A 55,287-nucleotide genomic window follows, 5' to 3' on the forward strand; every position below is an offset into this window, starting at 1 on the left:
TCGGCATGACCGCATGGCACATTGTCGATCTCGGGTTTGACCTGATCGAACGCTGGATGTCGGACATGGATACCTCCTCATGGAGCAATCGCTCGATGCGCTGGTCGATTTCGGCGCTCATCGTCTTCTTCCCGCTGTTCATGCTGATGCAACGGACGGAAATCCGCAGCCTCGCCCGAGACCCGAGCCGCAAACGCTCCGCCGTGCGCAAATGGTTCGGCTACATCGCCCTGTTTCTCTCATCCCTGGCGCTTCTGGGCGATGTTCTGAGCGCAATCTACGCGCTTTTGAACGGGGATATGACATTGGAATTCATTCTCAAGCTTCTGCTCGTGGGCGCCGTTGCCGGAACCGTATTCGGTTATTTCCAGGGTGCCATGAAGGACGCCGAAGATGGTGCCTGAGCGCTGGCCGCAACTGGCGCTTACACTGCTTGTCGCAGGCGTTCTGCTGGCTGGCATCCTGGCCGTCGGCGGGCCGGAAGCCGGCCGGAGTGAACGACGCGACGACCAGCGCTATTGGGATCTGATCGCCTATCAGAGCCAATTGATCTGCCTCGCCCGTGCCAAGGGCGGTTCCTCCCTCCCCACAACGCTCGAGGATACAACGACCTGTTCCATCAATCTGTCGGAGCACGCAATCTTGCCGGAGGAAGGCTATCGCTACCTGCCGCAGGCGGGCGGCGACTATCGGTTTTGCGCCAGGTTCGAGGATGTCGACCGCCTGCGTGACAGGCAAGGTCGCAAGGACATCAGCCGGGACGGCTGCATCAGCGGCAAGATCGACTGACCGAAAAAAGGCCCGCTGAGCGGGCCTTTTCAATCCGAATGAAACCCCGGTTTACACCGCGAGTTTCATCGCCTCTTCGAGATAAATCTCGCGCAGACGTTTGGCCACCGGACCCGGCGTGCCATCGCCCAGCGCTGCCCCGTCGATCTCGACGATCGGCTGAACGAAGGCGGTGGCGGAGGTGGAGAAAGCCTCGTCCGCAGCTTGTGCTTCTTCGATGGTGAAGAGACGTTCTTCGATCTGCATCTGCGCCTCGGCGGCAAAGCGCAGCACGGCAGCACGGGTGATCCCGGCCAGAAGCTTGTTCGAAAGCTGACGGGTGATGATCTTGCCGTCCTTGACAATATAGGCGTTGTTCGAGCTGCCCTCGGTCACATAGCCGTCCTCAACGAACCACGCGTCATCGCAGCCAACCTTGTGCGCCGCCATTTTCGCCATCGAGGCACCCAGGAGTTGCACGGTCTTGATGTCGCGACGGGCCCAGCGCATTTCCTCGATGGAAATCACCTTGTAGCCTTTGTCGGCGGAGGCGGAGTTGCGCAGGTTCTTCTTCTGGGTGAAGAGCACCAGCGTCGGTTTGACCTTCTCCGGATCGGGGTATTCGAACGCCCGGTCGTCATCGGCGCCACGGGAGATTTGCAAGTACACGCCACCTTCGTCGATGTCGTTGAGTTCAACGAGCTTGCGGTGAATTTCCAGAAGCTCGTCCATCGTGACCGGCGCGGTCATGTCCAGCTCTTTCAGCGAGCGTTCGAGGCGGTTCTTGTGCCCCTCGAAGTCGATCAGCTTGCCATCCAGAACCGAGGTCACCTCGTAGACGGCATCGCCCATCAGGAACCCACGGTCGAAAATCGACACTTTGGCTTCGGTTTCCGGCAGGTACTCGCCGTTCACATAGACGGTGCGGGTCATTTCATTCTCCTTAAATGACATCAGCCCCAGAGGGCGCGCGCCGGCGGGTGTACCCCGTCCGCGTCGTATTTCAAAGGCTCGGCACGGTCTTCCGCCAAAAGCAAAGGCCCGTCAAGGTCCACCACGCGCGCGCCCTGAGCCACGATCACGGCAGGCGCCATCGCCAGAGAGGTGCCGACCATGCAGCCGACCATGATGCCATAGCCTTCGGCACGGGCCGCCTTGCGCAGCTCCAAGGCCTCGGTGAGCCCGCCGGTCTTGTCGAGCTTGATGTTGATCACATCGTATTTGCCCTTGAGATCCGGCAGGCTCGCCCGGTCGTGACAGGATTCGTCGGCGCAGACCGGAAGGGGCCTCTCAATCTCCGCCAACATGTCGTCCTGCCCGGCAGGCAAGGGTTGCTCCACAAGCTTCACGCCAAGTCGCACCAGATGCGGCGCGAGATCGGCATAGACCTCGGCACTCCAGCCCTCGTTGGCATCGACGATGATGTCCGATTTCGGCGCGCCGCGACGCACGGCTTCCAAACGCGCCATGTCGTCGGGCGTGCCGAGTTTGATTTTCAACAAAGGCCGGTGCGCATGTTTGGCGGCAGAGGCCTGCATCTCTTCGGGAGACGCAAGCGACAGCGTATAGGCCGTGACCATCGGGATCGGGGCGGGCAGGTCCAGCATGTCCCAAACCCGCTTGCCCGCCTGCTTCGCCGCCAGATCCCAAAGCGCACAGTCGACCGCATTGCGCGCGGCCCCCGGTTCAAGCACCTCCTGCAGCGTCGCACGCCTGATGTCTTCGGGAAGGGCCTCGATCTGCGCCGTCACAGAGTCGAGACTTTCGCCATAGCGCGCATAGGGCACGCATTCGCCCCAGCCCTCATGCACCCCGTCGGTCGCGCGGACCGTGACCACCTTGGCCTCCGTGCGCGATCCGCGGGAAATGGTGAACACTTCCGCGAGACGAAAGTTCTCTTGCGTGACGGTCAGCTTGGTCATGAGGCCCTCCGAATTCCGCTGGTCTTGCCTGTCTTGTCTTCTGCGTCTTACAACGCGGCAAGCGCATCGGCCAGACGGCCGGCACCCTGACGGAACGGATCGACCGTCGGCAGACCCATGTCTTCTTCGACCTTGGCGAGATAGGCCAGCGCCTCGTCATCGGACAGGTGCTGGGTGTTGATCGAGATGCCAACCACCTTACAGTCCGGGTTCGCGACTTTCGCCAAATTCAGAGCGGTGTCACGCAACGCTTCGAGCGACGGAAGGGCAAATCCCGGCAAACCGCGCATATGCTCGCGGGTCGGCTCATGGCACAGGACCAGCGCATCCGGCTGACCGCCATGCACCAGCGCCATGGTCACGCCGGAATAAGACACGTGGAACAGGCTGCCCTGACCTTCGATGAGGTCCCAGTGATCCGCATCGTTGTCCGGGGTGAGATATTCGATGGAGCCCGCCATGAAATCCGCGATCACGGCATCGAGCGGCACACCGTCGCCGGTGATCAGGATGCCGGTCTGGCCGGTGGCGCGGAAGGTCGATTTCATGCCCTTGTCGCGCATGGATTTGTCCATCGCCAGAGCCGTGTACATCTTGCCCACGGAACAATCGGTGCCGACCGCGAGGCAGCGTTTGCCGGTCCGCTTGATCCCGTTGGCAATCGGATATTTCACCGAGGGAATGCGCACATCATGCAAGCTGCGACCAAAGGTTTTCGCCACGGCGGCAAGATCTTCCTCGTCCCGCAGCAGGTTGTGCAGGCCGGAAGCGATGTCGAACCCCTCTTCGAGCGCATCGATGAGAACCTTTTTCCACGCCTGACTGATCACACCACCACGGTTGGCGACACCGATCACCAGGGTCTTGGCACCCGCGGCTTTGGCAGCCTTGAGGTCCATATCCGGCAGTTTCATATCGGCCTTGCAGCCCTCCATACGGAACTGGCCGAGGGCGAATTCGGGGCGCCAATCCTTGATTCCTTGCGCCACTTTCGCGGCCAGTTGGTCAGGGGCGTCGCCGAGGAAAAGAAGATACGGGGTTTCGATCATGGTGCAGCACTCCGGTTGCGTTTGTCCCAGAGTGACCGAGATTCGATGCAAGGTGCTTCGGATTTTGTGTCAGCGGGACTGACGGAATGGGAGAATATCCCGACAATAACTCAATTATTGGGATAAAAATTTGATTGATTAGGAAATAAGCAGCTTTAAAACTCTACTTTCTCCAATCTTTCGGGACATGCCGCAGACGCAAAATCCTCATTGCCACGCAGTGCGTAAGATAATAACAATGCATTCGACATTTTGGAAATATCATTGCGAGAGGAGCGCCAATGTCCTTCCGACTCCAGCCCACCCCCGTGGAACGCCCGAACCGTTGCCAGTTGTTCGGCCCAGGATCGAACACGAAACTCTTCCCGAAAATGGCCGCCTCCGCAGCGGATGTGATCAATCTCGATCTCGAAGATTCGGTCGCACCCTCGGACAAGGATGTGGCCCGCGCCAATATCATCGAGGCGATCAACACGATTGATTGGGGCAAAAAAACCCTCGCCGTGCGCATCAACTCGCTCGACACACCCTATTGGTATCGCGATGTCGTGGACCTCTTGGAACAGGCAGGTGAGCGGCTCGATCAGATCATGATCCCGAAAGTCGGTTGCGCCGAGGACATCTATGCGGTCGACGCGCTGGTCACCGCGATCGAGCGCGCCAAGGGCCGCACAAAGAAGATCAATTTCGAAGTCATCATCGAATCCGCCGCTGGCATCGCCCATGTCGAAGAGATCGCCGCCAGCTCTCCGCGTCTCGTCGCCATGAGCCTTGGAGCGGCGGATTTCGCGGCCTCCATGGGCATGCAAACCACCGGCATCGGCGGCACGCAGGAGAATTACTACATGCTGCACGGCGACACGCGGCATTATTCCGATCCGTGGCATTGGGCACAGGCCGCCATCGTCGCCGCCTGTCGCACCCACGGCGTGCTGCCGGTCGATGGGCCGTTCGGCGATTTCTCCGATGACGAGGGCTACCGGGCGCAGGCACGGCGTTCCGCAACGCTCGGCATGGTCGGCAAATGGGCGATCCACCCGAAACAGATCGCGCTGGCCAACGAAGTGTTCACCCCCTCCGAGGAGGCCGTCACCGAGGCCCGCGAAATCCTCGCCGCGATGGAACAGGCCAAGGCCAATGGCGAAGGCGCGACCGTTTACAAAGGCCGTTTGGTCGACATCGCCTCGATCAAACAGGCCGAGGTCATCGTGGCCCAATCCGAGTTGATCGCGAACTCCTGAAATCCCTCCGACCGTGCGGGGAGGCACGGCCGTTGAGGCGATAACGCCCCGAGGCTCAGGCTTCGGGGCGTTTCTATTGGATCACTGGATCGGCGCGCAGATCAGCGTCACCAAATCCTCCGGCGCGGTGTCCATCGGGGTGTTTTCATAGATTTCGAACGGCGGCCCGTCGCGCGGCTCCTCACCACTTTCGGGCAACCATTTGCCATAAAGATAATCATAGGCCTGACGCAGCCCGGTATAAGGCCCGACATGGCGCAACACGGCGTAACGCCCGCCCGTTAGCGCAAAGGGGTCGAGCGGGGCCTCAAGCGTCGCGTCCCCCGTCAGGATGAACCCGGCCATGCTCCGCATCTCCTCGACCGGCACCTCGCCGGGGTTGGAAAAATACACGCCGACCATCGGCCCGAGCACCGGCCCCATGCCGCGCGACAGGGCGGTTTTAGCGGCCACCTCGAAGGCCTGCCCGATCTCCGTGTAATCACCCCGATGCGCCACACCTGCAAAAGACGCCGGCGCGCGGTCTTCCACCTTAATTTCATACATAACGTAGTCTCCTTTTTCCGTGAGCCGCAGAGGCGGCATCTCGACGCCGCGCGCCCGAAAAGCGGTGGGCGTCAGTCCAAAGGCATCCTGAAAGGCACGGGCGAAACTGCGCGGATTGGGGTAGCCGCAAAGCTGCGCGATGCGCTCGATCCCGTCTTCGCTGCGCACAAGAAGATGTGAGGCTTTGTAAAGCCGCACCCGCCGGATGAACCCCGCCACCGTCTCTCCGGTCATCGCCGAAAACACCCGGTGGAAATGAAACCGCGACAGGGCCGCGACATCCGCCAAAGTGTCGAGCGAAAGATCGCCATCGAGATGGGCATAGACATGATCAAGCACCCGCAAGAGCCGATCTTCATAAGCGTGCCGCGCCATTAATCCCCGTATCCTTTCAACATGTCCCTGGCGGGAGAGATACCGTTTCAGCAGATCACAAATCTTGCTGAGTTGCACCCGCGCGCGAAAATAGCCATATACGGGGTCGAAACCGTTCGGAGGTCCGCATGACTCACTATCTCGAATTCGAAAAACCTTTGGCCGAGATCGAGGGCAAAGCCGAGGAACTGCGCGCATTGGCCCGCGCCAACGAAGAGATGGATGTCGAGAAAGAAGCCGCCGCTTTGGACAAGAAAGCCGCGGATATGCTCAAGGACCTTTACAAAGGTCTGACGCCTTGGCGCAAATGCCAGGTCGCGCGCCACCCCGACCGGCCGCATTGCAAGGATTACATCGAGGCGCTGTTTACCGAATACACGCCGCTGGCCGGCGACCGGAACTTTGCCGATGACCATGCCGTCATGGGCGGTCTGGCGCGGTTCAACGATCAGCCCGTGGTGGTGATCGGTCAGGAAAAAGGCCATGACACCAAATCCCGCATCGAACGCAACTTCGGCATGGCGCGTCCCGAAGGCTATCGCAAGGCCATCCGTCTGATGGATCTCGCCGACCGCTTCGGCCTGCCGGTGATCGCGCTGGTCGACACCCCCGGCGCCTATCCGGGCAAGGGCGCGGAAGAGCGCGGCCAATCGGAAGCGATTGCACGCTCGACCGAGAAATGTCTCAATCTCAAGGTGCCGATGATCTCTGTCATCATCGGCGAAGGTGGCTCCGGCGGCGCTGTGGCCTTTGCCTCCGCCAACAAACTCGCGATGCTGGAACATTCGGTCTATTCGGTGATCTCCCCGGAGGGCTGCGCCTCGATCCTCTGGAAAGATGCAGAGAAGATGCGCGAGGCCGCCGAAGCGCTACGCCTGACCGCGCAGGACCTGCACAAACTCGGCGTGATCGACCAGATCATCCCCGAACCGCTCGGCGGCGCGCAACGCGACCGCGAGGCGACGATTGCCGCCGTCGGCAAGGCGATTGAGGCGATGCTCGCCCCGCTGCAAAAGAAAAAGCCGGAGACCATCCTCAAGGACCGCCGCAAGAAGTTCCTCGACATGGGATCGAAGGGCCTGGCGGCCTAACGGGCGACCTGAGTATTTCGGGCACAAAGGAAATACCGGGAAAGGGGCCGTGCGATTGCACGGCCTTCTTCGTTACCACATGCTCTTGGCGGCGCGCTCCGGCCATTCCTCGTCATAGGCTTTGCCGCCGACGCGACCCACGGTGAGTGCCTCGAGGATTTGACCGACGCTCGGCAGACCCTCGCTGTCGTCGCGCCCCTCCCAAAGCCCGGCGCGCATCAGGGCTCGGGCGCATTGGGTGTAGATCTCAGCGATCTCGAAGACGATCACGGAGCGGGGATGTTTGCCTCCCACCTCGAAGGACTGGCGTAGCCCTTCGTCCGCCGTCACGAACGCCCGCCCATTCATCCGCACGACATTGTTCGAGCCAGGAACAAACAGCATCAAGGACGCACGCGGATCGCGCACGATGTTGCGCAGACTGTCGATGCGGTTGTTGCCCATCCAGTCGGGCATCGCGAGCGTACCCGGGTCGAGTTCCCGCAGCACAGGCTCCTTGTCGCCGCGCGGCGAGGCGTCTGTGCCCTCCGGGCCGACAGTGGAGAGGATGCAGAACCGGCACCGTTCAAGCCAGGGCCGAAACTCCGGCGTCATGCGTCGCGCGACCTTTTCCGTCGCGGCGGGACCCGGTACGCCGTAAAGGGCTTCCAGTTCGGAAATCTCGGCCAGATGTTTCATGTCGCTCTCCTTAGCCGCACAAGATCACGACAAGATGACGTTCAGCCTTTCGCCGGCAGTGTGAAGCCAGCATCGAGCATGAGCCGGTCCGAGGCACTTTCGACCACCTCCTCCAGCTCGGCCATGACCTTTTTCATCTCTTGCCCCGCCGGAATGCGCGGCAGGAATTCGACCACTGCCGTGCCCCGCGCCCGGTAGATGCCGTGACGCGGCCAGAACACGCCGACATTGGTGGCGGCGGGCACGAGGTCCTGCCCGGTCTGCTCATAAAGCACACCGGTGCCGATCTTGTAGGGCAGATGGGCACCGGCGGCGACACGGGTGCCTTGCGGGAAGATGATCAACTGCCCCGGCAGGGCGGCACCGGATTTGACATCCGCGATCATCTTCTTGATTGCCTGCCCCCGCTTGCCGCGATCCACCGCCACGCAGCCGATGCGTTTGGCGTAATAGCCGACGATGGGGGCCCAGACGAGCTGCTTCTTCATGATGAATTTCGGCCGCGGAACGGCGGAGACGATCAGGATGATGTCGAAAAAACTCTGGTGTTTGGCCCCGATCAGCACCTCATCATTGGGCACCTCGCCCCGGATTTCGGATTTGAGCCCCACAAGCCAGTGCGCCGAGAAACGCACCCAATGACAATAGGTCCAGCAGGCCAGATAGGCATATTCGCGTTTGATCATCGCCAGGGGCGTGAAGAAAACCGCAAGGATCGCCATGGCCAGATACATCTGGATCACGAAGATCAGCGAGAGGAGCCACTGGATCGGATAGGGCATCACATCAACCTCCGAAGGGTTTGGCTGGCCGCGACACGGGTGGCCGCGAAGGCCACGAGCGCCGCCAGGACCGGGATTGCCAGAGGCCAGAGCCATTGCGCACCGACAAAGCCCAGACCGGTGAGGAAACTCCCCGCCTCATCCGCGCTCGGAAGAAGAGCGACCGCGATCATACCGAGGAAGGTTCCGATGAGCGCCCCGCTCAGCCCCCGCAGGGTAAAGCGTCGCACGAAAGCGCCGGCGATGAAACGATCGGTGGCACCGACAAGCCGCAGCGTGCGGATCACCTGACCGTTGGCGGCAAGGGCCGCATTGGCCGCAAGCGTGATCATCCCGCCGGTGACCCCCGCAATCAGGATCAGAGACAGCACGCCCAGAAACCGCAGACGTTCGGCGGCGCGCAGCAGGGGTTTGCGCCAACGGCTGTGATCGTCGAGCACCGCGCCGGGCGCTTCGCCTGCAAGACGCAGGCGCAAACCTTCGGCATCAAAGCCGTCGGAGGTTTCCTGCACATCAATCAGGGCGGGCAAGGGCAACGTGTCGAGTGGCAAATCGGGACCGAACCATGGCTCGAGAAGGAGAGTCTCCTCCTCTTCCGACAACAATCGCGCCGCCGCGACCCCCGGCGTGGTTTCCAAAACCTTGAGAGCTGCTGCGACCTGCGCGTCGACCTGCTCGGCGGGGGCGGAGATGCGCACGGTGGAGCCGCGCGCCAGCTCATTGCCCCAACGCTCCGCCAGACGCCCGGTCGCCATGGAAAGCGCCAGCGCGAAGACGGCGAGGAACGCCATGGCGGCAGAGGTGATCACGGTGAGCTGCGCCGTGAAACCCGACGGCGGCACCACGCGCCCAGAAGTGCTTTCGCTGAAATTCAGAAAGGGCAGAAGAATGGTTTTCACAGATCTGCCCCCGATTGCTGGATGCGCCGGTTGGAAATGCGCAACACCCGGGCCGCGACCTGGGATTTGGCCTGACGGATCAGATGCAGGTCGTGGGTCGCGATCACCACGGTCTTCCCCATCCGGTTCAGTTCGATGAGCAGTTGCAAGAGCCGCAGCGACATCTCCCAATCGACGTTGCCGGTGGGCTCATCCGCGAGGATCACATCGGGCGACATGATCACCGCGCGGGCAAGAGCCGCACGCTGACGCTCCCCCCCGGACAGCTCCGGCGGGCGGGCGTTGATCTGTTCCGACAGGCCGACCCAGGACAGCAGATCGGAGAGATCGCCGTCGTCACGCGGCTGACCCGACACTGTCAGCGGCAGGGCGACATTCTCGGCAACACTCAGGTGATCTAGGAACTGGCAGTCCTGATGCACCACCCCGATCCGGCGGCGAAGTTGCGCCACGTCGTCGCGCTCCATGCCCCGGGTGTCCTCGTCAAAAATCGAGACCCGCCCGGCGGTCGCCTGCAGTTCGCGATAACACAGCTTGAGAAAGGTCGTCTTGCCCGTGCCCGAAGGCCCGGTCAGGAAATGAAACGACCCCGGAGCCAGCGTCAGGGACATCTCTGTCAGAAGCTCACGCCCCCCGTAGCCGTAGCCAGCATCATGAAACTCGATCACACGGCACCTCTGCGAACCTCTATGTATTCGCGACAGTTTTGCCTCACCGGTCAAAAGCTTTCAATCCAACTGTCGCAAAAACATGGACAATTCGCACATGTGCGTTAAGAATTACGGAAAATCGCGCACAAGCATGCGCACAATCTCTCGGTGGCAGGGGAAAACATGCGGCTGATCTGTCCCAATTGTGGCGCTCAATACGAGGTCGATGCTCGTGTCATTCCCGACGCGGGTCGGGATGTTCAGTGCTCGAATTGCGGTCACACCTGGTTCCAGCGCCCCGCGCATCTCGATCAGGACCTCGCCGAAGAGCTTGGATATGAGATTCCGCACGAAGACCCGGTGCCGGGTCATGTCGCGCCGGAAGAGACCGCGCACACCGTCCCTGAATTCGAGGAGACGCCGGAGTTCGAACCCTCCGTCTCAGTCGAGGACAGCGAAACCGTCGCGGTCGTCGCCGAGCCCGAAGAAGATTTGCACATTCCGGAGCCGATCGAAGAACCGACGCCCGAACCCACTGAGATCCCCCCCGTTTTCGAAGCCGAAGACACAGTCGCGGAACCTGAAGACGAGGCGGCTGAGACCTCCTCTGTTCGCCCCGCTGCACAAAGTTCTGCGCTCAAGGACAGCGTGCGTGACATCCTGCGCGCCGAGGTCGAGTTCGATCAGGCCATGCGCCAGTCGCAGGGGGAAACGCTTGAAACCCAGCCCGATCTCGGGCTCGAAGAACCGGCACAGGACAGTGCCAAGAAAAGCCTGCGCGACCGCATGGCGCGGCTTCGGGGCCTCGACCCCGCCGACAGCGGCATCGTCGCGGGAAGCGTCGCCGCGGCCACCGGCAAGCGGCGCGATCTCTTGCCGGACATCGAGGAAATCAACTCGACGCTCAGCGCGGCCTCCGAGCGCAATGAGGACGGCACGGTGCCCGACGAGGACACCCGCCGCGCCCGTGCGGAACGCTCTGGCTTCCGCTCCGTGTTCCTCGTTCTGGTGCTTGCGGCCATCATGCTCGTGGCGCTTTACGTTCTGGCTCCGGTGATTGCGGAAAAAGTCCCCGCACTTGCAGGCGTCATGGAAAGCTATGTCACCGCAGCCAACGGTTTCCGCGCCTGGCTCGACCGCCTGTTGTCCGCAGCGAGCGTGCGGCTCAACGCCCTGTTGAGCCAGCTCAGCGCCTGAGACCCGATCAGTACTGATCCAGTAGCCGGTTCAGGTAATCGCGTTCTTCGGCCTGGCGCTGTTGTTCGCCGGAGCGGCGCCGGATTTCGTCCAGAAGTTCCTCCGCCCGACGATAGACATCTTCGCCCTGATAGAGCTCGTCATCGCTGCCGAAACGCCCCGCGTCGCCGGGTTTGCGCCCGAGCGGATCGCGCCGCGCCGCGTCACTGCCGGACTGGCCACCGGCCTCGCCCTGTTGCCCGTCCTCGTTCTGCTGGCTCTGCGCCTGTTGTTCGCCAAGGCGACGCATGCCCTCGCGGAGTGCTTCCATCGCCTCGGCCTGGCGCCCGAGCGCGCCGTTGAGATCCCCCTCGCGCAGCGCGTCTTCGGCCTCTTCCATCGCCCGGTCGGCCCGTTCGAGCGCGCCGCCGACACTGTCGTCCCCGCCGCCCTGGCCGCCGGGAATACTGCTACGCTGACGTTGCAACTGATCGCGAAGGGCCTGCTGACGTTCGGAAAGAGACTGGCCGTTCGGCGCCTCGCCGGGTCGCGTGCCGTCCTCTCCCGGATTTGTCTCTGCATCGCCCGATGGCCCTTCTTTCTGTCCCCGCTGTTGTCCGGGTCGCTGAGTTTGCCCCTGTTGGCTGTTTTCCCCGAACCGGTCCTGAAGGTCCGAAAACGTGTCATCGTTGAGCTGCTGTTGATCGCGCAGCATGTCCTGAAGGCCCTGCATGCCCTGCCCGCCCTGGCCCTCGCCCTTGGTGACACGCATGTTCTCGAGCATTTCGGCCAGCATATCCATAAGCTGCTGCGCTTCGGCCATGCGGCCTTGCTCCATCAGCTCCTGAATGCGGTCCATCAGTTGCTGCAACTGATCCTGGGTGATCTCCTGCCCATCTTGCTGGCCCTGATCCGGCATGTCGGTGCCGTCGTTTTCATCGCCCTGCTGTTCCGCCAGTTGCTGCATGTAATCGCGGGTGGCCTCGCGCAGCTCCTGCATCAACTGTTCGATCTCTTCCGGCGTCGCACCGTCGCGCATCGCCTGCGACAGGCGCTCCTGCGCCCGGTGCAGGCGGGCAAGCGCTTCCTTGAGCTGACCGTCTTCGAGTTCCAGCGCGATCTCCCAGAGGTTCGCCGCGATACTGTCGATCTGCTCATCCGTCAGGCGCCCCGCGCGTCCCTCAATCTGGCCGATGGTTTCGCGAAGACGGAAATAAGTCGTCATCTCGTCGAACATCTCGGTCGGGTTCACCGACACCGCGCGCAGCACCTGCGCCGTGCGCGCGGCGTTGTCGCGGTTCCACAAAAGCTCCCGGCGCTGATCCACGATAGCCGCCGCCAGAGGATCGAAGAACCGCCGGCTCGGCAGGGTACTTTCCCCCAGCGTGGCGGCGCTTTCCTGCCCGGCCGCATCCCAGGCCGTGAGGCTCAAACGCACGGGCAGCCCCGCGAAAGGATGCTCAGCCAGATTTTCGGCAATCAGCCCCTCGATCTCGGTACGATCCCCGGTTTGCGGCAACATCACCGGCAGAGTGATCGCCTCGCGCGGCTCGGGCGGCAGGGCAAAACCATAGCGTCTTTCCAAGGCCTCCGGGTCTCGGGTGATCGTCAACTCGGCCCGCGCCACACCGAAATCGTCGCTCAGCCGAAATTCCTGCCGTGCCTCGCCCGACGGTGCGCGGGTCATCTCGCCCACAAGCTCGGCCACGGGAGGCTGATCCGGTTGCAGCGCCACATCCCAGAGCCGACCGGTGGGTCCGTCGATCTCGATCTCGCCCGCCTGACGGATGATGAAATCGTGCAAGGTCATGTCGTCATCGCCGGAGACGGTCTCACGCAGCGTCAGCGTGCCATCCGCACCGTAAAACCGCAGGGTTACGTCCGAGCCCTTCGGTACTTCGAATTCCGGATCGAGATCGCCGAGATAGAGCGTCGGCTTGCCGGCATAGGCGGGCGGGCGCACCCAGCCTTCCCAGGTTGGACCGACGGCGATCTCCTGCCCACTCCCCCCGAGATCGCGCAGGCTTCCGGCCTTTTCAAACGATCCGAACACAAGTCCCATCCCCAAAGTCGTCAGGGCAATGAGGCGCAGCGCGAACGGATCGGCGGAGGACAACCGCAGCATCGGCGCGATGGCATGCACGCCGCGCAGACGTTCCGCCATACGCGTGCGATGCGCAGCCCAGAGCGCTTCGGAGGCGTCGTTTCCTGCCCCAATCAACGGCGTGTCGGACAGCGCCTGCAAGGGCCGTCCCGGCAGGTCCGCATCGACCCGCGCCATGGCCTCCGCCGCATAGGGCAGGCGCAGATGGCGTATCGCATAGATCACGGACAGAAGCGCCAGAACGGCGACCAGCCCTCCGGCGACCCAAAGCCCAGAAGGCGGCAAGGCCTCCTGCACCCCAAGAAGCGCCAGACCGACCACAAAGACGAGCAGCGAAAACAGCGGCCAGAAGGCCGTGCCCAAGCGTTCGTACAACAGCCCGGCCTGTGTCACACGCAAGGCGCGCCTCACCCGTCGGGCAAGGCTCTGGCCAAGGCTGTCTCGGAGCTGTCGGTCAAATTCCATACGTCTCGCCCGGGGCTTCGGGCGCGCATCGGGATGATCCGCGCTCAGAGCCACGCAGGGATGGTATCGCGGTTTATCATCTCGTCAAAGCTCGGACGCTTGCGAATGACAGCGAATTGATCGCCCTTCACCAGAACCTCGGGGATAAGCGGCCGGGAATTATACTCCGAGGCCATCACCGCGCCATAAGCTCCCGCCGAACGGAAGGCGACCAGATCGCCCTCGCCAAGACCGGGCATGTTGCGCGCCTTGGCAAAGGTGTCGCCAGTTTCACAGACCGGACCGACGATATCCATCGGGGTCTGATCCTCTCCGGCCTCGGGCTCCGTCACCGGGATGATGTCGTGATAGGCGTCATACATCGAGGGACGCACAAGGTCGTTCATCGCCGCATCGACGATCAGGAAATCGCGGCCCTCGCCATGTTTGAGATAGATCACGGAGGACACGAGAATTCCGGCATTGCCGGAGATCAGTCGCCCCGGCTCGATCTCGATCTCGCAGCCGAGATGCCCGACGGTGCGCCGGATCACGTCGGTATACTCTACCGGCAGCGGCGGCGCGGAGTTCGAACGCTCGTAAGGAATGCCGAGCCCGCCCCCCAGATCGAGACGGCGGATGTCATGACCATCGGCCCGCAGCGCTTCGGTCAGTTCGGCGACCTTGGTGAAGGCCAACTCGAACGGCTCGAGCTGGGTCAGTTGCGACCCGATATGCACGTCGATACCGATCACGTCGATGCCCGGCATTTCACCCGCACGCTTGTACACGTCGCGACAGGTGGCGATCGGAATACCGAACTTGTTCTCGGATTTGCCGGTGGCGATTTTCGCATGGGTCTTGGCATCCACATCCGGGTTCACCCGCAGCGCGATGGGCGCCTTCATCCCGAGAGAGGTCGCCACCTCGTTGAGCGCCGCAAGCTCCGGCTCGCTCTCGACGTTGAACTGGCGAATGCCGCCTTCGAGGGCGATGCGCATTTCCTCGCGCGTCTTGCCGACCCCCGAAAACACGATGCGTTCGCCCGGAAATCCCGCCGCCTTCGCCTTGAGATATTCGCCGATGGACACCACATCGACCCCGGAGCCCAGCTCGCACATGAGCTTGAGCACCGCGAGGTTAGAATTCGATTTCATCGCGAAACAGACGAGATGGTCCATGCCGGACAGTGCATCATCGAACAGTTTGAAATGCCGGGTCAGCGTCGCGGTGGAATAGACGTAGAACGGCGTACCGACCTGGGCCGCAATATCGCTCACGGCCACGTCTTCGGCATGGAGCACGCCGTCTTTGTAGAGGAAATGGTCCATCTGGGTCTTTCACTTTCAGGGGCAGGCGCGCCCCGGATCAGGTCTCGAAAATCAGTTCGCCGGGAAATGGATATTGATCGCCGTGTCGGTATAGGCCCCGGCATGAGAGTTCACCCCCACGGTGGTTGAAACCCCCACCTCCGGTGCCACCGGCTCACCATTCACGCCACAGGCGGTCAGCCCGGCCAACAGAACCAAAGCCATAACAACACGTTTCATCCGAGCACCTCTTTCCAACGGGTAATCTGCGCACGCACCTGTGCGGGCGCGGTTCCCCCGTAGCTTGTGCGCGAAGCGACCGAGTTTTCAACCGTCAAGACGTCATAGACGCTTTCGGTGATCGCTTCGTGAACGGATTTCATCTCTTCAAGGCTCAGATCCGGCAGATCGACGCCCTTTTTCTCGGCCATGGCGACCAGCGCACCAGTGACATGGTGGGCATCCCGGAACGGCAGCCCCGCCTCGCGCACCAGCCAGTCGGCGAGATCGGTTGCGGTCGAAAAGCCTGAAGCGGCGGCGGCGCGCAGATTGTCGACATTGGCGGTCATGTCCGACACCATCCCGGTCATCGCGGCCAGCGCCAGCATCAGGTTGTCGGCGGCGTCAAAGACCTGCTCCTTGTCTTCCTGCATGTCCTTGGAATAGGCGAGCGGAAGACCTTTCATCACCGTCATGAGCGCCACGTTCGCCCCGAAGATGCGCCCGATCTTGGCGCGGATCAGCTCGGCGGCGTCGGGGTTTTTCTTTTGCGGCATGATCGAGGAGCCGGTGGAAAACCGGTCCGACAGAGCCACGAAGCGGAATTGCGCGGAGGACCAGATCACCAGCTCTTCGGCAAAGCGCGACAGGTGCATGGCGCAGATCGAGGCGCAGGACAGGAATTCCAGCGCGAAATCGCGATCCGCCACGGCATCGAGAGAGTTCGCCGTCGGACGATCAAAGCCCAGCGCCTCCGCCGTCATGTGCCGGTCGATCGGGAAGCCGGTGCCCGCCAATGCGGCGGAGCCCAGCGGGCTTTCATTCATCCGCACGCGGGCATCCTTGAAACGGGACATATCGCGGCCGAACATCTCGACATAGGCCATCATGTGATGGCCCCAGGTCACGGGTTGCGCGGTTTGCAGGTGGGTGAAGCCCGGCATCACCCAATCCGCACCTTTTTCCGCCTGTACGATCAGCGCACGAATGAGCGCGTCGAGACCCGAAATGGCGGCATCATATTGATCACGCGTCCAGAGTTTGAAATCGGTCGCCACCTGATCGTTGCGCGAACGTGCGGTGTGCAGACGGCCCGCGGCCTCGCCGATAATGTCCTTGAGACGCGACTCGACATTCATGTGAATGTCTTCGAGAGCGGTCGAAAACACGAACTCGCCGCGCTCGATCTCTGACAAAACCGTGAGCAGGCCTTCCCGAATGGCTTCCGCATCGGTATCCGTAAGGATGCCCTGTTTCGCAAGCATCGAAGCATGAGCACGTGAGCCTGCGATGTCCTGGGATGCCAGCCGCTTGTCGAAATCAATGGAGGCGTTGATGGCTTCCATGATGGCGTCGGGTCCGGCAGCGAAGCGCCCGCCCCACATCGCGTTGGATTTCTTATCGGTCATGGACGTGTCCCGCATGTTGAAAAAGCTGATTGCCGCCACCCTTTATACGGCCCTGAGCCTCGGTGCAATTCCCGCCTCCGCAACGGACCTGAGCGCAGCTGCGGCTCTGCGCGAAGGCAGCCTGCAAAAACTCGGCTTTCATGATGCGGCTAAGGACGTGAGCCCTCTGCCCTTCACCGCGGCGGACGGCGTGAAGGAAACCCTTGCCGATTATCGGGGCAAACTCGTACTGCTGAACTTCTGGGCCACATGGTGTGCCCCCTGCCGCAAGGAAATGCCGGCACTCGATCAGCTTGCCGCCGCCTATGGCGATCAGGGTCTGGTGGTGTTGCCGGTGGCGACCGGGCACAACCCGCTTCCGGCGATCCGGTCCTTCTATGAAAAGGCGGGCATCCAGTCCCTGCCACTCAGGATGGATGGCAAGGGCGCCATGGCCCGCGACATGGGCGTGCTTGGCCTGCCGGTGTCGATCCTGATTTCGCCCGAGGGCAAGGAGATTGCCCGCATGACCGGGGATGCGGAGTGGTTTTCACCCTCGGCCCAGAGCATCGTCGCCGAACTGCTCACCTCCTATGCGCTCAGCGCGACAGTGCCCCCGTCGCAGAATGATAGTGCAGAGAACCATTGAAGGTGCGCGGCATGGCCGCCTCGACCAGCCCCTTGATCCGCTCGGCCAGCGACATGATCCGCTCGAGCGTCGCATCAATCTCGACATGAAACGTATCGAGCTGATTGATCACCGGCATGAGTGAGGCCGATTGGGCGCCGAGGCGCCCCGCCTCGACCCGACACAGTACGCGGATCGAATCGAGTCCGGTGACGAGCTGGCGCAGATCCTTGGCCGAACGAGTCAGCGCGGTGACATCATTGAACACCGACACGAGCACCGAGCCCGATTCGATCATGTAATCGTCGAGCATCGTAGTCAGGATCTCCACTTCAGTCTGGAACCCGTCCTGCTCCGCATGTTTGCCCAGCGCGGCCATGGACACTTCCTTGACTTCGCGCTGCAACCGGGAGGCGGCCATCATGAACAGCCCGCGGTAGATCCGCAGCATGACGGATTCGGACAGGCTTCTCGTGCCGTTCTCGACCCGAAAGCCGCCAAGATGATTGGTGACCTCATCCGACATCAACCGGTAATTTTGCGAAATCGCCGAAATCGGCCCCCCCGCCGGCTCAAGACGCGACGCGACGATTCGCATATTCGATGGAATGCCACGGATTTTCGCAAAAGCCGCAAACAGCGCCTGCTGTTCCTTGTCGAGTTCGACTAGGGTTGGCAACAACTCCTTGAGGCTGCGCAACCGGCCGTCTTCCATCCGGGACAACGCCGCATCACGGGCACTCATTTCCTGTGCAATAGCATAGGAACTATAGGCGCCATAGTTGGGAAACCCGAGGTCCTTAAGCCTGGCACGAATGGCAGCCGCGCTCTCCTCGGGGCTTAACCCCTCGCTCTGTTCGAGTTTCAGAAAAGCCTTGTAGGCGGCCTTCGCTCCCTCGAATGTCGCCGACGTCGGTTTCATCCGAACGGAGACAAAGCCCCCCTCGATCGGGGAGACGACGGCATAGACCCAGTAATATCGCCCGTCCTTGGCGCGGTTTTTCACATAAGCGCCGGTGGCCATCCCCTGCTTGATGCGTTCCCAAAGGATGTAGAACACGCCCTTGGGCATATCCGAATGCCGGATAATCTTGTGTGGAGCACCAACGAGTTCGTCCCATGAATACCCGGAAATCCGGCGAAACACCTCGTTGCCAGCCGCAATCACCCCGCGCGCGTCCGTGCGGGAAAAAAAGAGCTCTTCGATGTCGAAAGCCGCTTCGTCGGCCTTTTCCGCCATATGCGCGTCGGAATATTGGAGCGTCATCGCCAGTCCTGTTCTGTCGGTTTGATCGCAGTTGACCAGAACGAGATTGCGATCTGGTTAATCCGTGCCGCGGATCTGAAAATTTCAGATCGGTCGCTTGGCACGCCCTGGCGAAGGAAGACGACCCAAACGTCACAGTGAGAAAGAAGATAGAATTCTTGGAAAATCCGAGCGATCACGCGACGCTTTCCTCGTCTCATGCGAAACCTGTCGCGCAAACAAGGCTTTGGCAATTTAATTCTATTTTGACGTTCTTTTTAGATAAATTCGCCAATTTACCCGCCGTTATCCCAACCGCGCGAAAGTGGTCCTTGCACGACCAAAGCGAGACAAGGTGACGGGATGATCGATTCTGGCTATGACGACAATGAATTCGGAAGTCCGCTCTCCGTGGCGGTTGCCAACCGGGACCGCAACACGATGGAAATGGTTCAGGAGGCGCTTCGCAAGAAACAGGTGATGCTGGCCTACCAACCCATCGTCCAGACCCTGCGCCCCGACCGACCGGCCTTTTACGAGGGACTGATCCGTGTCCTGGACCAAAGCGGTCGCGTGATTCCCGCCCGGGAATTCATCGACGTGGCGGAAACGACGGAAACCGGGCGTCAACTCGACTGCCTCGCGCTCGAACTCGGCCTCAAGGCCCTCGACGATCACAAGGATCTGCGCCTCGCCATCAACATGTCCGCGCGCTCCATCGGCTATCCGCGCTGGAAGGAGACCCTGACGACCGGGCTGCACAGGGACCAGACCATCGCGGAGCGTTTGATTCTCGAAATCACCGAAAGCTCGGCCATGGCGATCCCCGATCTGGTTTCCGTTTTCATGTCCGAACTCCAGGCCATGGGGATTTCCTTTGCGTTGGACGATTTCGGCGCGGGCTACACCGCCTTCCGCTATCTCAAGGACTTCTATTTCGACATGGTGAAGATCGACGGAGAGTTCATCCGTGGCATCGCCTCATGCCCCGACAATCAGGTGCTGACTCAGGCCCTCGTTTCCGTGGCGAAGCATTTCGACATGTATACGGTCGCCGAATTCGTGGAAAACGCCGCAGATGCGGAATATCTGACGGGAATCGGAATCGATTGCATGCAGGGGCATTATTTCGGAGCTGCAACGATCGACCCGGTCTGGCGCAATCGCGAAATTCGCAAAAAAGCGGGTTGAAATCGGCGTCAAAGCGCCTCAGCCTCCCCATGAAGGTTGAAAATGCTGCGGACGCAGCATAGAGCTTTCATTGGGGAGCGAGCAACTTTGTTGCAAATATTGCGGCCTTTGGGCAATCTCCCCATAACCAAAATGGGAGAGAGACTATTATCATGACCAATGTCGTTATCGCATCCGCAGCACGGACCGCCGTCGGCAGCTTTTCCGGTGCTTTCGCCAACACCCCCGCGCACGATCTCGGCGCTTGTGTGCTCGAAGCCCTCGTGGAACGAGCCGGAATTGAAAAAGCCGAAGTGTCGGAAACCATTCTCGGTCAGGTGCTGACCGCAGGCCAAGGCCAGAACCCCGCCCGTCAGGCCCATATCAAAGCCGGTCTGCCGATCGAATCCGCCGCCTGGAGCATCAATCAGGTCTGTGGCTCCGGCCTGCGCACCGTTGCTTTGGCCGCCCAACACATCCTGCTCGGCGATGCCGACATCGTCTGTGCCGGCGGTCAGGAAAACATGTCCATGTCCCCCCATGTCGCCAACCTGCGTGCCGGTCACAAGATGGGCGATATGAAGTTCATCGATTCGATGATCAAGGACGGCCTCTGGGATGCGTTTAACGGCTACCACATGGGGATCACCGCCGAGAACGTCGCCAATCAATGGCAAATCTCCCGCGAAATGCAGGACGAATTCGCCCTTGCCTCCCAGAACAAGGCCGAAGCCGCGCAAAAGGCCGGGAAATTCTCCGATGAGATCGTGCCCTTCACAGTGAAGACCCGCAAGGGCGACATTGTGGTCGATCAGGACGAATACATCCGTCACGGCGCCACCATCGAGGCCATGCAGAAACTGCGCCCGGCCTTCGACAAGGACGGATCTGTCACTGCGGGCAACGCCTCCGGCATCAACGATGGCGCCGCCGGTGTGCTTCTGATGTCCGCCGAAAACGCCGCGAAACGCGGGATCGCCCCGATGGCGCGCATCGCCTCTTATGCCACCGTCGGCCTCGACCCGTCGATCATGGGTGCAGGCCCGATCTTTGCGTCGCAAAAGGCACTGGCGAAAGCCGGTTGGAAGGCCAGCGATCTCGATCTGGTCGAAGCCAACGAAGCCTTCGCCGCGCAGGCCTGTGCCGTGAACAAAGACATGGGCTGGGATCCGGCCATCGTCAACGTGAACGGCGGCGCGATTGCCATCGGTCACCCGATCGGCGCCTCCGGGGCCCGCATCCTCAACACGTTGCTGTTCGAAATGGTGCGCCGCGATTCCAAGAAAGGCCTCGCCACGCTCTGCATCGGCGGCGGCATGGGGGTTGCGGTCTGCATTGAGCGCGATTGATCCCTGAGCGGGCACGCCCCCGCGACGGATTTTTTACCTCATCCGCAAAGATTTTTCTGCATTCGCATAGTAATATTGTTGCGAATGCAGAATATTATATATAACAAGATTACCAATTCAGGATTGATAAGGAGGAGTATCATGTCCAGAGTCGCTCTTGTGACCGGCGGATCGCGCGGCATCGGCGCCGCCATCGCCAAAGCATTGCAAGCTGCGGGCTATACCGTCGCCGCCAACTATGCGGGCAATGACGAGGCCGCCGCGAAATTTACCGAGGAAACCGGCATCAAGACCTACAAATGGTCCGTGGCCGATTACGACGCCTGCGTCGAAGGTATCGCCAAGGTCGAGGCCGAGCTGGGTCCGATCGACGTGCTTGTGAACAACGCGGGCATCACCCGCGACGCGCCGTTCCACAAGATGACCCGCGAACAGTGGCAGCAAGTTATGGACACCAACCTGTCGGGCGTGTTCAACATGACCCACCCGCTGTGGCCGGGCATGCGTGACCGCAAGTTTGGGCGCGTCATCAACATCAGCTCGATCAACGGTCAGAAAGGCCAGTTCGGTCAGGCGAACTACTCCGCCGCCAAGGCCGGTGACATCGGCTTTACCAAGGCGCTAGCGCAGGAAGGCGCGCGCGCGGGCATCACCGTGAACGTGATCTGCCCGGGCTATGTCGCCACCGAAATGGTCATGGCCGTGCCGGAAAAAGTCCGCGAATCCATCATCGCGACGATCCCCGTGGGACGTCTGGGCGAGCCGGAAGACATCGCACGCTGCGTGGTCTTCCTTGCTTCCGACGATGCGGGGTTCATCACCGGCTCGACCATCACCGCCAATGGCGGACAGTATCTCACCTGAGCGTTTCAGGGTCGCATGACGCAGGGTCGCCCATTGGGCGGCCCTTTTTGTATTGCAGCCACCGTGCGCTCCGGCTTAATCGCCCACATGACACGCCAATCCGCCACCACCATCGGCTTTCTCGCCGTCCTGCTCTGGGCCCTGCTCGCACTTTTCACCGTCGGCGCTTCGGAGGTGCCACCGCTTCAACTGAACGCGGTGTGTTTTGGCATTGGCGGCAGTATCGGGGTCATCTGGACCACGGCTTCCGGGCGCTGGGGCGAGCTTAAGGGAATTCCGCTTTCGGTCTATGCCTTCGGCACTGTCGGCCTTTTCGGCTATCACTTCCTCTATTTCTCGGCTCTCAGAGCGGCTCCGCCCGCCGAAGCCGGGTTGATCGCCTATCTGTGGCCCCTGCTGATCGTGCTGTTTTCCGGCCTTCTGCCCGGCGAACGGCTGCGCCCGCTGCACCTGCTCGGCGCAGCTCTGTCCTTTGCAGGAGCGGCGCTGATCGTGGCCAAAGGCGCGTCCTTTTCCGGCGAACACGGGCTTGGATATGCGCTGGCGCTGGCCTGTGCCGTGACCTGGGCGGGGTATTCCGTCCTGTCGCGGCGTCTTGGCACCATCCCGAGCATGGTGGTTACGGTCTATTGCCTCGCCACCGCCGGACTGTCGCTGCTGGCGCATCTGGCTTTGGAAGAGACCGTCTGGCCCTCGACCGGCATGGGCTGGGCCAGCATGATCGGCCTCGGACTCGGCCCGGTGGGCGCGGCGTTCTATGTCTGGGATATCGGCGTGAAACGCGGCAACATTCAGCTCTTGGGTACCGCGTCCTATGCGGCTCCGCTTCTGTCGACACTGGTTCTGATTTTAGCTGGAATCGCGGCACCTTCGACCGCGCTGATCGTGTCGGCGTTGCTGATCACGACCGGAGCCGGTCTGGCCGCTTATCAAAGCCGCCAGACCGGGTGATGTGACGCGTCAGGCCATGCTGAGGCGTGCGATTTCTTCTTTGATGCGGAGTTTCTGTTTCTTCAGATCTGCGATCCGAAGGCCATCGGCGCCGGGCGAACGCTGGGCATGTTCAACGGCCTCCGAGAGGGATTGGTGCTTTTTCTTCAGTTCCTGGATGTGGGACGTCAAGCTCATGATTTCTCCTCTCTGAGTGTGTCAGCCATGTAAAAGCTGTGTGACAAGTGCAGCATAGAATTCGAGTCGTGTCACGGCTTTGTTTTGAAACAAAGTGACCAGAATATTAGCCTTTGCGAAATATCGCCAAAATCTAGGTGCCCCACGGCAAGGCGTCGCCGCCTCGCAAAATCTTGACGACCTGCGAGGTGTAATCGTCGCAATCGTACTTATGTGACGCGCCCTCATGCATTACGAGCGGCGCCTCAAGCCCAAATGCGGCCCGCCCGCCCTTGCGTGCCTGAAGGATCACAAGCTCCGCCGCACGCCCCGGACGCGGTTGAACCGGGCGGACACGGATCGACCCGAGACGGTGGTCGCAGGCGGCGAGCATATCCGGCAGGCGATCAGCCTTTTGAATCATCGTCAGGTATCCCTTGGGTTTGAGGCGGCGCGTGGCCGCGTCGATCCAGTCCGACAAAGGCGTCGCCCCGGCGAGCGCCACATCGCGCCCGGCATCCTCTGCGGGTGTCGAGCGATGTCGTTCGTAATAGGGCGGATTGGCGATGACGTGATCGAAAGTCTGCTCTTTCACCGCACCGGGCAGGTGACGCAGATCGGCTTCGAACACGCTCATCTCCGTGCCGTTCTCCATGGCATTGCGGCGCGCGAGATCGGCATAGACGCCCTGCAACTCGACCCCGGTGAGTGCCAGCCCCGCCACGCGCGCGGCCAGACAGAAGGACGCGACACCCGCGCCGCAGCCAAGCTCCAGCACGGACTGACCGGGAGTCGCCGGCGTGGCCGCAGCCAGAAGCACCGGATCGACCCCGGCGCGATAGCCTTTGCGCGGTTGAAATATATGAAGCCGCCCACCCAGAAACGCATCGCGGCTGCACTCAGAAGACCCGTTCACAGATCCTCCAACTCGAAATCGTTGTCCTTGAGAATGCGCCGGGCCTGCGCGTGGTCCTCGTCGCGCACCATCAGGCGGCGCGGCAAAATGCCGATGCTGCCTTCGAGGACGCTCATATGGACGTCCATTTCAAAGCAGTCTATATCCTCTCCGGACAAGAGCGCTTTGGCGTAGACGATCTGGGTGGGGTCGGTGGTGCGCAGAAGCTGTTTCATCGCGATGATTAAAGAGCAGACCGCAAGGTTTGTCGAGCCGAGGAGGTCCCATGGGACTGGATAAAGCCGCCGTGAAGCCGCACGAAAGACTGGCCGCCGCTCTGGCGCCCGAACTCAAGGCCGTCAACGCGCTGATCCGGGAGCGGATGTCGTCGGAACATGCGCCGCGCATTCCCGAGGTAACCGCGCATCTGATCGAGGCTGGGGGCAAACGCCTTCGCCCGATGCTGACCCTGGCAGCCGCCAAGGCCTGCGGCTATGACGGCCCCTATCACATCCATCTCGCGGCCACGGTCGAATTCATCCACACCGCCACGCTTTTGCATGACGATGTGGTCGACGAAAGCGCGCAACGGCGCGGGCGACCGACGGCCAACCTGCTGTGGGACAACAAATCTTCGGTTCTGGTCGGCGACTATCTCTTTGCCCGGTCGTTCCAGTTGATGACCGATGCCGACAACATGCGCGTGCTGCGCATCCTGTCGAATGCCTCTGCGACGATTGCCGAAGGCGAAGTGCTGCAGCTGACCGCCGCGCAAGACCTGAAGACCGACGAAGCCATCTATGTCCAAGTAGTGCGCGGCAAAACCGCAGCGCTCTTTGCCGCCGCGACCGAAGTCGGTGGTGTGTTGGCCGGGGCCGATGAGACGGTTGTGAAAGCGCTGTTCGATTACGGCGATGCGCTTGGGATTTCCTTCCAGATCGTCGACGACCTTCTGGATTACTGGGGCTCCGAGCAGACCGGCAAGAATATCGGCGACGATTTCCGCGAACGCAAACTGACCCTGCCGCTGATCAAGGCGGTGGCCAAGGCCGATGCGGAAGAGCGCGCCTTCTGGGTGAAAACCATCGAGAAGGGCAAGCAGGGCGAAGGCGATCTGGAACACGCCATCGCGCTTTTGAACAAACACGACGCTCTGGAAGAAACCCGTGTGATCGCGCTCGAATGGGCGGACAAGGCAAAGGAAGTGCTTTCGGCCCTGCCCGAGGGCGAAATCGTCGAGATGCTCTCCGACATTGCCGATTACGTGGTCGCGCGACTGCGCTGAGGCGCTCGCCCCGCGCTGAAGCGCTTATCCCGGCAATGTGCTGGCGGATTTGACCCACCACCACGGATTGCCTTCGGCCAGTTGCAACGCCGCCACATCCGCCGCATAGCGATCCGCGAAAAGACCGAAACAGGTCGCGCCGGAGCCGGACATGCGCACCATGAGCGCGCCGGGCGTCAGGGCCAGCGCCGCCAGAGCCGCCGCCACTTCGGGCACGAGTTTCACCGCAGGCTTCTCAAGATCGTTGCGCTGGGTCGAAAGCCAGTCGACGAAAGCAAGCGTGTCCGGCCAACGCGGCAGCAGGTCCGGCATCTCCAGATTGTTCTTGCGTTCCAGACGCTTGAACACTTCGGGCGTCGAGACCTCGACCTTCGGATTGACCAGAACCATATGCAACGCGGGCATCGTCACCGGCTCCAGCACATCCCCAATCCCGCGCATCCGCATCGGCTTCGAACGCAGGCACACCGGGACATCCGCACCGAGCGCCAGCGCACGCTCCGCGGTGACGGGACTCGCCCCAAGCCGCGCCGCCGCGCGCAGCGTGGCCGCCGCATCGGCAGATCCGCCACCGATCCCGGAAGCAGGCGGCAGGTGTTTGTCGAGCGTCAGGGACATCGGAAGGCCCGCAAGCTCCGCCGCCTTGAGAACGAGATTGCTACCGTCCGTCGGCACACCTTCGGCAAAGGGCCCGGTCACGCTCAGCTCCGAACGTACGGCCAGAGAGGCCGTGACCTGATCGCCGAGATCGACGAAGGCCACCAGACTGTCGAGCAGGTGATAGCCGTCTTCCCGCTGTCTGGAGACATGCAGGCTCAGGTTGATCTTGGCGGGCGCAAAGACCTTAACCGTCATTGCCGCCCCGTGTCGGCTCTTCGCCCTCTTCGCTCAAGACACGGTCAAGACCGATGTCGAGTTTCTTGCGAATGCGATTGGCCTCGTCCTCTTCCGGCTCGAACGACAACGCGCGCCGCCACTGGAACCGCGCCTCTCGCTCGCGCCCAACGGCCCAGTAAACATCGCCCAGGTGATCGTTGATGATCGGATCGACCGGCATCAGCTCGACCGCCCGCTCCATCGGCTCCACCGCCTCGTCGTAACGCCGCAGCCGGTAGAGCCCCCAGGCCAGGCTGTCGGTGATATAGCCGTCCTCGGGGCGCGCCTCGACCGCCTTACGGATCATCTCCATGGCCTCGTCGAGATTGGTTTTCATCTCGAGATAGGAGTACCCGAGATAGTTCAGCACACGCGGCTGATCCGGTTCCAGCGCCAGAGCCTGCCGCAGATCGGCTTCCGCTTTGTCCCATTCGCCCATGCGTTCATAGGCCGTCCCCCGGGTGAAATAGAGCGGCCATTGCCCGCGGGTCGGTGGCTGGTGACGGTCGATCACAACGGAATAGGCTTTCACCGCATCGCTATAATCTTCCTGACGCCGCAGCGCATCGCCCAGAGCGGTATGCGCCTCGTCCAGTTCCGGGTGGGATTTCGCCAGTTGCCGCAAGACCTCAAGCGAAGCCTCGGTCTTGCCCGACGATCTGAGTGCCTCGGCGCGGGCAAGACTGGCGACCGGAAAGGCCGGATCGTCCGCCGGAATCCGATCCAGTGCCTGGTTCGCAAGGTCGTAATTCTCCAACCGCTCCAGAAGCGTCGCCACGCTCAGCACATAGCTCGCCTCCTCCGGGCGCAACGCCTCGGCGATCCGCGCATAGAGCAGCGTATAGGCATCATCCAGACCGCCATCGAGCGCAGAGGCCACCGCGAAGAACACATCCGCAATGCCGTCACGCGCGCTGTGCACGACGTCGAAGGGCACGGCCTCGCCCTCCGCCAAAGCCTCGCGCAGATGTTCCAGTTCGAGGTCCAAAGGCCCCTCGCCGAAGCTGTCATTCAAAAGCGCCAGCGCTTCTTCATTGCGTTCGAGCTGGCTGAGGATTTCCATCCGCGCGATCACAGAAAACCGGCTTTGCGGCATATTCGGCTGCGACAGGGTCGCAAGCGCGCCTTCGTAATCGCCGACCAATGCGAGCGCGAGCCCTTTGTTATAGGCGCCGAAATTCTCGAACCCCTGCCCCATACCGGCCCCCTGATCGAAGAGATCAAGCGCCCCGGACATATTGCCCAACCCGACATGCGCCCAGGCGCGCATGAGCCCGTCGACCACGGCGCTGATGCTTTCCCCTTCGTCAAGCGCAACCACCAGGCCTTCGTAATCGCCGCTCCGCGCCAGAAGGGTCAGATGCGCCATGGCCGCGATCTGGTTGTCGGGTTCGATTTGTTTGAGCAGACTGGCATAGCCTTTCACCGCATCGAAATCGCCCATGGAAATCCGGGAGGAAATCACGGATTCGAGCAGCACCGGATTGTCCGGGTCCCCCGCCAGCGCCCGCGTCGCGTAGACGGCAAGCTCAGGAAAGGTGCGGTCCATGGTCGCTTGCCGCGCGGCCAGATAGGGGCCGGCATCGGCGAGACCCGGAGATGGCAGGGCCACGCTTCCGAACAAAAGCCCCATGGCGGTGAGGGCGGAAATCATGCGTCCGGCGCGATCTGTCACCTGTCGTCTCCCTTATGCTTCGTCCCGCAGAGAGTATCGCCCTAACCGCCCCACCGCAACGCAAACGGGAGCCGTGCTGGCCCCCGTCGCATTGTTTAAAAACACGTTGCCGTGAGAGGCTTACATGTTCGGATAGTTCGGGCCGTCGCCGCCTTGGGGCACCGTCCAGGTGATGTTCTGGCTGGTTTCCTTGATGTCGCAGGTCTTGCAGTGCACGCAGTTCTGGAAGTTGATCACGAACTTCGGCTCTTCTCCTTCGGGCGTCAGATATTCGTAGACGCCCGCCGGGCAATAGCGCTGCGACGGACCGCCGAATTCCTTGTAATCGACGTCGATGGCCACCTGCGGGTCCTTGAGTTTCAGGTGACAGGGCTGACTTTCCTCGTGGTTCGTCGCCGCGAAGGACACGTTGGTGAGCCGGTCGAACGAGATCACACCATCGGGTTTCGGATAGTCGATCGGCTTGAACTTCGCCACCTTGCCGGTCGATTGCGCGTCGGTCTTGCCGTGTTTCACCGTGCCGAACAGCGACACGCCAAAGAGTTGGTTGGTCCACATGTCGAAGCCACCCAAGGCCAGCGACGCGGTGAGGCCGAACTTCGACCAGAGCGGTTTGACGTTGCGCACACGCTTCAGATCCTTGCCGACCGCACCGGTCCGCAATTCGGTCTCGTAGCCTTCAAGCGTGTCGCCGGAGCGCCCCTCTTGAATGGCGGCAAAGGCATGCTCCGCCGCCGCTTTGCCCGACAGCATCGCGTTGTGGTTGCCCTTGATCCGCGGCACGTTGACGAGGCCGACGGAACAGCCGAGCAAAGCGCCCCCCGGAAACGCCGCTTTCGGCATCGACTGATAGCCGCCTTCGGAGATCGCGCGCGCGCCGTAAGCGACGCGTTTGCCGCCCTCCAAAAGCTCCTTCACCAGCGGGTGCTGTTTGAAGCGCTGGAATTCCATATAGGGGAAGAGGTAGGGGTTCTTGTAGTTCAGATGCACCACGAACCCCAGATAAAGCTGATTGTTTTCCGCGTGGTAGACAAAGCCACCACCACCCGCGTTCGACCCCAGAGGCCAGCCCATCGAGTGCCAGACCTTGCCTTCGCGGTGCTTCTCGGGGTCGATCTCCCAGATCTCTTTCATGCCGAGACCGAATTTCTGCACGTCGCGGCCTTTTTGCAGGTCGTATTTCGCGATGATCTCTTTCGCCAGAGATCCGCGCACGCCCTCGGAAATCAGCACGTATTTGCCGTGCAACTCCATCCCCGGCTCGGTGTCCGGCCCGATGGTGCCGTCGGCCTCAAGCCCGAAAACACCGGCAACGACGCCTTTGACCTCGCCATTGTCACCATAAACCAGCTCAGAGCACGCCATGCCCGGGAAAATCTCGACGCCCAGTTCCTCAGCCTGCTCCGCCATCCAGCGGCAAACATTGCCCATCGACACGATGTATTTGCCGTGGTTCGACATCAGAGGCGGCAGCGGGAAGTTCGGGATGCGGATCGAACCGGCCTCGCCCAACACGTGGAAATGGTCTTCCTTCACCTCAGTGGTGATCGGCGCGCCACGCTCTTTCCAATCCGGCATCAAAGCGTTCAGCCCCACCGGATCGAGCACCGCGCCGGAGAGAATATGTGCGCCAACTTCGGAGCCTTTTTCCAACACGACGACGCTCAGATCGGCATCCAGTTGCTTCAAACGGATCGCAGCGGACAGGCCGGCAGGCCCTGCCCCCACGATCACAACGTCATATTCCATCGCCTCACGCTCGATTTGCGACATCTTTGTTCTCCCTGGCTCAGGCGGTGATTGAAGGCCTAAGTAACCCCGATGTGAGGTCTGGTCAATTTGCGCGACATGATTTCGTAACGTCCGGAAGGCCCCACGACGCAGAAAAACTCGCCGGAAGGCAAAAAATGCGACACGCGTTAACCTCCCTCCGAAAACTGCCTGCAATACGGACGGCTTGCGAGACCGAAACCATCGAGAATCGGGGGGCTTTGTCGCAGGCCGCTCCAAGCAAAGACATGTGGTGGGCGGCGATTTTCCGGCACTAGGGCGACAAACCGCACACTGCCCCCTTGCAATGCTCCCCCGTTCCGGGTCAGGTAGTCCGACAATGACAAAACCTGAGAGCACCCGGGGCCAGACGGCCCCGCAGTGCTTTTTTCGTGCAGATGAGTGCCCTGATGGAAAAGATCCTCATGACCCGCGCGGGCTACACCGCGCTGAACGACGAGCTGAAAACCCTGAAATCCGTCGAACGCCCGGCGATCATTCAGGCCATTGCCGAAGCCCGCGAGCTTGGCGATCTCTCGGAGAATGCCGAATACCATTCGGCGCGTGAGAAACAGAGCTTCATCGAGGGCCGGATCAAGGAGCTTGAAGGCATCCTGTCGCTGACCGATGTGATTGACCCGAAAACCCTCTCCGGCGCGGTGAAATTTTCCGCCACGGTGACCATCGTCGACGAGGACACGGATGAGGAAAAGACCTATCAGATCGTCGGCGAGCACGAAGCCGACATCGAACGCGGTCTTCTGAACATCAAATCTCCGCTCGCTCGCGCCCTGATCGGCAAGGACGAAGGCGACAGCGTCGAAGTGCGCACCCCTGGCGGCGAAAAGTCCTACGAAATCCTCAAGATCGCGTATATCTGATTTGTAAACGCGGTCGAGGAGATCCCTTTGGCAACCGAAGGTCCCAAAAAAGTCGAACTGGGCGTCTATCAGCGCCCCGAGGAAGAACCCAGGATCACCGCGACGGAGATGATCGCCGCGGTGCTCTCTCTGGTATGGCTGGCGCTGACATCCGGCTATTTCATGATTGCAAGCTCCGGCTCCGGTCCGGACGATTTGGCCTCGATCCGTTTCGTGATGATCCTGATCGCGATTTTCATGCCGATTGCGATGATCTGGGTCGGCGCGCTGGCCGTGCGCGCATCGCGCACGATGCGCGAGGAAAGCCGTCGGCTCCAGGCCGCGATTTCCGCCATGCGCCAGTCCTATCTCTCCGGTCAGGGCGGTGGCACCTCGAACGCCACGGTCGAGAAGAAACTCGAAGAGATCGCCGCAGCCCAACGCAAGACCGAATCGACACTGGCGATGTTCACCTCGATCCGTCCCGGCCAGACGCCGCCGGAGGACAAGCTCGCAATCCCGGCGCCCATGCTTGTCGAGGAACAGGCGAGCCTTGCGCTCGGCACGCCCTCGGAAAGCCTCGCGCCGCCGCTGTCGGTCGCGGATTTCATCAAGGCGATGAATTTCCCCGAGACCGCCGATGACAAGGAAGGCTTCCGGGCGCTGCGCCGAGCACTCTCGGATCGCAAGGTCAGCCAGCTCATCCATGCGGCGCAGGACGTGCTCACGCTGCTGTCGCAGGACGGTATCTACATGGACGATCTGCGCCCGGACCGCGCCAAGCCCGAAGTCTGGCGCCGGTTCGCCAAGGGCGAGCGCGGCCATGCCGTCGCCCCGCTTGGCGGCGTGCGCGACCGGTCGTCTCTGGCTCTGGCCTCTGCGCGAATGAAACAGGACGCGATCTTCCGCGATGCGGTGCACCATTTCCTGCGCAAGTTCGACAAGACCTTCGCCGAGTTCGAACACTCCGCCACGGATGAAGAAATCGCCGCTCTGACCGACACCCGCACCGCGCGCGGGTTCATGTTGCTGGGCCGCGTGACCGGCACTTTCGACTGATCCGCTTCGCTTGCGCATACCCCGCTTTCGCAAATCGACATTGGTAAGTGTCACTGTCTTATCGTAGGGTACGCGAGCTTGCTTCCTGACGTTTCCCCGGAGTCCCATGTCGCTTTCCCCTGCTGCCCAGCAATTTCTCAAAGGCGCCAAGGACGGGCTGCCGTTTCACATCGTGATCTGGCCCTTCGCCGCGATCTTTGGTGCCATTGCCACCCAAGCGGGCCTCAATGTCGTTGAAGTCATGGGGTTTTCGATTCTCGTCATCGCGGGCTCGGCCCAACTTGCCGCATTACAACTCATGACGGAGAACGCACCGACGCTGATCGTTCTCGCCACGGCACTGGCGGTGAACCTGCGGATGGGCATGTATTCGGCTTCGATCACGCCGCATCTGGGCAAGTCGTCTCTGCTGACCCGCGCTTTTGCCTCCTACATGCTCTACGATCAGCCCTATGCGCTGTCTACGATCAAGTTCGAGAAAGAGCCGGACCTGAGCCTTTCGGAAAAGACCGGCTATTTCTTCGGCTCAGCAATCCCGATTGCCATTGCCTGGTATGCCATGACGCTCGCCGGGGCGCTTCTGGGGGAGAAAATCCCGACCGACATCGGCGTCGATTTCGCCGTGCCCGTGACGTTCCTGGCGGTGGTGGCCCCGATGCTCAAGACGCTCGCGCATGTCGCCTCGGCGCTGACCTCCGTCGTTCTGGTGCTGATCCTCGGGTTCATGCCCTATGGCACCGGGCTTCTGGTCGCCGCTGCCGCCGCACTGGTGGTGGGCGCGCGGGTCGAGATCTGGATGGAAAAAAGAAAGGCCGCGGCATGATCGAGGCGAGCACGACGCAAATCTGGATCATCATCGTCGGAATGGCCATTGGCACCTTCCTGATCCGGTTTTCCTTCCTCGGCCTCGTCGGCGACCGTCCGCTGCCCGCATGGCTGTTGCGCCTGTTGCGCTATACACCCGTCGCGGTTCTGCCCGCCGTGGTCGCGCCCATGCTTCTGGGCGCCAAGGCGGACATGGATCCGCTGCGCCTCTTTTGCGCGGCGGCGACGATCCTTGTGGGCGTCTGGACGAAAAACGTGCTCTGGGCGATCATCACCGGTCTGGGCCTGTTCTTCGGCCTCGGCGCGGTAATCGCCTGACCGTCCCCCCGATCAGGAACTGCCGCTGTGATGCAGAAGCAGCGGCGGAGCCTGAATGAGCTGGCCGTTCTCATCAGGGCTGTCATCGTAGATCTTGCGCTCACTCACCCCCGGCTGCTCCCCGAACCATTGCATGAGCTTCTTCGGCGACATGGTTTGCGGCGCGCGCTCGAAGCCCGGCAGATCACCGAGAATGCTCGACACACTGGTGGCACACATCGCCTTGGGCACGGCACCGTAGGACTGAACCTTGGCCAGCGCCAGTGTCGCGACCTCGGGGCTCACCGTGATGGTCTGTTCCACCACATGCCAGGTGATGCGGGCGTGATAGTCGATGTAGAACTCCACCGCCGCGTCGGACATGCCGTAGTGCACATCGTTCCGTTCCGGCAGATGCGGGTGATAAAAGGTCCCCGCCGGATCGAAGATCACCCGCTCGGACGGGGCATTGACCATCAGCGCGCTGTGCCCGCCGCCGCCTGTGCGATTGCTGATCACGGTGAACAGCGTCAGTTGATAAGGTGCGCCATGCACGTAATGCGACCGCGCCACATCGGCGTCAGGCGCCCATTTCGGTTCGGCCGCCCCGCAGGCGGTCAGCACAAGAAGGGACAGGAGCCCGACGGCTCGATACAGAAACGACACGATTTGGGGCTCCGGTCCTTTGTGAAACGCTTACGGGGCTTAACTATTGAAAACCGCGAGGATGATCAAAACAAAAACGGACACACCCGCGACCCAGGTGGCCCATTTCACAAAACCTTCAAAGGTTTTCTCCTGAACGGAAATATCCATATCCCCATGCTTGTGCTCAGACATTCTGCGGTTCCTCCCTTATATGCCTTCCGCTACGGTAGATGACTCGTCATCGCCTGTCACCCGTCAGGACGTTCCTCGTTCAGTTCCTGTTCCAGGTCGGCGGCAAGGCGAAAACCGATCCGCGCGGGCGTCGCGTCTTCCGTCTGTTTCGGCATGGCCTGCAACATGACGTTGAGCTGGGTGACATGCTGGATGAGCTGGGTCCTGGTCCCCTCCTCGTCCATCCCGTAAAACGTCACGATATCCGGGTCGAAAAAGCCGATGCCCTCGATCCGGAGCACCCCGGTGTCGGAACCGGCAAACCCCATGGCGATCTCATGTTCGCTGTCGAGCTGTTCTTCGAAATTCTGGATATAGAGAATAAGGCGCTCATAGGCCCATTCTGCGGGGCTTTTCTCCTCGAGCGGCTTGCGCGCCACCGCTTCGGGCAGGGGCTTCTGTTCGGCGGTGCAGGCGTCAGGGTCGGCATGGGCTACCCGAGCCTGCGGCAAAGCGGCGTCTTCATGCGCCTCGGCGGTGGTGCGGATCTGATCCCCCTGGGACATGCTCACTCTCCTGTTTGCCACAGGATCGCACCATCCTCCCGCTCTCGTCCAGTGATAAGGCCGCGCCGCTCAAGATGACGGCAATGCGCCATGGCCTCGACCATCGCAAGGCCATATTCGCCCTCCTTGATCGGCCGTTTGAACAGCACGTCGAAACAGTCGCAGGCCGTGCGCGGTTCATGCAGCACTTCACGCAAGCGTTCGAGCGCATGGCGGTGATTGTCGATCAGATGCCGAAGCCGTGCGGGCAGCCCGGTGTAGGGCAGCTTGTGCCCGGTCAGCACCAACTGGCCGTCGCGGGCATGGGGCACGAATTTCTCGCAGGACCGAAGCCAATCGCCCACCGGGTCGGCCATCGGCTCGGTGGCGGAAACTCCCAGATTGGGCGAGATCGAGCCGAGAAGCTGATCGCCTCCGATCACCAGTTCCCCGTCGCCGGACCAGAAGGTCGCGTGTTCCGGCGCATGGCCGTCGCCCATGCGCACGGTCCAGAGGCGCCCGCCGAGCTCGATCTCCTGCCCGTCGACAATCCGCGTATAGCCCAGCGGCAAGGGGTGCACCGCATCGGCGGTGTTGAACGGGCGCTCGGTGAGGCGTTTCTCGTAAATCTCCGGGCTCATGCCACAGGAGCGCCAAAAGGCCAGCATCTCAGGCGTCGGCGCCTCCTGCACATCGAGCTGCAACATCCGCGCCATCAGGTAAGAGGTCCGCGTTGTCACAAGCTCCGCGCCATGCTCCGCCACGAACCAGCCCGCAAGACCGACGTGATCGAGATGGTGATGCGTCACGATCACCCGCCGAATCGGCCTGCCCGACAGCGGCCCGTCGATCAATGCCTGCCAGAGCGCACGACTTTTGCGCGTATCGACGCCGGTATCGACGATGGTCCAGCCATCGCCCTCATCGAAAGCGTACACATTCACATGCGCCAGCGGCACCGGGAGCGGCATGCGCGACCAAAGAACGCCTTCGGCGATCTCCACCACGCCCCCGATCTCGGGAGGCTCGAAGGGCGTGCGGATCGGGGCAGTCATCAGGCGGTCAGGTCCTCGGGGCTCAGAGCGTAAATATCCGCGGCACCAAGGCGCACCTGCGCCAGCAGAGCCGCGTGTTCCGGCAGCATACGTTTGATGTAGAAAGCTGCAAGGCGCGAACGCGGCCCCTCACCGCCTTCGGCAATCGCCGCCTTGAGGTGATAATGCCCGCCCAACACCCGCGCAAAGGCGCGCAGGAAGGGCACGGCACCGCCAAACCGGTCGTTCATCGGCAGGGCGAGCATCGCCTCCATGCCTTCGCGCAGGGTCTCGGCGGCATTCCAGACGGCAATCGCCCGTTTCGGCAGGGTCGCCCGCGCCGCCTCGGCAAAGCTCTCGATCTCGTCCAAAATGGCGAACCCGGCCTCGCCGCCGTCCATCAGCTTGCGACCGACAAGGTCCATCGCCTGAATACCGTTGGTGCCCTCATAGATCGAGGTAATCCGGGCATCGCGGGCATACTGTGCCGCTCCGGTTTCCTCGATATAGCCCATACCGCCATGCACCTGCACGCCGAGCTGGGCCACTTCATGGCCGATGTCGGTGGAGAAGGCCTTGGCAATCGGGATCAGGAAGGCGCCACGCGCCTGTTGCTCCGGGTCGGTGCGCCCGAGATCGAGCGCCACACCGCAGGCCAGCGCAATCGAGCGCGCCACAAAGGTGTCCGCGCGCATATGGGCCAGCATCCGGCGCACGTCGGCATGGTCGATGATCGTGCCGTTTTCCGTGCCGATGGGCGATTTGCCCTGCACCCGATCCTGGGCATAGGCCAGCGCCTTTTGCGTCGACGCCTCGGCCACGCCGACGCCCTGAACGCCCACACCGAGGCGTGCATTGTTCATCATGGTGAACATGCATTTCATGCCCTGATGCTCTTCGCCCACGAGCCAGCCAGTCGCACCGTCATATTGCATCACACAGGTCGGAGAGCCATGAATGCCCAGCTTGTGCTCGAGGCTCACAACCTTGAGGCTGTTGGCCGCACCGGGATTGCCCTCGGCATCCGGGATCATCTTCGGCACCATGAAGAGCGAAATGCCCTTCGTCCCCGCCCCCCCGTCGGGCAGGCGCGCCAGCACCAGGTGACAGACGTTGTCAGAGAAATCGTTATCGCCCCAGGTGATGAAAATCTTCTGGCCGGTGATGGCATAGGAGCCATCGTCGTTGCGTTCCGCTTTGGTCCGAAGCGCGCCGACATCCGAACCGGCCCCCGGCTCCGTCAGGTTCATCGTGCCGGTCCATTCGCCGGAGATGAGTTTCGGGATATAAAGCTCCTTGATCGCATCGGAGGCGTGATGCTCCAGCGCCTCGATCTGGCCCTGCGTCATCAGCGGTTGCAACGACAGCGACAGGCAGCCGCCCGACATCATCTCGTTGATCGCCGTCGCCACGCTCAGCGGCAGCCCCATCCCGCCATTCTCCGGCTGCGCCAGCATACCGATCCAGCCGCCCTCCGCGATCTGGCCATGGGCCGCGGCAAAGCCCGGCGAGGTCCTGACCACCCCATCCACAAGCGCGGCAGGCGTCAGATCGCCACCGCGATCCAGCGGTGCGATCACATCGCTCGCAAGCTTGCCCGCCTCTTCGAGAATCGCCGAGACCGTGTCCGCGTCGACCTCTTCGAAGGGGCTGCTGTCGAGCACAGCCGTGAAATCGACGATCTGGTCGAAAATGAACTGATAATCCGAAACCGGGGCGCGATAGGTCATGGCTGTCTCCTCGTCAGGCGCAGACGGTTCTGCAACTTGGTCCTCAGAGTAGCGAAGCCGGATCGCAGGCCCAACCCGAACGCTGCGTCACGCCCGCCCGGCATCCGCCGACAAAAGCGCCGGGCTCACCCCCAGCGACAGGAGCGCAGCCTGCCATTTCTGAGCATCGGGCGTATGGAACACGATCTCAGTCGTCGCATCACAACTGAGCCAGCCGTTTTGCCCGATCTCGCCCTCAAGCTGCCCCGGCCCCCAACCGGCATAGCCGAGGCACAAGAGCCGCTCGGCAGGCCCGTCCCCGCGCGCCATGTCGCGCAGAATCTCGCGCGAGGCGGTCATGGCATAGCCCGGCCCCACGTCCATCGAGGCGTGATCGGCGTCGTAATCCGTGCTGTGCAGCACGAATCCCCGCCCCACCTCGACCGGTCCGCCGAAATGCACCGGCAGGGGGCGCATATCCGGGGTAGCGCGAATCTCGAGCTGGGAAAACACATCGGAGACGGAAATTTCCTGCGACACCTTGTTGATCATCAGCCCCATCGCGCCTTCCTCGGAATGCGCACACATGAACACCACCGCGCCGTCGAAACGCGGGTCGCCGATGCCGGGCATCGCGATGAGAAGTTTTCCGGTGAGGTCAGACGATTGAGCTTTCATGCCCCCACCTCACCGCATGACGCGCCGGGGTGCAAGGCTTCGCGCGACGAAAGCGACGATTTCACTGCCCCAGTCGCGCTCCTGCGGCAACACAGATGCGCGATCACACCGGGATCGTCCAAATGTGAGTTTGCGGCACGCCCCTGCCTGCCTATATCGGACATATGATCCGATCCCTTGCCCCTCTCGCCTCCGCCCTCTTCCTTGGTCTGACCGCTCCTGCCCTGGCGCAGGACCCGGCGGATATGGCCCGGATCGACATTCTGCCCGGATGGCAGATGGACAACGGTCACCGCATGGCCGCGATCCGGGTGCAGCTTGCCCCGGGCTGGCATACCTACTGGCGCACCCCAGGCGAGACCGGCATTCCGCCGACATTCGAACTGAGCGGGTCCGAGAACCTTGCCCGGATGGATTTGCACTGGCCGGTGCCCGAACTCTTTTCCGAGAATGGCATGTGGTATCTGGGCTATGAGCATGAACTGATCCTGCCGATCGAGCTGATCCCCGAAGGAAATGGCGACATTCGCCTGTCGGGCACGATGGATCTTGGCGTGTGCAAGGACATCTGCATGCCGCTTCAGGCCACGCTCGACGCGACACTCACGCCCGGGGGGCCGAACGGTGCGCGCGCCGAAATCGAAAGCGCTCTGGCCGATCAGCCGAAACGCGTCATCAACGCCACCTGCAAGGCGGCGCCGATCTCCGATGGCATGCGCGTGTCCGTCGATATGTCTGTCCCGGAGCTTGGCCCCTACGAGGTCGCGGTGATCGAACATCCCGACCGCTCCGTCTGGGTGTCGGAAGCCGAGCTTGCCCGGACCGGCGGCAAGGTCCAGGTCGAAAGCGATCTCGTGCCCTCGGATGCCCAGCCCTTCTTCATCGACCGCTCGCAACTGACAATCACCGTGATCGGCCGTGGCAGCGCCTATGAGGCGCAGGGCTGCTCCGGGAACTGAGCCCGCGACGGTCTCAAACGACCTCATGTCCGCGGTGGGATGTCACGGCAAGAACCGCATAGATCGCCGAGAACACCACCAGGAGCCCCAGAAGGAACAGCCCGAGTGCGGCGGCAAGCCCCGTGACGCCAAAGAGCGCGGGCAGCATGCCGGGCAGGACCACAGGCCCGACAGTCAGCGCGAACCACAATACGGCAAACGCAGTTGTACCGATCAGGACCTTACCCACCACACCGCTGCGTTTGGGATGGCGCAGGCCACGGCGAAACGCCGCCACCTGCCGCCCGACATCGAGCTGCATCGCCAGGATGGCGGGCACCATCACCAGAACGATGACCATGCCAAAGCCCAACCCGTAAGCCAGCGTGATCACCGTCGGCTTGAGAAACTGCGCATCGGCGGAGGTCTCGTAGAGCAAGGGAGCAAGCCCCAGAACCGTGGTCAGCGTGGTCAACATCACGGGCCGCAACCGGTCCACCGCCGCGTCGATCATCGCGGGCACGAGACCGCGCTCATAGGCATATTCGTCCACGGTCGACACCAGAACGATCGAGTCGTTGATGATGATCCCGGTCATGCCGATGAGGCCGACGACGGAGAACATCGACAGCGGCACATCCCAGATCGCATGGCCATGAATCGCCCCGATCAACCCGAAGGGAATGACCGACATCACCACCACGGGGCGCGTCCAGCTCGAGAAAATCCATGCGAGCGTCAGGTAAATGCCCAGAAGCACCCCGGCGAGCCCCAGAACCGCATCGGAGAGAAAGCGGTTTTCCTGTTCCGAGAGGCCGGAAATCCGATGGGTCACGCCGAAGGTTTCGTCGATCTCCGGCAGGATCTCATTGGTGATCTCGTCCTGAATTTCACTGGCGCGCGCGGCGTTGTCCTCGCTCATGTCGCCGGTGACGGAAATGATCCGAAGCCCGTTTTCGCGCCGGATGGTCGAAAATCCGGTCGTGCGCGTCACCGTCACGATGTCCGACAACGGCACATAGGCGCCAGACGCCGTGCGCATCCGGGTCCGGCTCAGGAAATCGGCGGTCAGGTCTTCTTCCGGCAGCTCCACCTGAATCGTTGCCGTGCGGATGCCCGAAGGATAGGTCGCCGCCTCGATCCCGCCGAGACGATGGGCCAGAACGCTGCCCAGATCGTTGATGTTGAAACCGAGTGCCTCACCCTGCGGCGTCAGTTCGAGCACCATCTCCTCCTTGTCGTAGGACAGGTTGTCCTCAAGCGCCGAGACCTCCGCGAATTGCCCAAGCCGCAGCTTGAGTGCCTCGGCCGCCGCCTTGAGCGTCACCGAATCCGCACCATAGAGATCGACGTCGATGGCATCGCCCCCCGGTCCGAACCGCCCGCGCCGGAAGGACACGGTTTCGGCAAGCGGATGGTTGACCACCTCTTCCTGAAGATCGGTGACGAAGGCCACGGAAGAATAGGGCCGCAGATCGGCGTCGATCAGTTCGATGGTGATGCCGCCCAGTTGATAATCTTCCTTGGTGCTCGTCCCCGACAGGCCCCGCCCGGCGTTCGATCCGATCTGCGCCACCGCATAGGCCAGCGGGTTGGTGCCGTAGTCCTCTTCGTAACGCGCCGCGACCGCATCGGTCGCCCGCTGCAATTCCTGCAACATCGCCAGCGTGTCGCTACGCACGGCGGTCGGAGCCATGGCGATATTGCCGCTGATCACCGGCTGCTCCGGGGAGTTGAAGAAACGCCATTGCACCTGCCCCGAGATCAAAAGCGACACCTGCGTCATCAACAGGAGAATGCCCATGGCCACCACCGGATAGCGCAGACGAATCGACCAGGTGACCACTGGCCTGAACAGCCGTTCGCGGAACACCCGAAACCCTTTGTCGACCTGCCGTGACGGCCAGTCGTACCAATGGGTTTTCGCATGGGCCGCCAAAGAATGGCTGAGGTGATTGGGCAGGATGATAAAACATTCCATCAGGGACGCAATCAGCACCACGATGACCGTGAAGGGAATGTCGGAGATCATGTCCCCGAACCGGCCCGAAATGGCCGTCAGCCCGAGAAAGGCGATGATCGTGGTGATGGTCGAGGAAAACACCGGCGCGAACATCCGCTTCGCCGCATTCTCCGAGGCTTCGACAGCGCTCTCGCCCAGCCGCCTGACGCGAAAATCGGCATGTTCACCCACGACGATGGCGTCATCGACCACGATGCCCAGCGTGATGATCAGCGCGAACAGCGAAATCATGTTGATGGTGATGCCGGCGGCATACATCAGCGCAATCGCAGACAGCATCGCCACCGGAATCCCCGCCGCCACCCAGATCGCGGTGCGCGCGTTCAGGAACAGGAACAGCAGCACGAGGACAAGCCCAAGTCCCATCGCCCCGTTCGACAGCAAGAGATCGAGCCGCGCCTGGATCGACTCTGCCCGGGTGCGGTAAAGATCGAGGCTCACACCTTCGGGCAGGGTCGAGACCATCTCGGCGGTGACATCCTCGACGATGCCCTGAATCTCAATGGAATCGCCCTGATCCGACCGCGCGACCTGCACCGAGACCGCCGGATTGTCGCCGACGAAGAACGCCTCTTTGCGATCCACGCCCTCGACGCGAATCTGCGCCACGTCGCCGATGGTCAGTTTCGAACCGTCGTCATTGGTCCGCAGCACGATCCCCGCGATATCCGCCGCATCGCGCTTTTCCACGCCCGCACGCACCCGTGCGCCACCGGAGCCAACGCTGCCCGCAGGACTGGTGTCCGCCTCGGCGGCAATCGCGCTGGCGATCTCCGCCATGGAAATGTCGTGTTCGATCAGGCTCAGGGTCGGCACTTCGACGATGGTCTCGGGCGCCGCGACCCCGGAAATCGTCGTCCGCGTCACGCCCTTGGCAAAGAGCCGCGCCACGAGTTCATCGGCAAACCGAGCCAATTGGTCCAGCCCCACCGGGCCGGTGATCGCCACATCCGTCACGCTGTCGGTCCAGCCGCCCCATTGCACCACCGGATCGTCCGCGCCCTCGGGCAGGTCGGTCACGGTGTCGAGGGCGGCGTTCACATCGTCGGCAGCGCGCTGGATATCCCAGCCGGGTTCGAATTCCAGCGTGATGTTGCCCCGCCCTTCGATCGAAGTGGCGCTGCTTTCCAGCACGCCCTCGACCGCGATCAGTGTCGGTTCGAGCAACTGCACGATGGCGCTGTCGACATCCTCCGGCCCCGCGCCCTCCCAGGCGACGGAGACCCGCACGGTGTCGACCACCACATCCGGGAAGAACTGCGACCGCATCTTCGGCAAGGAGGCAAGCCCCGCCGCCAGAAGCAGCACCAGCACGAGGTTCGCCGCCGTCCGGTGGCGGGTGAAATAGGACAGGAGGCCCCTGGCATTCACAAGGCTGCGCGCACTCATCGGGCTCAGCTCCCCATCCGCTGTTCAAGCCGCTCCAGAAGATCGGCGGGCACTTTTTCGGCCGCGAGCTGTTCCAGCACGCGCGTGCGCATCTCTTCGGGCATCTTCGTGTTGCCCGATACGAATGCGATCAGCGCGGCGCGGCGTTCGTCGCTCAACGCGATCATCTCCACGCCAGCCCCTGCGGCGGAGGGGTCCGCGCCATTCACCTTGACCCGGATTCCCGCCCCCAGAAGCGGGGTGCGTTCGGCCACGATCTGACGCCCGGCGAGCGCCTCCGCGCCGATGATCACATGATCGCCCTGCCGCCGCAGCACCGGCGCCGGGATCTCCTCCAGGCGGCTTTGCTCCGTGACGGCCAGAACGGTCTCGTTCGCCGCCACGGCAGTCGCGGGCACAAGCGCCACGTCGGAAAGTTCAGGCTCCTCGAGCTGAACCGTGACGAAATCGCCGGGCCGAAACCCCGGTGCCTCTTCGAGACGGGCGTAAAGCGTGCGCCCGCTCTGCCCCGTTGCTACGGCGGCGCTTTCGCGCACCACCTGCCCCTTGGCCGACAGCGCAAGCCCCGCCACGTCGAGCGTCACCGTGACCTCCATCTGCGGCAACGCGCCCCGATCCTGAACCAGACGGGCATATTGTTCGGTGGAAATGCGGAACGCGACCTCCAGCTCCTCCGGCGCAATCAGGGTCGCGAATTGTTCGTTGTTGCTCAAAAGCGTGCCCAGCGCGCCGGACACATCGCTCAGCACCCCGTCGAACGCCGCCGTAACCGTCATGTCCTCAAGCGTGCGCTTCACCTCGTCGAGGTCGATCTCCGCCCGCAGCACGGCGGTTCTGGCACTGTCCACAGCGGCTTCCTTGTCGGCAAGCGCCTGACGTTTCGACAGCACGGATTGTCCCGCAGCGGCATGCGACAGTGCGGCCTCTTCAAGCGAGGCCGCGGAACCGACCCCACGGTCGAACAGCCCCTGTTGCCGGTCGAGCGCGGCCTTGCGCAGATCGAGCTGCGCCTGAGCCGCCGCGAGATCGTCCGCGGCGATGTCTTTGGCACGTTCGGCCTCGCGCAGATCGGCCTCGGCCTCCAGCAGATCGGCCTCCGACACCCGCACCGCCGCCTCGGCATCCGCCGTGTCGATTTTCAGGATTACGTCCCCGGCCTTGACCGCGCCACCTTCCTCGAACGCCTCGGAGAGGTCCACAATCCGCCCGGCCTCCGGCGCGCGCAGTTCGAGACTGCGCCGCGCGGACACTTCGCCATAGCTCGTCAACACCGGCACGATGCGCTCCGGGCGCACTTCGGTGACATTGACTGCGAACTGCCGCTCACGGGCCTGAGGCGGCATGGCCTCGGCGGCGCGGCGCGCCTCGAGTGCGGAGCTGACCTTATATCCGGCCCCTGCGAGCAGAGCGAGCGTGGCGGCTGTGAGGAAAAGTCCGATCAGGGAACGGCGGAGAAATCGCATTCAGGGAAACCCTTGGCTGGCCTGGCTGTGGTTCTGGAAAGCGGACGAAACTGTCGCACCTGTGAATAGACATCATACGTTGGGAATTGGAAAACCCGACGCGCTTTTTCGTCACCTCACGGGAATGTTGGTCACTTACGGCGTTTGTGCTCTTCGAGCCGCGGGAAGATTTCCACGAAATTGCAGGGGCGATGGCGATAATCGAGCTGGAACTTCAGAATCTCGTTCCACGCATCCTTGCAGGCCCCTGTAGAGCCCGGAAGCGCAAAGAGATAGGTGCCACCGGCAACGCCGCCTGTGGCGCGCGACTGAATGGCGGAGGTGCCAATTTTCTGCATGGACACAATTGTGAAGACCGTGCCGAAAGCGTCGATTTCTTTTTCATAGACATCACGATGCGCCTCAACGGTGACATCGCGCCCGGTCAGCCCGGTGCCGCCTGTGGAGATCACAACATCGACGCCCTTGTCCTCGATCCACGCCTGAAGCGTGTGGCGGATCAGCGGGCGATCATCGGTGACGACCCTGCGATCTGCGAGTTTATGCCCTGCCTCTTCGATCATCTTCACCAGAGTGTCGCCGGACTTGTCATCCGCAAGCGTGCGCGTATCGGACACGGTCAGCACGGCGATGCGGACGGGAATGAAGTCGAGGCTGTCGTCAATGCGGCTCATGCGCGGCGCTCCGTGGCGAGTTTCAGGGCGAGCAATCCGAAAACGGATGCGGAAAGATAGCGTAACAGACGTTCAGCGCGCGGACTGCGTGCCAAAACGCCGCCCAAGCCCACGGCGAACCAGCCGACGGCGGCGTTGATGAAAAAGCCGCCGAGCGAGATCACCGCGCCGAACATGAGGAATTGAGCCAGAACACTGCCGCGTTCCGGGTCGACGAATTGCGGAATGAAAGCAAGGATGAACAGGATCACTTTCGGGTTCGAGACATTGACGAAAAACCCCTCGCGAAACGCCCGCGCCGGGGATTTCATCGCCTTTCCCGTGGTTCCGACCTCATGCGGGCTGCGCAGGGTGCGGATCGCAAGCCAGACCAGATAGGCGACCCCGATCCAACGGATCGTTGCAAACAGATGCGGGCTGGCGGCCACCAACGCGCCGAGGCCGAGCCCCGCGAGGGTCACGTTGACGAGGGAGCCCGCAGAAATCCCGGCGCTCGCGGCGACGGCAGCCTTGCGATTGCCCCGGAGCCCTTGCGCCAGACAAAACATCATATCCGCCCCCGGCGTCAGGTTGAGCGCCAGAGCAGCGGGAAGAAAGGCCGCAAGCGTCAGCGGATCGACGATCATGATGCACCTCTGAGCCGGGCCTGAATGTCCAAGAGATCGGCCCAGGCGTCGCGTTTGGCAATCGGGTTGCGCAACAGATAGGCCGGATGGGTCATCGGCATGGCGGGCTTGCCCAGCACCGTCTGCCAGTTGCCCCGAAGCCGGGTGATCCCCGCGCGGCCAAGCAACGCGGTGCAGGCCCAGTTGCCCATGAGCACGATCACATCCGGATCGGCCAGCTCGATATGGCGGATGAGAAACGGTTTCAGCATCGCAATCTCGGCGGGCGTCGGATCGCGGTTCTCCGGCGGGCGCCACGGGATCGGGTTGGTGATGTAGAGGCCGTGTTCGCTGTCGGGTGAGTGGCGATCCATGCCGATCGCCGCGAACATCTTGTCGAGAAGCTGCCCCGAGCGTCCGACGAACGGTTTCCCCTGAATGTCCTCGTCCCGTCCCGGTGCTTCGCCGACGATCATCACACGCGCCTTGGGATTGCCGTCCGAGAACACCAGATTGCGCGCGCCGCGTTTCAGATCGCAATGCTCGAACCCCGCCAGCGCCTCCCGCAGAGCCTCCAGAGAGGTCGCGCCCTTTGCAAGCCGGGATGCGATCTCGATACCCTCTTCAGCACGCGAGGGTTTCGGCCCCGGATCGACCGGAGCCTGCCCGGCCTGTCTGGCAGCCTGCGCCTTCGCGGATTTCGGCTTGTGATCTGGCAATTCATAGCGATTGACCGGCGCATCCATGATGGCCTCGGTCACGCCGAGGTCCACCTGCCACTCCAACAGAGCGTGCGCCTGCCAATAGTCGATCTGAGTCTCCATGAGGCCAAGCTACAGGCGGGACCCGCAGAGGTAAATCACTCGTGAGCACGATAACGCGCATTGCCCGCTCCGGCGCAGCTTTCTATAAGCGGGTCAAAGATACCAGAAGGGGGCACCATGGCATTCCGGCAAAAACACCTTTTGGGGATCGAGCCGCTTCACCCCGACGAGATCACAGCCGTGCTCGACGTGGCAGAGCGTTATGTCGATCTGAACCGGCAGTCGGAAAAACACGCCGACGCGCTTCGGGGGCTCACCCAGATCAACATGTTCTTCGAGAACTCGACGCGGACCCAGTCGTCTTTCGAACTGGCGGGCAAACGGCTTGGCGCGGATGTGATGAACATGTCGATGCAGGCCAGCTCGATCAAGAAGGGCGAGACCCTGATCGACACCGCCCTGACGCTCAACGCCATGCATCCCGACCTTCTGGTGGTGCGGCACCCGCATTCCGGGGCGGTCGATCTTTTGTCGCAAAAGGTCAACTGCGCCGTGCTGAACGCAGGTGACGGCAAACACGAACACCCGACGCAGGCCCTGCTCGATGCCCTGACGATCCGCCGCGCCAAGGGGCGGCTGCATCGCCTCAACATCGCGATTTGCGGCGATGTCACCCACTCCCGCGTCGCGCGCTCGAACCTGATCCTGCTGGGCAAGATGGAAAACCGCGTGCGCCTTGTCGGCCCGCCCACTCTGGTGCCGCAGCAGTTCCGCGAGTTTGGCTGTGAGATTTACGACGACATGGCCGAGGGACTCAAGGACGTCGATGTGGTCATGATGCTTCGCCTGCAAAAAGAGCGCATGGACGGCGGATTCATCCCGTCTGAGCGCGAATATTTCTATCGTTACGGATTGGACGCCGAGAAACTGGCGCATGCCAAACCGGACGCCATCGTCATGCACCCCGGGCCGATGAACCGCGGCGTCGAAATCGACGGCACCATCGCCGACGACATCAATCGCTCGGTCATTCAGGAACAGGTCGAAATGGGGGTCGCCGTGCGCATGGCGGCGATGGATTTGCTGGCCCGCAACCTTCGGGCATCGCGCGAGGCCGACAAGGGGGTCATGGTTTGAACCAACCCGAGGACATTCCGAACGGCGGCGGACGCTATGTCTGGGTCCTGTCCTATAACGGGCCGGTGGAGGATTTGAACACCGATCTGATCTCGTCCGCGAGTTTTGCCGAGGCGCTTGGCCTCTGGACCCCACCCGCGACAGAGGCGGTGGAATGGTTCGATCTGGCCGCGATGAAGGACTATGGTTTTGCCCGCTATCTCGGCGAAGCCAGCGGGTTCGACATTGGCGAGGACGCCGCCAGGCTCGACGCGCTCACAGGTGTCGTTGTGATGCTCTATTCGACGGGCCTCAAGGACAAGGACACCCGCCTGTCGCCGGAACCGCCTTTTGCGTTGATCGGTCGCTATGGCATGCCCATCGACCTGCCGCCTGTTGTTGGCATCGAGACGGAAAGCGCCAAGGGTCAACTGGCGCAGGGCAAACCGCCGAAATCCGCAGCGCGCATATCCGGCATGGTGGCCACCGTCGTGTTGATCTTCCTCGCGCTCTTCGTCGCGGCCTTTGTCTGGATCGGCGGATGACCGAGGGCTGGGGCGATATCCTGTTTCCCAATGAGCGGGTGCTCTGGCAGGGACAGCCGGATTTGCGCATCCAGTGGCGTGGCCCCGCCCTGCCCTTTGCCTTTTTCGGCGTGATCTTTGCCGCCTTCGCGCTGTTCTGGATGGTGATGGCCTATCGTGCGGGCGATTTCTGGCTCTTTGGCCTCATTCATTTCGTCGCGGGTCTTCTGGTCGCACTCGGGCCGATGCTGATCGGGCCCTTCATCGCCCGGCGCACATGGTATTCCCTCACCACCCGCCGTGCCTTCTTTGCCAATGATCTGCCATTCGCCGGCAAAACCCTTTTGGCGCTCGATCTGCGCCCCTCGCTGGGTGTCGAGTTCGACGGCGAGAACCCCGGCACCATCCTGTTTCGCGGGCGCGCCGAACCGATCGTCGGAGACCGGTTCGACAGCACGCCCTCGTTTTCGCTTATTCACGACGCCCGCTCCATCTACGGGCTGATCCGTGACATCCAGAAAGGCTCAGTATGACCATTTTCACCAATGCCCGACTGATCGACCCCGAGGCGATGACCGATGAGATCGGCTGGCTTCGTGTCGAAGGCCCGATGATTGCCGAGCGCGGCACAGGCAAGCCGCCGATGGGCGAGAGCATTGACTGCGGGGGCCTTTGTCTTGCGCCGGGGATCGTCGATCTGGGGGTGAAAGTCTCGGAACCGGGTGAGCGGCACAAGGAAAGCTTTGCCTCCGCAGGGCGTGCGGCGGCGGCGGGCGGGGTCACGACGATGATCACCCGCCCCGATACGCTCAATGCCATCGACAGCCCCGAGGTCCTGGAATTCGTCCAGCGCCGCGCAGCCTCTGACGCGGTGGTCAAGGTCAAACACATGTCGGCGCTGACCAAGGGACGTGAAGGGCGTGAGATGGTCGAGATCGGCTTTATGCGCGATGCGGGCGCGGTGGCCTTTACCGATTGCGATCATGTGGTCGCTGACACCAAGGTTTTGCAACGCGCCCTGACCTATGCGAAATCCACCGGTGCACTGGTGATCGGGCATCCGCAAGAGCCGGGCCTGTCGAACGGCGCCTCCGCAACCTCCGGCAAATTCGCCGCGTTGCGTGGCCTGCCCGCCGTGTCGCCGATGGCGGAGCGCATGGGGCTGGACCGCGATCTGGCGCTGATCGAGATGACCAATGTCTCCTATCACTTCGACCAGATCACCACCGCCCGTGCGCTTCCGGCACTGGAGCGGGCGAAACAGAATGGCTTTGACGTGACGGCGGGCGTGTCGATCCACCACCTGACGCTCAATGAGCTGGACGTCGGCAACTACCGCACCTTCTTCAAGGTGAAACCGCCTCTGCGCTCCGAGGACGACCGTCTGGCGATGGTCGAGGCCGTGGCGTCCGGGTTGATCGACGTGATCTCTTCGATGCACACGCCGCAGGACGAGGAGAGCAAACGCCTGCCGTTCGAGGAGGCCGCCTCCGGCGCCGTGGCGCTTGAGACCCTTCTGCCCGCCGCGCTGCGCCTGTACCATGCCGGGCAACTAACCCTGCCGGAGCTGTTCCGTGCCATGGCGCTCAATCCGGCGAAACGTCTGGGCCTTGAGGCCGGGCGGCTCTCCGAAGGTGCGCCCGCCGATCTCGTTCTGTTCGACCCGGATGCGCCTTTTGTGCTGGATCGCTTCACGCTCAAATCGAAATCGCAAAATACCCCCTTTGACGGCGCCAAAATGCAAGGCAAGGTGAAGGGCACCTGGGTCGATGGCATGCGGGTCTTTGAGGGCTGAGCCTTCCGCTGACGCGATTTGAGTATTTGAACCACGGAAAACCTGATGACGCTTCTGATGCTGATCTTTACCGCCATTTTGGCCTATCTCCTCGGCTCGATCCCCTTTGGCATCGTCATGGCGCGGCTCTTTGGCCTTGGCGATCTGCGCAACATCGGCTCGGGCAACATCGGCGCGACGAATGTTCTGCGCACCGGCAACAAACTGGCCGCGTTTCTCACCCTTCTGGGCGACAGCGGCAAAGGCGCGCTGGCGGTGGTTCTGGCACGAATGCTCGTGGGGGAACCGGCGGCGGGGATCGCCGGGCTTTGCGCCATGCTCGGCCATCTCTACCCGGTGTTCCTGCGCTTCAAAGGCGGTAAGGGCGTTGCGACCTTCCTCGGCACGTTGTTGGCGCTGAGTTTCCCTGCCGGGCTTCTGGCCTGTGGCACATGGCTGCTGGTGGCGGTGATCACCCGGTATTCGAGCCTCTCGGCACTGGTCGCGGCGCTGATGGCGCCGATCTACACGGCATTTTTCTATCCTCTGTACGGCGCGCTTCTGGTGCTCGTGCTGACGGCGCTGATTTTCTACAAGCACCGCGAGAACATCGCACGGCTCAAGGCCGGAACGGAAACGAAGATCGGGCAAAAGGGCTGATTTTCCCAAAATCGCACGATCAACGCCGCATTCCCGCCCGAATCCGCACCGAATTTCATCCTGTAACGATGTGTCGGGGGACAGTATGGTCGGTCCGTTAAAAGCCGTAGAAAACGGCTATTTCAGAGCTTTCAACTTCTCGGGGCGCGCCTCGCGTTCGGAATTCTGGTGGTTTGCAGCCTATTACGCGCTCGTCACGCTCCTGCTCGCGCTGGATCTGGCCAAGGGGGGCACACTTCTGATCTGGTTCTGGCTCCTGAACATCATCCCCAACCTGTCGATGACCATCCGGCGATTGCACGACATCGGGCGTTCAGGACTCTGGTTTTTCATCTCCTTCGCCCCCATCGTCGGCCCGATCATTCTGCTGATCTTCTATGTGCTGCCGTCAGAGCCGCATCGCAATAGCTGGGGCGATCCCGAAAATGGTGGCGGCGCGCGGCCCAAAGACCGGTTTTCAGGCCGATCTGCCCAGTCCGGTTATGCCGCCCTGATGCGCATTCCGGAGGCCGGACAAGCCCATTCGGAGGAATTCGAGGAAGCCCGCCGGCAGGAAATACACGAGTATTACCGGCGTCGGGTGCTTGGCCAGAACGGGTGATGCGGCATAAAGCCCCCGGGAGAGTGAGCGTCTGTTTCCCGGCATAATTTCCCCTTGTTTCACACTCCGGTTGACCGAAGACTGATGAAAACAACAAGGGACAGCTCCATGACATTCATCGACTCCGTCAAAATTTGCTTTCAGAAATACGTCACCTTTTCCGGCCGCGCGCGGCGGGCGGAATATTGGTGGTGGGCACTTTTCGTCTTTCTCGTCAGTATCATCGCGAGCATCATCGACCTGACACTGTTCGGCCAGACTCAGGTCAGCGAGCCGGGGAGCTTCTTGCGCACCTCCGACATCGTGATCTTCTATCCGATCATTTCGCTCGCCCTGTTCCTGCCCAGCATTTCCGCTCTGGTCCGCCGCCTGCATGACCGTGACAAATCGGGCTGGTGGTACTGGCTCGTGCTCATTCCGCTGGTCGGCCCCATCGTCCTCTTCATCTGGCTGGTCAGCCGCGGCACCACAGGGCCGAACCGGTTCGGCCCCGATCCGATCTCGGGAGAGGGCGGTCCCCTGTCCTATGAAGACAGTGCGATCCCTTCGGTCACTCGCCAGTAAAAGGAAAAGGGGCCCGCAGGCCCCTTTTTCAATAGGAATATTCGCCGAAGACCTTTGACGCGTCGCCATTCCAGTCGGTGTTGAACCGCTCGATCAGTTCCGCCGCCGGGGAATGGCCGGTTTCGATGCTGTCTTTCAGCGCATTGAGGAAATGGGTCTCGTCTGGCACCATGCCGCCCGCACCTTCGCGGCCGCGTGCCTTTAGGCCTGCCTCGGCAATCGCCACGCATTCACGCGCGAGATCGAGCATTTTGACGCCGCCGACCTCGGCCTGAAGCGCATCGACGGAGGCCGCAACCCGCAGCTCTTCGCGGAACTCAGGTGTCCAGCCCTTGATCAGATCGGTTGTCGCATCGAGCGCGTTCTGATCGTACATCAGACCGACCCAGAAGGCCGGGAGCGCGCAAAGGCGACGCCACGGGCCGCCATCGGCACCGCGCATTTCCATGTATTTCTTGATCCGGGCTTCCGGGAAGAGCGTCGTGAGATGATCCGCCCAGTCGGACATCGTCGGCTTTTCGCCCGGCATCGCGGGCAGTTCGCCCTTGAGGAAATCGCGGAAGGACTGGCCCAGCGCGTTGATATATTTACCGTCGCGGTAGACGAAATACATCGGCACATCGAGGGCGTATTCGACGTAGCGCTCAAACCCCATGCCGTCCTCGAACACGAAGGGCAGCATGCCGGTGCGCGACGCGTCGAGGTGACGCCAGATGCGCGACCGCCAGGATTTATGACCGTTGAGCTTGCCCTCCTTGAAAGGCGAATTGGCAAACAGAGCGGTCGCCACGGGTTGCAGCGCCAGAGCGGTGCGGAATTTCTGCACCATGTCGGCCTCTGAGGCGAAATCGAGGTTCACCTGCACGGTGCAGGTGCGGCGCATCATGTCTTTGCCGGTCTCCCCCACGGTCGCCATATAGGAATCCATCAGCTTGTAACGCCCCTTGGGCATCAGCGGCATGTCTTCATGGGTCCAGGTCGGCGCCATGCCGAGCCCGATGAACCGCGCGCCGATCTCGTCGGCCACCGTATGCACTTCCTTGAGATGCTCGTTCACCTCGTCGCAGGTCTGGTGGATGTTGTCTAAGGGCGCACCGGAAAGCTCCAGTTGCCCGCCCGGCTCAAGCGAGATATTCGCGCCGTTGAGTTCAAGCCCGATGAGATATTCACCTTCGAAGATCGGGTTCCAGCCGTAGCGGTCCTGCAACCCTTCGAGGATCGCCTTGATCGAACGCTCGCCCGCATAGGGCAGAGGCATGAGCTTGTCTTCGCAATAGCCGAACTTCTCGTGCTCGGTGCCGATCTTCCACTGATCCTTGGGCTTGCAGCCCTCTTCGAAATACCCAACGAGGTCGTCATAGCTTTCGATCGGGCCGCCGCCGGATTGAGGAATGGACATTTAGGGATACTCCGAAGCGTTTCTTGGTCCGGTAGAGATGTGGCAAGCGCCCACGGAAGTCAATGCGGCCAAGGCATTCCCGGTCGTTGCCTCAGTGCAGAACGGCTGTGCGTTTGCGCCAGATCACCACGGGCCTGTCGGGGTTGGATTTGATCTCGCGCAGCATTTTTTCGGTCTCCAGCCCGTCGAGCCCGACGAAGACATCGAACAGAACCTCCGCGCCATGGGCATTGAGCGGGATAATCAGCGGCGTCTGGCCATAGGCGTCGAGTTGCCAGTGGGCGTGGCCTTTCGGACCAGGCAGCAAGGTCACGGCAGAGATCGCCTCGATCTCGATCTGACCTCCTGTGAGGGGCGAAAAGAAGCTGACGACACCTTCGTCCACCTCGACCGCGCCAAAGCCGCCGCCGCCTTGCGAGAACCGGGCGCGTTGCACGGCGGCGAAAGCAAAGATTACGGCAAGGGCCATCCCGGTCAGGGCGATCCAGCGCATCACGCCATAAGAGGACGCCGCCCACCAGGCGAAAAGCGCCACGACCACAAGCCCGACAATCACCTCGCGCCAGCGGACCAGTGCCGCGCGCACTTCCGGCCTCACGACCAGTCCCCGAGCTTTTGCTGCCAGACGGTCAGTGCCGCCACCGCCGCCGTGTCGGCACGCAGGATGCGGGGACCGAGCGAGACAGCATGAGCACAGGGCAGCGCATGAAGGCGTTTGCGTTCCGTCTCCGAGAACCCACCTTCGGGTCCGATCAGAATGGCCCATTTGCCGCCTTTGGCATCGCCCTCTTTCGCGCCAAGTGCCTCTGCCGCGCCCACCAGCGTTTCGTCGCAGAACATGATCTGACGCTCCGGGTCCCAGTCGGCGAGAAGGCGGTCGAGCTTTTGCAGATCGGCCACCTCGGGCACATAGGTCCCGCCGCATTGCTCTGCGGCCTCGACAGCGTGGGCCTGCAACCGGTCCTGCCGGATGCGTTCGGAATTGGTGAACTCGGTCTGTACCGGGCAAATGCGCTTGGCCCCCATCTCGGCGGCTTTCTCGACAATGAAATCGGTGCGAGCCTTTTTGATCGGCGCGAACAGGAGCCAGAGATCCGGCGGCATTTGCAGTTCGCGCGTCTTCTCGACGCAGGTGAGAACCCCGCCGCGCTTGCCCGCCTCGGTGACTTCGGCCACGAATTCGCCGTCACGGGAATTGAACAGCGCGACAAATGCGCCCTCCGCCAGCCGCATCACCCCGAAAAGGTAATGCGCTTGCTCCCGTTCCAGAGGAATGGATTGCCCCACCGACAGTGGGTGATCTACATAGAGCCTGATTTTCGCTTCAACCATGGACCCTACATATGACCGATGACCGCGTGACGCCAGAGATGAACGGGCAAGTTGCCGATGCCGTCAAGGGAAATTGGGTGGACCATCGCGCCCCGGCCTGGACCCGGCCCTATCTTCGGCTGTCGCGGGCGGATCGGCCGGTGGGCACATGGTTGTTGCTGATCCCGTGCTGGTGGGGCGCGCTTCTGGCGTCGGCCGAGGCCGGCACGCTGAGCCTGCGCACGATCTGGATCATGATCGGCTGTGCTCTGGGGGCGTGGCTGATGCGCGGCGCGGGCTGTACATGGAACGACATCACGGATCGGGATTTCGACGACAAGGTGGAGCGCACCAAAAGCCGCCCGATCCCCTCGGGGCAGGTCACGGTCAAACAGGCCGCCACATGGATGATCGTTCAGAGCCTCATCGCCTGTGTCATCCTTCTGACCTTCGGCAAGCTCGCCATTCTGCTCGGCATTGTGTCGCTTCTTCCGGTCGCGATCTATCCCTTCGCCAAACGCTTTACCTGGTGGCCGCAGGTGTTTCTCGGCATCGCCTTCAACTGGGGCGCGCTTCTGGCCTATGCCGCTGTGGCGGGCAAGCTGAGCATGGCGCCGGTGTTTCTCTATCTCGCGGGCATTGCCTGGACGATTTTCTACGACACGATCTATGCCCATCAGGACAAGGAAGACGATGCGCTGATCGGGGTGAAATCCACCGCGCGGCGCTTTGGCGAAGAAACACCGCGCTGGCTCAAGCGCTTTCTCGTCATCACTGTCGTGCTGATGGCCGCGGGCATCATCGAAGCGCTCTCGGATCGCTCCGTTCTGGCCCTTGTCGTGGCCCTGGGCGCGCCCTGGGCGATGGGGCTGCACATGACCTGGCAGATGGCACGGCTTGACACGGACAATCCCGATGTCTGCCTGAAACTTTTCAGGGCCAACCGCGACACAGGGCTTCTGGCTGCGCTGTTTCTTGCCATTGCGGTGTTCCTTTGATTGCAGCCATGGGCTGAACCCCCTAAGAAAAAGGCCACATCTCACAACAGGCCACTTCGTTTGATGCGTATATCCAACTTTCTGCCCGTCTTCGCCGCGCTGATCATCGGTGCCATTCTCTGTCTGGCCGGGGCCGCGATCGGTGCCCGGTTCATCGAGAACACGTCGACCAAGGCGGTCGGGAACGAATTGACTTTGCAGGGCTACGATTGGGTCAATGTCGAAGGCGACGGGTTGCAGATCGTGCTGACCGGGGTGGCCCCGGACGAACAGACCCAGCTTGCCGCCCAGCGTGCGGCGGGCCATGTGGTCGATCCGGCCCGCGTGATCAACGTGATGAACGTGGTCCAGCAGGAAGCCATCCCCGCGCCGCGCTTTTCCATCGAGATCCTGCGCAACGACAGTGGCATCTCCCTGATCGGTCTCGTGCCCACCTCCTGGGACCGCGCCCGTTTCATCGAGAACCTGAAGAAAGCCAGCGGCACCGGCTCCATCGCCGATCTGATGGAACAGGCGGATTATCCCCAACCCGACGCCTGGGACGAGGCCATGGACTTCGGGCTCGAGGCCATCGCGCTTTTGCCGCGTTCGAAAATCTCGCTGGCCGCCGATGGGATCACCGTCACAGCACTCGCCGAAAGCAAGGCGCAGAAGGCCGCGTTCGAGAAAGAACTCAAAGCCGAGCTGCCGGAGACGATCCGCACCAGGCTTGACATCGCCGCGCCGCGACCGGTGATCACGCCCTTTACCGCGCGCTTCCTGATCGACGAGACCGGGCCTCATTTCGACGCCTGCGTCGCCGAGACCGCACAGGGCCATCTGCGCATTCTGGCCGCGGCAAAATCGCTTGGCATCGACGATCCGCATTGCACGGTGGGGCTCGGCGCCCCGTCGGCGCAATGGGCCGTGGCGGTAGAAACCGGCATGCGGGCACTGTCGAAACTCGGTCAGGGCAGCATCACCTTCACCGATGGCGACGTGAACCTGATCGCCGCCGAAGGCACCTCCCCCGCCTTGTTCGACACGGTGGTGGGCGAGCTTGAGGCCGACCTGCCGCCGACCTTCGTCCTGCACGCCTCCCTGCCGGAGGCGGAACAGGCCGAGGCCGAAGACGAGCGGGCCGAATTCATCGTCACCCGTTCGCCCGAAGG

58 protein-coding genes (2 of these 58 cut by a window edge) are annotated in these 55,287 nt (G+C 62.1%); 25 read left to right on the plus strand and 33 right to left on the minus strand.

The window, feature by feature from the left end:
* Both CEW89_RS10900 and CEW89_RS10905 read left to right on the plus strand, forming a co-directional pair.
* Nucleotides 1–404: the 3' portion of a DUF5671 domain-containing protein gene (locus tag CEW89_RS10900; RefSeq protein WP_066702586.1), read on the plus strand. 226 nt of this gene lie to the left of the window's left edge; 404 of the gene's 630 nt are visible here — the last part of the coding sequence; its start codon lies off the left edge, out of view; it ends in the stop codon at nt 402–404.
* The gene (locus CEW89_RS10905) at nt 394–789 is read left to right on the plus strand and encodes a hypothetical protein (RefSeq protein WP_066702584.1); all 396 of its coding nucleotides are present in this window, start codon (nt 394–396) and stop codon (nt 787–789) included. The genes CEW89_RS10900 and CEW89_RS10905 overlap by 11 nt, the downstream gene beginning before the upstream one ends.
* A gap of 51 nt (nt 790–840) precedes the next feature.
* On the opposite strand, the gene CEW89_RS10910 is transcribed toward CEW89_RS10905, so the two are convergent.
* The 3 genes from CEW89_RS10910 to dgcN are packed head-to-tail and all read right to left on the minus strand — an operon-like array spanning nt 841 to nt 3,739.
* The gene (locus CEW89_RS10910) at nt 841–1,701 is read right to left on the minus strand and encodes a D-amino-acid transaminase (RefSeq protein WP_096805916.1); all 861 of its coding nucleotides are present in this window, start codon (nt 1,699–1,701) and stop codon (nt 841–843) included.
* Between the two features lie 20 nt (nt 1,702–1,721).
* Nucleotides 1,722–2,690 carry an N-acetyl-D-Glu racemase DgcA gene (dgcA, locus tag CEW89_RS10915; protein WP_096805917.1) on the minus strand — a complete coding sequence of 323 codons (969 nt, stop codon included), beginning with the start codon at nt 2,688–2,690 and terminating at the stop codon, nt 1,722–1,724.
* A gap of 47 nt (nt 2,691–2,737) precedes the next feature.
* Entirely contained in the window at nt 2,738–3,739 is a 1,002-nt protein-coding gene (gene dgcN / locus CEW89_RS10920; RefSeq protein WP_096805918.1) for an N-acetyltransferase DgcN, read from the minus strand.
* 281 nt (nt 3,740–4,020) lie between these two features.
* Between dgcN and CEW89_RS10925 the strand changes: the two genes are divergently transcribed.
* Nucleotides 4,021–4,980, plus strand: a complete 960-nt coding sequence (locus CEW89_RS10925) for an L-malyl-CoA/beta-methylmalyl-CoA lyase (protein WP_096805919.1) — start codon at nt 4,021–4,023, stop codon at nt 4,978–4,980.
* Between the two features lie 81 nt (nt 4,981–5,061).
* Here the strand turns inward: CEW89_RS10925 and CEW89_RS10930 are convergent, their stop codons facing one another.
* Nucleotides 5,062–5,901 (minus strand): AraC family transcriptional regulator, encoded by an 840-nt coding sequence (locus CEW89_RS10930; RefSeq protein WP_066702572.1) that lies wholly within the window; start codon nt 5,899–5,901, stop codon nt 5,062–5,064.
* A gap of 128 nt (nt 5,902–6,029) precedes the next feature.
* Between CEW89_RS10930 and CEW89_RS10935 the strand changes: the two genes are divergently transcribed.
* Nucleotides 6,030–6,992 carry an acetyl-CoA carboxylase carboxyltransferase subunit alpha gene (locus CEW89_RS10935; RefSeq protein WP_066702570.1) on the plus strand — a complete coding sequence of 321 codons (963 nt, stop codon included), beginning with the start codon at nt 6,030–6,032 and terminating at the stop codon, nt 6,990–6,992.
* 72 nt (nt 6,993–7,064) lie between these two features.
* Here the strand turns inward: CEW89_RS10935 and CEW89_RS10940 are convergent, their stop codons facing one another.
* From CEW89_RS10940 to CEW89_RS10955, 4 genes are read right to left on the minus strand one after another with little or no spacing between them, the layout of a single operon-like run.
* Entirely contained in the window at nt 7,065–7,670 is a 606-nt protein-coding gene (locus tag CEW89_RS10940; protein ID WP_066702568.1) for a pyridoxamine 5'-phosphate oxidase family protein, read from the minus strand.
* 41 nt (nt 7,671–7,711) lie between these two features.
* Nucleotides 7,712–8,452: a lysophospholipid acyltransferase family protein gene (locus CEW89_RS10945; protein WP_096805920.1), complete on the minus strand. Its 741-nt coding sequence runs from the start codon at nt 8,450–8,452 to the stop codon at nt 7,712–7,714.
* Complete coding sequence (locus CEW89_RS10950) at nt 8,452–9,351, minus strand: cell division protein FtsX (RefSeq protein WP_066702564.1); 900 nt, start codon at nt 9,349–9,351, stop codon at nt 8,452–8,454. The genes CEW89_RS10945 and CEW89_RS10950 overlap by 1 nt, the downstream gene beginning before the upstream one ends.
* Nucleotides 9,348–10,019, minus strand: a complete 672-nt coding sequence (locus tag CEW89_RS10955; RefSeq protein ID WP_066702563.1) for a cell division ATP-binding protein FtsE — start codon at nt 10,017–10,019, stop codon at nt 9,348–9,350. Before CEW89_RS10955 ends, CEW89_RS10950 begins: the two co-directional genes overlap by 4 nt.
* 165 nt (nt 10,020–10,184) lie before the next feature.
* On the opposite strand from CEW89_RS10955, the gene CEW89_RS10960 reads away from it, so the two are divergent.
* A complete protein-coding gene (locus CEW89_RS10960) occupies nt 10,185–11,198 on the plus strand; it encodes a zinc-ribbon domain-containing protein (protein WP_096805921.1) in 1,014 nt (337 codons plus the stop codon).
* A 7-nt stretch (nt 11,199–11,205) separates the two neighbouring features.
* Here the strand turns inward: CEW89_RS10960 and CEW89_RS10965 are convergent, their stop codons facing one another.
* The 4 genes from CEW89_RS10965 to argH are packed head-to-tail and all read right to left on the minus strand — an operon-like array spanning nt 11,206 to nt 16,663.
* Nucleotides 11,206–13,746, minus strand: coding sequence for a DUF4175 domain-containing protein (locus tag CEW89_RS10965; RefSeq protein WP_096805922.1), 2,541 nt, complete (start codon nt 13,744–13,746; stop codon nt 11,206–11,208).
* Between the two features lie 44 nt (nt 13,747–13,790).
* Nucleotides 13,791–15,056: a diaminopimelate decarboxylase gene (gene lysA, locus CEW89_RS10970; protein ID WP_066702556.1), complete on the minus strand. Its 1,266-nt coding sequence runs from the start codon at nt 15,054–15,056 to the stop codon at nt 13,791–13,793.
* A gap of 51 nt (nt 15,057–15,107) precedes the next feature.
* A complete protein-coding gene (locus CEW89_RS21035) occupies nt 15,108–15,275 on the minus strand; it encodes a hypothetical protein (protein WP_198403408.1) in 168 nt (55 codons plus the stop codon).
* On the minus strand, nt 15,272–16,663 hold the full coding sequence (gene argH, locus CEW89_RS10975; RefSeq protein ID WP_066702964.1) for an argininosuccinate lyase: 1,392 nt from the start codon (nt 16,661–16,663) through the stop codon (nt 15,272–15,274). Before argH ends, CEW89_RS21035 begins: the two co-directional genes overlap by 4 nt.
* A gap of 13 nt (nt 16,664–16,676) precedes the next feature.
* Here argH and CEW89_RS10980 point away from each other — a divergent pair, with 13 nt between their 5' ends.
* Nucleotides 16,677–17,291, plus strand: a complete 615-nt coding sequence (locus tag CEW89_RS10980; RefSeq protein ID WP_096805923.1) for a TlpA disulfide reductase family protein — start codon at nt 16,677–16,679, stop codon at nt 17,289–17,291.
* Here the strand turns inward: CEW89_RS10980 and CEW89_RS10985 are convergent.
* Nucleotides 17,242–18,537: a PAS domain-containing protein gene (locus CEW89_RS10985; RefSeq protein WP_096805924.1), complete on the minus strand. Its 1,296-nt coding sequence runs from the start codon at nt 18,535–18,537 to the stop codon at nt 17,242–17,244. The genes CEW89_RS10980 and CEW89_RS10985 overlap by 50 nt on opposite strands.
* A 342-nt stretch (nt 18,538–18,879) precedes the next feature.
* Here CEW89_RS10985 and CEW89_RS10990 point away from each other — a divergent pair, with 342 nt between their 5' ends.
* The 4 genes from CEW89_RS10990 to yddG all read left to right on the plus strand — a co-directional run bounded on the left by CEW89_RS10990 (nt 18,880) and on the right by yddG (nt 22,850).
* Complete coding sequence (locus tag CEW89_RS10990) at nt 18,880–19,707, plus strand: EAL domain-containing protein (protein ID WP_066702550.1); 828 nt, start codon at nt 18,880–18,882, stop codon at nt 19,705–19,707.
* A gap of 152 nt (nt 19,708–19,859) precedes the next feature.
* A complete protein-coding gene (locus tag CEW89_RS10995) occupies nt 19,860–21,035 on the plus strand; it encodes an acetyl-CoA C-acetyltransferase (RefSeq protein ID WP_096805925.1) in 1,176 nt (391 codons plus the stop codon).
* A gap of 141 nt (nt 21,036–21,176) precedes the next feature.
* Complete coding sequence (gene phbB / locus CEW89_RS11000) at nt 21,177–21,899, plus strand: acetoacetyl-CoA reductase (RefSeq protein ID WP_096805926.1); 723 nt, start codon at nt 21,177–21,179, stop codon at nt 21,897–21,899.
* Nucleotides 21,900–21,986: 87 nt separating this feature from the next.
* Nucleotides 21,987–22,850, plus strand: a complete 864-nt coding sequence (yddG, locus tag CEW89_RS11005) for an aromatic amino acid exporter YddG (RefSeq protein ID WP_066702545.1) — start codon at nt 21,987–21,989, stop codon at nt 22,848–22,850.
* 9 nt (nt 22,851–22,859) lie between these two features.
* On the opposite strand, the gene CEW89_RS11010 is transcribed toward yddG, so the two are convergent.
* The 3 genes from CEW89_RS11010 to CEW89_RS11020 all read right to left on the minus strand — a co-directional run bounded on the left by CEW89_RS11010 (nt 22,860) and on the right by CEW89_RS11020 (nt 24,137).
* Nucleotides 22,860–23,027 (minus strand): YdcH family protein, encoded by a 168-nt coding sequence (locus tag CEW89_RS11010; protein ID WP_081423753.1) that lies wholly within the window; start codon nt 23,025–23,027, stop codon nt 22,860–22,862.
* Nucleotides 23,028–23,160: 133 nt separating this feature from the next.
* The gene (locus CEW89_RS11015) at nt 23,161–23,922 is read right to left on the minus strand and encodes a tRNA1(Val) (adenine(37)-N6)-methyltransferase (protein ID WP_096805927.1); all 762 of its coding nucleotides are present in this window, start codon (nt 23,920–23,922) and stop codon (nt 23,161–23,163) included.
* The gene (locus CEW89_RS11020) at nt 23,919–24,137 is read right to left on the minus strand and encodes a putative signal transducing protein (RefSeq protein WP_096805928.1); all 219 of its coding nucleotides are present in this window, start codon (nt 24,135–24,137) and stop codon (nt 23,919–23,921) included. The genes CEW89_RS11015 and CEW89_RS11020 overlap by 4 nt, the downstream gene beginning before the upstream one ends.
* Before the next feature lie 50 nt (nt 24,138–24,187).
* Between CEW89_RS11020 and CEW89_RS11025 the strand changes: the two genes are divergently transcribed.
* Nucleotides 24,188–25,186: a polyprenyl synthetase family protein gene (locus CEW89_RS11025; RefSeq protein WP_096805929.1), complete on the plus strand. Its 999-nt coding sequence runs from the start codon at nt 24,188–24,190 to the stop codon at nt 25,184–25,186.
* A 24-nt stretch (nt 25,187–25,210) separates the two neighbouring features.
* Here the strand turns inward: CEW89_RS11025 and CEW89_RS11030 are convergent, their stop codons facing one another.
* The 3 genes from CEW89_RS11030 to CEW89_RS11040 all read right to left on the minus strand — a co-directional run bounded on the left by CEW89_RS11030 (nt 25,211) and on the right by CEW89_RS11040 (nt 29,510).
* Nucleotides 25,211–26,041 carry a 4-(cytidine 5'-diphospho)-2-C-methyl-D-erythritol kinase gene (locus CEW89_RS11030; RefSeq protein WP_096805930.1) on the minus strand — a complete coding sequence of 277 codons (831 nt, stop codon included), beginning with the start codon at nt 26,039–26,041 and terminating at the stop codon, nt 25,211–25,213.
* Entirely contained in the window at nt 26,031–27,737 is a 1,707-nt protein-coding gene (locus CEW89_RS11035; protein WP_096805931.1) for a tetratricopeptide repeat protein, read from the minus strand. Before CEW89_RS11035 ends, CEW89_RS11030 begins: the two co-directional genes overlap by 11 nt.
* A 120-nt stretch (nt 27,738–27,857) precedes the next feature.
* Nucleotides 27,858–29,510 carry an electron transfer flavoprotein-ubiquinone oxidoreductase gene (locus CEW89_RS11040; RefSeq protein ID WP_096805932.1) on the minus strand — a complete coding sequence of 551 codons (1,653 nt, stop codon included), beginning with the start codon at nt 29,508–29,510 and terminating at the stop codon, nt 27,858–27,860.
* 407 nt (nt 29,511–29,917) lie between these two features.
* Between CEW89_RS11040 and greA the strand changes: the two genes are divergently transcribed.
* The 4 genes from greA (at nt 29,918) to CEW89_RS11060 (ending at nt 32,569) form a co-directional block, all read left to right on the plus strand.
* Nucleotides 29,918–30,388 (plus strand): transcription elongation factor GreA, encoded by a 471-nt coding sequence (gene greA, locus CEW89_RS11045; RefSeq protein ID WP_096805933.1) that lies wholly within the window; start codon nt 29,918–29,920, stop codon nt 30,386–30,388.
* 27 nt (nt 30,389–30,415) lie between these two features.
* Nucleotides 30,416–31,426 carry a hypothetical protein gene (locus tag CEW89_RS11050; protein ID WP_198403409.1) on the plus strand — a complete coding sequence of 337 codons (1,011 nt, stop codon included), beginning with the start codon at nt 30,416–30,418 and terminating at the stop codon, nt 31,424–31,426.
* A gap of 106 nt (nt 31,427–31,532) precedes the next feature.
* A complete protein-coding gene (locus tag CEW89_RS11055) occupies nt 31,533–32,249 on the plus strand; it encodes an AzlC family ABC transporter permease (protein ID WP_096805935.1) in 717 nt (238 codons plus the stop codon).
* A complete protein-coding gene (locus CEW89_RS11060) occupies nt 32,246–32,569 on the plus strand; it encodes an AzlD domain-containing protein (protein WP_096805936.1) in 324 nt (107 codons plus the stop codon). Before CEW89_RS11055 ends, CEW89_RS11060 begins: the two co-directional genes overlap by 4 nt.
* 12 nt (nt 32,570–32,581) lie before the next feature.
* Here the strand turns inward: CEW89_RS11060 and CEW89_RS11065 are convergent, their stop codons facing one another.
* From CEW89_RS11065 to CEW89_RS11090, 6 genes are all read right to left on the minus strand, one after another.
* Nucleotides 32,582–33,214, minus strand: a complete 633-nt coding sequence (locus tag CEW89_RS11065; protein ID WP_096805937.1) for a hypothetical protein — start codon at nt 33,212–33,214, stop codon at nt 32,582–32,584.
* A 39-nt stretch (nt 33,215–33,253) separates the two neighbouring features.
* On the minus strand, nt 33,254–33,388 hold the full coding sequence (locus CEW89_RS11070) for an aa3-type cytochrome c oxidase subunit IV (RefSeq protein ID WP_066702508.1): 135 nt from the start codon (nt 33,386–33,388) through the stop codon (nt 33,254–33,256).
* 56 nt (nt 33,389–33,444) lie between these two features.
* Nucleotides 33,445–33,933, minus strand: a complete 489-nt coding sequence (locus tag CEW89_RS11075) for a DUF6173 family protein (protein ID WP_096805938.1) — start codon at nt 33,931–33,933, stop codon at nt 33,445–33,447.
* Nucleotides 33,934–33,935: 2 nt separating this feature from the next.
* Nucleotides 33,936–34,967 carry an MBL fold metallo-hydrolase gene (locus CEW89_RS11080; RefSeq protein ID WP_096805939.1) on the minus strand — a complete coding sequence of 344 codons (1,032 nt, stop codon included), beginning with the start codon at nt 34,965–34,967 and terminating at the stop codon, nt 33,936–33,938.
* Nucleotides 34,967–36,676 (minus strand): acyl-CoA dehydrogenase family protein, encoded by a 1,710-nt coding sequence (locus tag CEW89_RS11085; RefSeq protein ID WP_066702501.1) that lies wholly within the window; start codon nt 36,674–36,676, stop codon nt 34,967–34,969. Before CEW89_RS11085 ends, CEW89_RS11080 begins: the two co-directional genes overlap by 1 nt.
* 87 nt (nt 36,677–36,763) lie before the next feature.
* Entirely contained in the window at nt 36,764–37,333 is a 570-nt protein-coding gene (locus CEW89_RS11090; protein WP_066702497.1) for a YqgE/AlgH family protein, read from the minus strand.
* 164 nt (nt 37,334–37,497) lie between these two features.
* Here CEW89_RS11090 and CEW89_RS11095 point away from each other — a divergent pair, with 164 nt between their 5' ends.
* Nucleotides 37,498–38,292 carry a protein-disulfide reductase DsbD domain-containing protein gene (locus tag CEW89_RS11095; RefSeq protein ID WP_081423752.1) on the plus strand — a complete coding sequence of 265 codons (795 nt, stop codon included), beginning with the start codon at nt 37,498–37,500 and terminating at the stop codon, nt 38,290–38,292.
* Between the two features lie 13 nt (nt 38,293–38,305).
* Here CEW89_RS11095 and CEW89_RS11100 read toward each other — a convergent pair whose 3' ends face one another.
* The 5 genes from CEW89_RS11100 to CEW89_RS11120 form a co-directional block, all read right to left on the minus strand.
* Nucleotides 38,306–41,683 (minus strand): efflux RND transporter permease subunit, encoded by a 3,378-nt coding sequence (locus tag CEW89_RS11100; RefSeq protein WP_096805940.1) that lies wholly within the window; start codon nt 41,681–41,683, stop codon nt 38,306–38,308.
* A gap of 5 nt (nt 41,684–41,688) precedes the next feature.
* Complete coding sequence (locus tag CEW89_RS11105) at nt 41,689–43,146, minus strand: efflux RND transporter periplasmic adaptor subunit (protein ID WP_096805941.1); 1,458 nt, start codon at nt 43,144–43,146, stop codon at nt 41,689–41,691.
* 131 nt (nt 43,147–43,277) lie between these two features.
* On the minus strand, nt 43,278–43,820 hold the full coding sequence (moaB, locus tag CEW89_RS11110) for a molybdenum cofactor biosynthesis protein B (protein ID WP_066702480.1): 543 nt from the start codon (nt 43,818–43,820) through the stop codon (nt 43,278–43,280).
* On the minus strand, nt 43,817–44,446 hold the full coding sequence (locus tag CEW89_RS11115; protein ID WP_066702478.1) for a LysE family translocator: 630 nt from the start codon (nt 44,444–44,446) through the stop codon (nt 43,817–43,819). The genes moaB and CEW89_RS11115 overlap by 4 nt, the downstream gene beginning before the upstream one ends.
* Nucleotides 44,443–45,249, minus strand: a complete 807-nt coding sequence (locus tag CEW89_RS11120; protein ID WP_096805942.1) for a uracil-DNA glycosylase — start codon at nt 45,247–45,249, stop codon at nt 44,443–44,445. Before CEW89_RS11120 ends, CEW89_RS11115 begins: the two co-directional genes overlap by 4 nt.
* Before the next feature lie 117 nt (nt 45,250–45,366).
* On the opposite strand from CEW89_RS11120, the gene CEW89_RS11125 reads away from it, so the two are divergent.
* From CEW89_RS11125 to CEW89_RS11155, 7 genes are all read left to right on the plus strand, one after another.
* Nucleotides 45,367–46,326 carry an aspartate carbamoyltransferase catalytic subunit gene (locus tag CEW89_RS11125; RefSeq protein WP_066702476.1) on the plus strand — a complete coding sequence of 320 codons (960 nt, stop codon included), beginning with the start codon at nt 45,367–45,369 and terminating at the stop codon, nt 46,324–46,326.
* Nucleotides 46,323–46,850 (plus strand): hypothetical protein, encoded by a 528-nt coding sequence (locus CEW89_RS11130; RefSeq protein ID WP_096805943.1) that lies wholly within the window; start codon nt 46,323–46,325, stop codon nt 46,848–46,850. Before CEW89_RS11125 ends, CEW89_RS11130 begins: the two co-directional genes overlap by 4 nt.
* Nucleotides 46,847–47,362, plus strand: coding sequence for an aspartate carbamoyltransferase catalytic subunit (locus CEW89_RS11135; RefSeq protein WP_096805944.1), 516 nt, complete (start codon nt 46,847–46,849; stop codon nt 47,360–47,362). The genes CEW89_RS11130 and CEW89_RS11135 overlap by 4 nt, the downstream gene beginning before the upstream one ends.
* A complete protein-coding gene (gene pyrC, locus CEW89_RS11140) occupies nt 47,359–48,624 on the plus strand; it encodes a dihydroorotase (RefSeq protein WP_096805945.1) in 1,266 nt (421 codons plus the stop codon). The genes CEW89_RS11135 and pyrC overlap by 4 nt, the downstream gene beginning before the upstream one ends.
* 45 nt (nt 48,625–48,669) lie before the next feature.
* On the plus strand, nt 48,670–49,263 hold the full coding sequence (gene plsY / locus CEW89_RS11145; RefSeq protein ID WP_096805946.1) for a glycerol-3-phosphate 1-O-acyltransferase PlsY: 594 nt from the start codon (nt 48,670–48,672) through the stop codon (nt 49,261–49,263).
* A gap of 85 nt (nt 49,264–49,348) precedes the next feature.
* The gene (locus tag CEW89_RS11150) at nt 49,349–49,864 is read left to right on the plus strand and encodes a DUF805 domain-containing protein (protein WP_096805947.1); all 516 of its coding nucleotides are present in this window, start codon (nt 49,349–49,351) and stop codon (nt 49,862–49,864) included.
* Nucleotides 49,865–49,972: 108 nt separating this feature from the next.
* Nucleotides 49,973–50,428 carry a DUF805 domain-containing protein gene (locus tag CEW89_RS11155; protein WP_096805948.1) on the plus strand — a complete coding sequence of 152 codons (456 nt, stop codon included), beginning with the start codon at nt 49,973–49,975 and terminating at the stop codon, nt 50,426–50,428.
* A gap of 28 nt (nt 50,429–50,456) precedes the next feature.
* Here the strand turns inward: CEW89_RS11155 and CEW89_RS11160 are convergent, their stop codons facing one another.
* The 3 genes from CEW89_RS11160 to CEW89_RS11170 all read right to left on the minus strand — a co-directional run bounded on the left by CEW89_RS11160 (nt 50,457) and on the right by CEW89_RS11170 (nt 53,159).
* Nucleotides 50,457–51,827, minus strand: coding sequence for a glutamate--cysteine ligase (locus CEW89_RS11160; protein ID WP_096805949.1), 1,371 nt, complete (start codon nt 51,825–51,827; stop codon nt 50,457–50,459).
* 91 nt (nt 51,828–51,918) lie between these two features.
* Nucleotides 51,919–52,425, minus strand: a complete 507-nt coding sequence (locus CEW89_RS11165; RefSeq protein WP_157779824.1) for a hypothetical protein — start codon at nt 52,423–52,425, stop codon at nt 51,919–51,921.
* Complete coding sequence (locus CEW89_RS11170; RefSeq protein WP_066702451.1) at nt 52,422–53,159, minus strand: 16S rRNA (uracil(1498)-N(3))-methyltransferase; 738 nt, start codon at nt 53,157–53,159, stop codon at nt 52,422–52,424. Before CEW89_RS11170 ends, CEW89_RS11165 begins: the two co-directional genes overlap by 4 nt.
* An 11-nt stretch (nt 53,160–53,170) precedes the next feature.
* Between CEW89_RS11170 and ubiA the strand changes: the two genes are divergently transcribed.
* Both ubiA and CEW89_RS11180 read left to right on the plus strand, forming a co-directional pair.
* On the plus strand, nt 53,171–54,136 hold the full coding sequence (gene ubiA, locus CEW89_RS11175) for a 4-hydroxybenzoate octaprenyltransferase (protein ID WP_066702449.1): 966 nt from the start codon (nt 53,171–53,173) through the stop codon (nt 54,134–54,136).
* A gap of 63 nt (nt 54,137–54,199) precedes the next feature.
* Nucleotides 54,200–55,287 carry the 5' portion of an OmpA family protein gene (locus CEW89_RS11180; protein WP_066702447.1) on the plus strand. 826 nt of this gene lie beyond the right edge of the window, so only the first 1,088 of its 1,914 coding nucleotides appear in the window; it begins with the start codon at nt 54,200–54,202; its stop codon lies off the right edge, out of view.

The organism is Celeribacter ethanolicus (assembly GCF_002407265.1).
GTDB lineage: Bacteria > Pseudomonadota > Alphaproteobacteria > Rhodobacterales > Rhodobacteraceae > Celeribacter > Celeribacter ethanolicus.

Bases quoted from the DNA above. Each gene is read 5' to 3' on its own strand.
- CEW89_RS10985 (WP_096805924.1), bottom strand. From the start codon at position 18,537: ATGACGCTCCAATATTCCGACGCGCATATGGCGGAAAAGGCCGACGAA.
- ubiA (WP_066702449.1), top strand. From the start codon at position 53,171: ATGACCGATGACCGCGTGACGCCAGAGATGAACGGGCAAGTTGCCGAT.
- CEW89_RS10995 (WP_096805925.1), top strand. From the start codon at position 19,860: ATGACCAATGTCGTTATCGCATCCGCAGCACGGACCGCCGTCGGCAGC.
- CEW89_RS11170 (WP_066702451.1), bottom strand. From the start codon at position 53,159: ATGGTTGAAGCGAAAATCAGGCTCTATGTAGATCACCCACTGTCGGTG.
- CEW89_RS11070 (WP_066702508.1), bottom strand. From the start codon at position 33,388: ATGTCTGAGCACAAGCATGGGGATATGGATATTTCCGTTCAGGAGAAA.
- CEW89_RS10960 (WP_096805921.1), top strand. From the start codon at position 10,185: ATGCGGCTGATCTGTCCCAATTGTGGCGCTCAATACGAGGTCGATGCT.
- CEW89_RS11040 (WP_096805932.1), bottom strand. From the start codon at position 29,510: ATGTCGCAAATCGAGCGTGAGGCGATGGAATATGACGTTGTGATCGTG.
- CEW89_RS11115 (WP_066702478.1), bottom strand. From the start codon at position 44,446: ATGATCGTCGATCCGCTGACGCTTGCGGCCTTTCTTCCCGCTGCTCTG.
- CEW89_RS11055 (WP_096805935.1), top strand. From the start codon at position 31,533: ATGTCGCTTTCCCCTGCTGCCCAGCAATTTCTCAAAGGCGCCAAGGAC.
- CEW89_RS11160 (WP_096805949.1), bottom strand. From the start codon at position 51,827: ATGTCCATTCCTCAATCCGGCGGCGGCCCGATCGAAAGCTATGACGAC.
- moaB (WP_066702480.1), bottom strand. From the start codon at position 43,820: ATGAGCCGCATTGACGACAGCCTCGACTTCATTCCCGTCCGCATCGCC.
- CEW89_RS11075 (WP_096805938.1), bottom strand. From the start codon at position 33,933: ATGTCCCAGGGGGATCAGATCCGCACCACCGCCGAGGCGCATGAAGAC.
- CEW89_RS11150 (WP_096805947.1), top strand. From the start codon at position 49,349: ATGGTCGGTCCGTTAAAAGCCGTAGAAAACGGCTATTTCAGAGCTTTC.
- CEW89_RS10945 (WP_096805920.1), bottom strand. From the start codon at position 8,452: ATGCCCTATCCGATCCAGTGGCTCCTCTCGCTGATCTTCGTGATCCAG.
- CEW89_RS10965 (WP_096805922.1), bottom strand. From the start codon at position 13,746: ATGGAATTTGACCGACAGCTCCGAGACAGCCTTGGCCAGAGCCTTGCC.
- CEW89_RS11120 (WP_096805942.1), bottom strand. From the start codon at position 45,249: ATGGAGACTCAGATCGACTATTGGCAGGCGCACGCTCTGTTGGAGTGG.
- plsY (WP_096805946.1), top strand. From the start codon at position 48,670: ATGACGCTTCTGATGCTGATCTTTACCGCCATTTTGGCCTATCTCCTC.
- CEW89_RS11135 (WP_096805944.1), top strand. From the start codon at position 46,847: ATGACCGAGGGCTGGGGCGATATCCTGTTTCCCAATGAGCGGGTGCTC.
- CEW89_RS11125 (WP_066702476.1), top strand. From the start codon at position 45,367: ATGGCATTCCGGCAAAAACACCTTTTGGGGATCGAGCCGCTTCACCCC.
- CEW89_RS21035 (WP_198403408.1), bottom strand. From the start codon at position 15,275: ATGAAACGTGTTGTTATGGCTTTGGTTCTGTTGGCCGGGCTGACCGCC.
- argH (WP_066702964.1), bottom strand. From the start codon at position 16,663: ATGACCGATAAGAAATCCAACGCGATGTGGGGCGGGCGCTTCGCTGCC.
- CEW89_RS11085 (WP_066702501.1), bottom strand. From the start codon at position 36,676: ATGACCTATCGCGCCCCGGTTTCGGATTATCAGTTCATTTTCGACCAG.
- CEW89_RS11020 (WP_096805928.1), bottom strand. From the start codon at position 24,137: ATGAAACAGCTTCTGCGCACCACCGACCCCACCCAGATCGTCTACGCC.
- CEW89_RS11060 (WP_096805936.1), top strand. From the start codon at position 32,246: ATGATCGAGGCGAGCACGACGCAAATCTGGATCATCATCGTCGGAATG.
- lysA (WP_066702556.1), bottom strand. From the start codon at position 15,056: ATGGACCATTTCCTCTACAAAGACGGCGTGCTCCATGCCGAAGACGTG.
- CEW89_RS10940 (WP_066702568.1), bottom strand. From the start codon at position 7,670: ATGAAACATCTGGCCGAGATTTCCGAACTGGAAGCCCTTTACGGCGTA.
- CEW89_RS10910 (WP_096805916.1), bottom strand. From the start codon at position 1,701: ATGACCCGCACCGTCTATGTGAACGGCGAGTACCTGCCGGAAACCGAA.
- dgcN (WP_096805918.1), bottom strand. From the start codon at position 3,739: ATGATCGAAACCCCGTATCTTCTTTTCCTCGGCGACGCCCCTGACCAA.
- CEW89_RS10990 (WP_066702550.1), top strand. From the start codon at position 18,880: ATGATCGATTCTGGCTATGACGACAATGAATTCGGAAGTCCGCTCTCC.
- CEW89_RS10930 (WP_066702572.1), bottom strand. From the start codon at position 5,901: ATGGCGCGGCACGCTTATGAAGATCGGCTCTTGCGGGTGCTTGATCAT.
- CEW89_RS11155 (WP_096805948.1), top strand. From the start codon at position 49,973: ATGACATTCATCGACTCCGTCAAAATTTGCTTTCAGAAATACGTCACC.
- CEW89_RS11080 (WP_096805939.1), bottom strand. From the start codon at position 34,967: ATGACTGCCCCGATCCGCACGCCCTTCGAGCCTCCCGAGATCGGGGGC.
- CEW89_RS11030 (WP_096805930.1), bottom strand. From the start codon at position 26,041: ATGACGGTTAAGGTCTTTGCGCCCGCCAAGATCAACCTGAGCCTGCAT.
- yddG (WP_066702545.1), top strand. From the start codon at position 21,987: ATGACACGCCAATCCGCCACCACCATCGGCTTTCTCGCCGTCCTGCTC.
- greA (WP_096805933.1), top strand. From the start codon at position 29,918: ATGGAAAAGATCCTCATGACCCGCGCGGGCTACACCGCGCTGAACGAC.
- pyrC (WP_096805945.1), top strand. From the start codon at position 47,359: ATGACCATTTTCACCAATGCCCGACTGATCGACCCCGAGGCGATGACC.
- CEW89_RS11095 (WP_081423752.1), top strand. From the start codon at position 37,498: ATGATCCGATCCCTTGCCCCTCTCGCCTCCGCCCTCTTCCTTGGTCTG.
- dgcA (WP_096805917.1), bottom strand. From the start codon at position 2,690: ATGACCAAGCTGACCGTCACGCAAGAGAACTTTCGTCTCGCGGAAGTG.
- CEW89_RS10980 (WP_096805923.1), top strand. From the start codon at position 16,677: ATGTTGAAAAAGCTGATTGCCGCCACCCTTTATACGGCCCTGAGCCTC.
- CEW89_RS11010 (WP_081423753.1), bottom strand. From the start codon at position 23,027: ATGAGCTTGACGTCCCACATCCAGGAACTGAAGAAAAAGCACCAATCC.
- CEW89_RS11105 (WP_096805941.1), bottom strand. From the start codon at position 43,146: ATGCGATTTCTCCGCCGTTCCCTGATCGGACTTTTCCTCACAGCCGCC.
- CEW89_RS11025 (WP_096805929.1), top strand. From the start codon at position 24,188: ATGGGACTGGATAAAGCCGCCGTGAAGCCGCACGAAAGACTGGCCGCC.
- CEW89_RS11090 (WP_066702497.1), bottom strand. From the start codon at position 37,333: ATGAAAGCTCAATCGTCTGACCTCACCGGAAAACTTCTCATCGCGATG.
- CEW89_RS11100 (WP_096805940.1), bottom strand. From the start codon at position 41,683: ATGAGTGCGCGCAGCCTTGTGAATGCCAGGGGCCTCCTGTCCTATTTC.
- CEW89_RS10905 (WP_066702584.1), top strand. From the start codon at position 394: ATGGTGCCTGAGCGCTGGCCGCAACTGGCGCTTACACTGCTTGTCGCA.
- CEW89_RS10935 (WP_066702570.1), top strand. From the start codon at position 6,030: ATGACTCACTATCTCGAATTCGAAAAACCTTTGGCCGAGATCGAGGGC.
- phbB (WP_096805926.1), top strand. From the start codon at position 21,177: ATGTCCAGAGTCGCTCTTGTGACCGGCGGATCGCGCGGCATCGGCGCC.
- CEW89_RS10925 (WP_096805919.1), top strand. From the start codon at position 4,021: ATGTCCTTCCGACTCCAGCCCACCCCCGTGGAACGCCCGAACCGTTGC.